55 protein-coding genes, 2 tRNA genes and 1 pseudogene (1 of these 58 running past the window's edge) are annotated in these 57,671 nt (G+C 47.7%); 27 read left to right on the top strand and 31 right to left on the bottom strand.

The annotated features are described in order from the left end of the window. The 3 genes in view from ACM5Q9_RS12545 to ACM5Q9_RS12535 are tightly spaced (at most 59 nt apart) and all read left to right on the top strand, a layout consistent with a single transcriptional unit that may run on beyond the window. Nucleotides 1-228 carry the 3' portion of an Mth938-like domain-containing protein gene (locus ACM5Q9_RS12545; RefSeq protein WP_418145082.1) on the top strand. 213 nt of this gene lie to the left of the window's left edge, so the window shows 228 of its 441 coding nt (coding positions 214-441); the start codon falls outside the window, past its left edge; it ends in the stop codon at nt 226-228. A 19-nt stretch (nt 229-247) separates the two neighbouring features. Continuing rightward, nucleotides 248-724 (top strand): peroxiredoxin, encoded by a 477-nt coding sequence (locus ACM5Q9_RS12540; RefSeq protein ID WP_418145081.1) that lies wholly within the window; start codon nt 248-250, stop codon nt 722-724. A 59-nt stretch (nt 725-783) separates the two neighbouring features. Then, nucleotides 784-2,520: a PhoH family protein gene (locus ACM5Q9_RS12535; protein ID WP_418145080.1), complete on the top strand. Its 1,737-nt coding sequence runs from the start codon at nt 784-786 to the stop codon at nt 2,518-2,520. Nucleotides 2,521-2,696: 176 nt separating this feature from the next. On the opposite strand, the gene ACM5Q9_RS12530 is transcribed toward ACM5Q9_RS12535, so the two are convergent. The 9 genes from ACM5Q9_RS12530 to ACM5Q9_RS12490 form a co-directional block, all read right to left on the bottom strand. Continuing rightward, on the bottom strand, nt 2,697-4,088 hold the full coding sequence (locus tag ACM5Q9_RS12530) for a replicative DNA helicase (protein ID WP_418145079.1): 1,392 nt from the start codon (nt 4,086-4,088) through the stop codon (nt 2,697-2,699). 171 nt (nt 4,089-4,259) lie between these two features. Further along, on the bottom strand, nt 4,260-4,715 hold the full coding sequence (rplI, locus tag ACM5Q9_RS12525; protein WP_418145078.1) for a 50S ribosomal protein L9: 456 nt from the start codon (nt 4,713-4,715) through the stop codon (nt 4,260-4,262). 16 nt (nt 4,716-4,731) lie between these two features. Next, nucleotides 4,732-5,007: a 30S ribosomal protein S18 gene (rpsR, locus tag ACM5Q9_RS12520; RefSeq protein ID WP_189384042.1), complete on the bottom strand. Its 276-nt coding sequence runs from the start codon at nt 5,005-5,007 to the stop codon at nt 4,732-4,734. Nucleotides 5,008-5,084: 77 nt separating this feature from the next. Then, on the bottom strand, nt 5,085-5,408 hold the full coding sequence (priB, locus tag ACM5Q9_RS12515; protein WP_418145077.1) for a primosomal replication protein N: 324 nt from the start codon (nt 5,406-5,408) through the stop codon (nt 5,085-5,087). 17 nt (nt 5,409-5,425) lie between these two features. Then, on the bottom strand, nt 5,426-5,806 hold the full coding sequence (gene rpsF, locus ACM5Q9_RS12510) for a 30S ribosomal protein S6 (RefSeq protein WP_418145076.1): 381 nt from the start codon (nt 5,804-5,806) through the stop codon (nt 5,426-5,428). Nucleotides 5,807-6,056: 250 nt separating this feature from the next. Continuing rightward, a complete protein-coding gene (gene folE2, locus ACM5Q9_RS12505; RefSeq protein ID WP_418145075.1) occupies nt 6,057-6,854 on the bottom strand; it encodes a GTP cyclohydrolase FolE2 in 798 nt (265 codons plus the stop codon). Between the two features lie 11 nt (nt 6,855-6,865). Beyond that, the gene (gene dxs / locus ACM5Q9_RS12500) at nt 6,866-8,734 is read right to left on the bottom strand and encodes a 1-deoxy-D-xylulose-5-phosphate synthase (protein ID WP_418145074.1); all 1,869 of its coding nucleotides are present in this window, start codon (nt 8,732-8,734) and stop codon (nt 6,866-6,868) included. Between the two features lie 14 nt (nt 8,735-8,748). Then, entirely contained in the window at nt 8,749-9,648 is a 900-nt protein-coding gene (locus ACM5Q9_RS12495) for a polyprenyl synthetase family protein (RefSeq protein WP_418145116.1), read from the bottom strand. An 18-nt stretch (nt 9,649-9,666) separates the two neighbouring features. Beyond that, nucleotides 9,667-9,915, bottom strand: a complete 249-nt coding sequence (locus tag ACM5Q9_RS12490) for an exodeoxyribonuclease VII small subunit (protein ID WP_418145073.1) — start codon at nt 9,913-9,915, stop codon at nt 9,667-9,669. A gap of 256 nt (nt 9,916-10,171) precedes the next feature. Between ACM5Q9_RS12490 and ACM5Q9_RS12485 the strand changes: the two genes are divergently transcribed. Further along, nucleotides 10,172-11,314: an aromatic ring-hydroxylating oxygenase subunit alpha gene (locus ACM5Q9_RS12485; RefSeq protein ID WP_418145072.1), complete on the top strand. Its 1,143-nt coding sequence runs from the start codon at nt 10,172-10,174 to the stop codon at nt 11,312-11,314. 100 nt (nt 11,315-11,414) lie between these two features. Here ACM5Q9_RS12485 and ACM5Q9_RS12480 read toward each other — a convergent pair whose 3' ends face one another. Both ACM5Q9_RS12480 and ACM5Q9_RS12475 read right to left on the bottom strand, forming a co-directional pair. Next, a complete protein-coding gene (locus ACM5Q9_RS12480) occupies nt 11,415-12,260 on the bottom strand; it encodes a sulfurtransferase (RefSeq protein WP_418145071.1) in 846 nt (281 codons plus the stop codon). A gap of 34 nt (nt 12,261-12,294) precedes the next feature. Further along, nucleotides 12,295-13,176: a DMT family transporter gene (locus ACM5Q9_RS12475; RefSeq protein ID WP_418145070.1), complete on the bottom strand. Its 882-nt coding sequence runs from the start codon at nt 13,174-13,176 to the stop codon at nt 12,295-12,297. A gap of 192 nt (nt 13,177-13,368) precedes the next feature. On the opposite strand from ACM5Q9_RS12475, the gene htpX reads away from it, so the two are divergent. Continuing rightward, the gene (gene htpX, locus ACM5Q9_RS12470) at nt 13,369-14,250 is read left to right on the top strand and encodes a protease HtpX (protein WP_418145069.1); all 882 of its coding nucleotides are present in this window, start codon (nt 13,369-13,371) and stop codon (nt 14,248-14,250) included. Between the two features lie 162 nt (nt 14,251-14,412). On the opposite strand, the gene polA is transcribed toward htpX, so the two are convergent. After that, on the bottom strand, nt 14,413-17,133 hold the full coding sequence (gene polA / locus ACM5Q9_RS12465; RefSeq protein WP_418145068.1) for a DNA polymerase I: 2,721 nt from the start codon (nt 17,131-17,133) through the stop codon (nt 14,413-14,415). Here polA and ACM5Q9_RS12460 point away from each other — a divergent pair. Continuing rightward, on the top strand, nt 17,132-17,800 hold the full coding sequence (locus ACM5Q9_RS12460; RefSeq protein WP_418145067.1) for a TIGR00730 family Rossman fold protein: 669 nt from the start codon (nt 17,132-17,134) through the stop codon (nt 17,798-17,800). The genes polA and ACM5Q9_RS12460 overlap by 2 nt on opposite strands. Nucleotides 17,801-17,889: 89 nt before the next feature. Here the strand turns inward: ACM5Q9_RS12460 and ACM5Q9_RS12455 are convergent, their stop codons facing one another. After that, nucleotides 17,890-18,036: a hypothetical protein gene (locus ACM5Q9_RS12455; protein WP_418145066.1), complete on the bottom strand. Its 147-nt coding sequence runs from the start codon at nt 18,034-18,036 to the stop codon at nt 17,890-17,892. A gap of 334 nt (nt 18,037-18,370) precedes the next feature. Here ACM5Q9_RS12455 and ACM5Q9_RS12450 point away from each other — a divergent pair, with 334 nt between their 5' ends. The 18 genes from ACM5Q9_RS12450 to ACM5Q9_RS12365 all read left to right on the top strand — a co-directional run bounded on the left by ACM5Q9_RS12450 (nt 18,371) and on the right by ACM5Q9_RS12365 (nt 39,282). Further along, nucleotides 18,371-19,081 carry a helix-turn-helix transcriptional regulator gene (locus ACM5Q9_RS12450; protein ID WP_418145065.1) on the top strand — a complete coding sequence of 237 codons (711 nt, stop codon included), beginning with the start codon at nt 18,371-18,373 and terminating at the stop codon, nt 19,079-19,081. 160 nt (nt 19,082-19,241) lie between these two features. Next, nucleotides 19,242-21,899 carry a leucine--tRNA ligase gene (leuS, locus tag ACM5Q9_RS12445; protein WP_418145064.1) on the top strand — a complete coding sequence of 886 codons (2,658 nt, stop codon included), beginning with the start codon at nt 19,242-19,244 and terminating at the stop codon, nt 21,897-21,899. 7 nt (nt 21,900-21,906) lie between these two features. Then, on the top strand, nt 21,907-22,488 hold the full coding sequence (gene lptE, locus ACM5Q9_RS12440) for an LPS assembly lipoprotein LptE (RefSeq protein WP_418145063.1): 582 nt from the start codon (nt 21,907-21,909) through the stop codon (nt 22,486-22,488). A gap of 1 nt (nt 22,489) precedes the next feature. Continuing rightward, a complete protein-coding gene (gene holA / locus ACM5Q9_RS12435) occupies nt 22,490-23,542 on the top strand; it encodes a DNA polymerase III subunit delta (RefSeq protein WP_418145062.1) in 1,053 nt (350 codons plus the stop codon). Between the two features lie 22 nt (nt 23,543-23,564). Further along, nucleotides 23,565-24,827 carry a glutamate-5-semialdehyde dehydrogenase gene (locus ACM5Q9_RS12430; protein ID WP_418145061.1) on the top strand — a complete coding sequence of 421 codons (1,263 nt, stop codon included), beginning with the start codon at nt 23,565-23,567 and terminating at the stop codon, nt 24,825-24,827. A 10-nt stretch (nt 24,828-24,837) separates the two neighbouring features. Next, the gene (locus ACM5Q9_RS12425) at nt 24,838-25,260 is read left to right on the top strand and encodes a CopD family protein (protein ID WP_418145060.1); all 423 of its coding nucleotides are present in this window, start codon (nt 24,838-24,840) and stop codon (nt 25,258-25,260) included. 12 nt (nt 25,261-25,272) lie between these two features. Next, the gene (locus tag ACM5Q9_RS12420) at nt 25,273-26,817 is read left to right on the top strand and encodes a THUMP domain-containing class I SAM-dependent RNA methyltransferase (protein ID WP_418145059.1); all 1,545 of its coding nucleotides are present in this window, start codon (nt 25,273-25,275) and stop codon (nt 26,815-26,817) included. A 2-nt stretch (nt 26,818-26,819) separates the two neighbouring features. After that, nucleotides 26,820-27,311: an RDD family protein gene (locus ACM5Q9_RS12415; protein ID WP_169295075.1), complete on the top strand. Its 492-nt coding sequence runs from the start codon at nt 26,820-26,822 to the stop codon at nt 27,309-27,311. Nucleotides 27,312-27,456: 145 nt separating this feature from the next. Next, nucleotides 27,457-28,455, top strand: coding sequence for a hypothetical protein (locus tag ACM5Q9_RS12410; RefSeq protein WP_418145058.1), 999 nt, complete (start codon nt 27,457-27,459; stop codon nt 28,453-28,455). Nucleotides 28,456-28,508: 53 nt separating this feature from the next. Beyond that, on the top strand, nt 28,509-29,942 hold the full coding sequence (locus ACM5Q9_RS12405) for a hypothetical protein (RefSeq protein ID WP_418145057.1): 1,434 nt from the start codon (nt 28,509-28,511) through the stop codon (nt 29,940-29,942). Between the two features lie 76 nt (nt 29,943-30,018). Continuing rightward, nucleotides 30,019-30,999: a hypothetical protein gene (locus ACM5Q9_RS12400; RefSeq protein ID WP_418145056.1), complete on the top strand. Its 981-nt coding sequence runs from the start codon at nt 30,019-30,021 to the stop codon at nt 30,997-30,999. After that, a complete protein-coding gene (locus tag ACM5Q9_RS12395) occupies nt 30,996-32,495 on the top strand; it encodes a hypothetical protein (protein WP_418145055.1) in 1,500 nt (499 codons plus the stop codon). Before ACM5Q9_RS12400 ends, ACM5Q9_RS12395 begins: the two co-directional genes overlap by 4 nt. A 74-nt stretch (nt 32,496-32,569) precedes the next feature. Further along, nucleotides 32,570-33,550 (top strand): hypothetical protein, encoded by a 981-nt coding sequence (locus tag ACM5Q9_RS12390; protein WP_418145054.1) that lies wholly within the window; start codon nt 32,570-32,572, stop codon nt 33,548-33,550. Continuing rightward, nucleotides 33,547-35,097 carry a hypothetical protein gene (locus tag ACM5Q9_RS12385; protein WP_418145053.1) on the top strand — a complete coding sequence of 517 codons (1,551 nt, stop codon included), beginning with the start codon at nt 33,547-33,549 and terminating at the stop codon, nt 35,095-35,097. The genes ACM5Q9_RS12390 and ACM5Q9_RS12385 overlap by 4 nt, the downstream gene beginning before the upstream one ends. A 235-nt stretch (nt 35,098-35,332) precedes the next feature. Beyond that, nucleotides 35,333-36,685: an AMP-binding protein gene (locus tag ACM5Q9_RS12380; RefSeq protein WP_418145052.1), complete on the top strand. Its 1,353-nt coding sequence runs from the start codon at nt 35,333-35,335 to the stop codon at nt 36,683-36,685. 11 nt (nt 36,686-36,696) lie between these two features. Beyond that, on the top strand, nt 36,697-37,218 hold the full coding sequence (locus ACM5Q9_RS12375) for a gamma carbonic anhydrase family protein (RefSeq protein WP_418145051.1): 522 nt from the start codon (nt 36,697-36,699) through the stop codon (nt 37,216-37,218). A 30-nt stretch (nt 37,219-37,248) separates the two neighbouring features. Further along, nucleotides 37,249-38,169 carry an Hsp33 family molecular chaperone HslO gene (hslO, locus tag ACM5Q9_RS12370; protein WP_418145050.1) on the top strand — a complete coding sequence of 307 codons (921 nt, stop codon included), beginning with the start codon at nt 37,249-37,251 and terminating at the stop codon, nt 38,167-38,169. Between the two features lie 111 nt (nt 38,170-38,280). Next, on the top strand, nt 38,281-39,282 hold the full coding sequence (locus ACM5Q9_RS12365; RefSeq protein WP_418145049.1) for a TadE/TadG family type IV pilus assembly protein: 1,002 nt from the start codon (nt 38,281-38,283) through the stop codon (nt 39,280-39,282). Nucleotides 39,283-39,305: 23 nt separating this feature from the next. Here ACM5Q9_RS12365 and ftsB read toward each other — a convergent pair whose 3' ends face one another. The 7 genes from ftsB to ACM5Q9_RS12330 form a co-directional block, all read right to left on the bottom strand. After that, on the bottom strand, nt 39,306-39,665 hold the full coding sequence (ftsB, locus tag ACM5Q9_RS12360) for a cell division protein FtsB (RefSeq protein WP_418145048.1): 360 nt from the start codon (nt 39,663-39,665) through the stop codon (nt 39,306-39,308). Between the two features lie 15 nt (nt 39,666-39,680). Beyond that, a complete protein-coding gene (eno, locus tag ACM5Q9_RS12355) occupies nt 39,681-40,973 on the bottom strand; it encodes a phosphopyruvate hydratase (protein ID WP_418145047.1) in 1,293 nt (430 codons plus the stop codon). Nucleotides 40,974-41,017: 44 nt separating this feature from the next. Continuing rightward, nucleotides 41,018-41,443, bottom strand: a complete 426-nt coding sequence (locus ACM5Q9_RS12350; RefSeq protein WP_418145046.1) for a MarR family winged helix-turn-helix transcriptional regulator — start codon at nt 41,441-41,443, stop codon at nt 41,018-41,020. After that, nucleotides 41,444-43,051 carry an MFS transporter gene (locus ACM5Q9_RS12345; protein WP_418145045.1) on the bottom strand — a complete coding sequence of 536 codons (1,608 nt, stop codon included), beginning with the start codon at nt 43,049-43,051 and terminating at the stop codon, nt 41,444-41,446. A gap of 151 nt (nt 43,052-43,202) precedes the next feature. Further along, a complete protein-coding gene (gene kdsA, locus ACM5Q9_RS12340; protein WP_418145044.1) occupies nt 43,203-44,054 on the bottom strand; it encodes a 3-deoxy-8-phosphooctulonate synthase in 852 nt (283 codons plus the stop codon). A 3-nt stretch (nt 44,055-44,057) separates the two neighbouring features. After that, nucleotides 44,058-45,710 carry a CTP synthase gene (locus ACM5Q9_RS12335; protein ID WP_418145043.1) on the bottom strand — a complete coding sequence of 551 codons (1,653 nt, stop codon included), beginning with the start codon at nt 45,708-45,710 and terminating at the stop codon, nt 44,058-44,060. 529 nt (nt 45,711-46,239) lie between these two features. Continuing rightward, the gene (locus ACM5Q9_RS12330) at nt 46,240-46,629 is read right to left on the bottom strand and encodes a cupin domain-containing protein (RefSeq protein WP_418145042.1); all 390 of its coding nucleotides are present in this window, start codon (nt 46,627-46,629) and stop codon (nt 46,240-46,242) included. A gap of 236 nt (nt 46,630-46,865) precedes the next feature. Here ACM5Q9_RS12330 and ACM5Q9_RS12325 point away from each other — a divergent pair, with 236 nt between their 5' ends. Both ACM5Q9_RS12325 and ACM5Q9_RS12320 read left to right on the top strand, forming a co-directional pair. Further along, the gene (locus ACM5Q9_RS12325) at nt 46,866-47,279 is read left to right on the top strand and encodes an Hsp20/alpha crystallin family protein (protein ID WP_418145041.1); all 414 of its coding nucleotides are present in this window, start codon (nt 46,866-46,868) and stop codon (nt 47,277-47,279) included. Between the two features lie 103 nt (nt 47,280-47,382). Continuing rightward, nucleotides 47,383-47,517: pseudogene (locus ACM5Q9_RS12320) on the top strand (oxidoreductase-like domain-containing protein); the annotation flags it as partial. A 6-nt stretch (nt 47,518-47,523) separates the two neighbouring features. Here ACM5Q9_RS12320 and ACM5Q9_RS12315 read toward each other — a convergent pair. Next, nucleotides 47,524-48,015, bottom strand: a complete 492-nt coding sequence (locus ACM5Q9_RS12315) for a YciI family protein (protein ID WP_418145040.1) — start codon at nt 48,013-48,015, stop codon at nt 47,524-47,526. A gap of 295 nt (nt 48,016-48,310) precedes the next feature. Between ACM5Q9_RS12315 and ACM5Q9_RS12310 the strand changes: the two genes are divergently transcribed. Continuing rightward, nucleotides 48,311-48,670, top strand: a complete 360-nt coding sequence (locus tag ACM5Q9_RS12310; protein WP_418145039.1) for a DUF4870 family protein — start codon at nt 48,311-48,313, stop codon at nt 48,668-48,670. A gap of 366 nt (nt 48,671-49,036) precedes the next feature. Here ACM5Q9_RS12310 and ACM5Q9_RS12305 read toward each other — a convergent pair whose 3' ends face one another. From ACM5Q9_RS12305 to ACM5Q9_RS12260, 10 genes are all read right to left on the bottom strand, one after another. Beyond that, complete coding sequence (locus tag ACM5Q9_RS12305; RefSeq protein WP_418145038.1) at nt 49,037-49,177, bottom strand: hypothetical protein; 141 nt, start codon at nt 49,175-49,177, stop codon at nt 49,037-49,039. A gap of 80 nt (nt 49,178-49,257) precedes the next feature. Then, nucleotides 49,258-50,034 carry an IclR family transcriptional regulator domain-containing protein gene (locus ACM5Q9_RS12300; protein WP_418145037.1) on the bottom strand — a complete coding sequence of 259 codons (777 nt, stop codon included), beginning with the start codon at nt 50,032-50,034 and terminating at the stop codon, nt 49,258-49,260. A gap of 65 nt (nt 50,035-50,099) precedes the next feature. After that, nucleotides 50,100-51,260 (bottom strand): C4-dicarboxylate TRAP transporter substrate-binding protein, encoded by a 1,161-nt coding sequence (locus ACM5Q9_RS12295; RefSeq protein WP_418145036.1) that lies wholly within the window; start codon nt 51,258-51,260, stop codon nt 50,100-50,102. 44 nt (nt 51,261-51,304) lie between these two features. Beyond that, nucleotides 51,305-52,759, bottom strand: coding sequence for an NAD-dependent succinate-semialdehyde dehydrogenase (locus ACM5Q9_RS12290; RefSeq protein WP_418145035.1), 1,455 nt, complete (start codon nt 52,757-52,759; stop codon nt 51,305-51,307). A gap of 21 nt (nt 52,760-52,780) precedes the next feature. Then, nucleotides 52,781-54,091, bottom strand: a complete 1,311-nt coding sequence (locus tag ACM5Q9_RS12285; RefSeq protein ID WP_418145034.1) for a TRAP transporter large permease — start codon at nt 54,089-54,091, stop codon at nt 52,781-52,783. After that, nucleotides 54,088-54,606: a TRAP transporter small permease gene (locus ACM5Q9_RS12280; RefSeq protein ID WP_418145033.1), complete on the bottom strand. Its 519-nt coding sequence runs from the start codon at nt 54,604-54,606 to the stop codon at nt 54,088-54,090. The genes ACM5Q9_RS12285 and ACM5Q9_RS12280 overlap by 4 nt, the downstream gene beginning before the upstream one ends. An 80-nt stretch (nt 54,607-54,686) precedes the next feature. After that, nucleotides 54,687-55,763, bottom strand: a complete 1,077-nt coding sequence (locus ACM5Q9_RS12275; protein WP_418145032.1) for an alcohol dehydrogenase — start codon at nt 55,761-55,763, stop codon at nt 54,687-54,689. 475 nt (nt 55,764-56,238) lie between these two features. Beyond that, nucleotides 56,239-56,314: transfer RNA gene (locus tag ACM5Q9_RS12270), tRNA-Asn, on the bottom strand. 130 nt (nt 56,315-56,444) lie between these two features. Further along, nucleotides 56,445-56,520 (bottom strand) — tRNA-Asn (locus ACM5Q9_RS12265). A 201-nt stretch (nt 56,521-56,721) separates the two neighbouring features. Next, on the bottom strand, nt 56,722-57,630 hold the full coding sequence (locus tag ACM5Q9_RS12260) for a polyphosphate kinase 2 family protein (protein WP_418145031.1): 909 nt from the start codon (nt 57,628-57,630) through the stop codon (nt 56,722-56,724). Nucleotides 57,631-57,671 lie beyond the last annotated feature (41 nt).

The following is a 57,671-nucleotide window of genomic DNA, read 5'->3' as shown; positions in this document are numbered from 1 at the left end:
GATTTTCTTGACGGCACCACCGCCTCATCCTACGACAACGCACCTGATATCCTGCTTGTTGGAACCGGAGCAAAACAGGTATTTATTCCCCCACAAATCCTGGCACCGCTGTTAAGCGCCAGGATTGGCATCGAATGCATGGACTCACAGGCCGCTGCCCGCACTTATAATGTGTTAATGTCTGAAGGGCGCAATGTTGCCGTTGCACTGATGTTAAATGAAGAATGAAGAAAAAGGAAATGATTGAATGAGTGATCTACCCGTAGTTGGAGAGAAAACACCCGCCTTCGAGGCAGAAAGCCATCAGGGCCCCATCAACCTGGATACCCTTAAGGGTAAAAATGTTGTCCTGTACTTTTATCCCAAAGACAACACCCCCGGGTGCACGGTAGAAGCACAGGATTTTCGTGACCGTTATGCACAATTCAAGGCCCTGAATACGGAAATCATCGGGGTATCACGTGACTCCCTGAAAACACATGCCAATTTCAGCAATAAACATGAATTACCTTTCCCCCTGATTGCCGATCCCGAAGAAAAGCTCTGCACACAGTTTGGCGTCATGAAACTGAAGAACATGTATGGCAAACAGGTCAGGGGCATTGAACGCAGCACATTCCTGCTTGATAGCCAGGGAGTTCTGGTACAGGAGTGGCGTGGCCTGAAAGTCCCAGGTCATGCAGACAAAGTTTTTGAGGCCGTCAAGGAAATTGCAGCAAACTAATCCAACCCATTAACTGCATGCCAATGCATGCAGGCAAACCCGGAACAAGAGTATAACGAATGCCACTACCCAAGTTGCCAACGAAACCCGCCGATACCATTGATATTGGCACAATAGCCACGCCAAAAATAAAAACAGCCGCCCCGGCAGCACGTTCGCACCCCAAAGCAAACGCCGTCAAGGCTACTGCCGTGGCAGCCCCTGCTCAACCGGACAAAGCCACAAGCAGCGCTTCCGCCAAAACAGCCCGCAAAACCGCAGCCCAAAAAACGGAAGCAAAAGTCCCTGCACAAACAGTTGCCAAAACCACCACAAAAACCGCAACGACAAAAACTGCTGCAGTGAAAACCGCTGCAGTAAAAACCGCTGCAACCAAAAAAACGACCAACCAAACAAAAACCACCACCGCTACCGAAACCCGGAAACTGTTTGTGCTTGATACCAACGTGCTGCTGCACGACCCCTCTTCACTCTTCCGTTTTCAGGAGCATGATATTTTCCTGCCCATGATGACACTGGAAGAGCTCGACCACCACAAAAAAGGCATGACCGAAGTTGCCCGTAACGCACGGCAGGTCAGCCGCTCGCTGGACGCCCTTGCCGCAGAAACCTCTGATATCCTGCATGGCATGCAACTGAACGCACTGGGCAATAAAGATGCAACTGGCCTGCTGCTGTTCCAGACTTCAAACATGGAAAGCGACCTGGGCATCAGCCTGCCTGCTGGCAAGGCCGACAATATGATCCTAAGTGTTGTCCGGTCCCTGCAGAAACAATATGCTGACCGCCAGGTCATCCTGGTTTCCAAAGACATCAATATGCGCCTGAAGGCACGTGCCCTGGGCATGGAAGCCGAAGACTACCTGAACGACCACTCACTTGAAGACTCAGACCTGCTCTATGACGGCATCATGCAACTGCCATCCAATTTCTGGGCCCGTCACGGTAAAGACGTGGAGTCCTGGATGCAAGGAGGCACTACCTACTACAAAATAAAAGGTCCCCTCTGCCCCGAATTCATCATTAATGAATTTGTTTATCTTGAAGGCGACACCCCCTTATATGCGCAAGTCAAGGAAGTGAGCGGAAAAACCGCCGTACTGGCCACCTTGCGTGACTACACCCATAAAAAGAACAATGTCTGGGGCGTCACGGCACGTAACCGTGAACAGAATTTCGCACTCAACCTGCTCATGAACCCTGATTGTGATTTTGTCTCTCTTCTGGGCCAGGCCGGTACCGGCAAAACACTTCTGGCCCTGGCCTCAGGACTAACCCAGGTACTGGAAACCAAGCGTTATACTGAAATCATCATGACCCGGGTCACTGTTCCAGTCGGTGAAGATATCGGCTTTTTACCCGGTACTGAAGAAGAAAAAATGCAACCCTGGATGGGCGCACTGGAAGACAATCTGGAATTCCTGAATTCAGGTATTCATGCGGAAGCAGGAGACTGGGATCGCAGCGCTAGCAAGGAGTTCATTAAATCGCACATCAAGGTCAAATCGCTGAACTTCATGCGCGGCCGCACCTTCCTGAATAAATTCGTCATTATTGATGAAGCGCAAAATCTGACGCCCAAGCAAATGAAAACCCTCATCACCCGTGCCGGCCCTGGCACCAAAATTGTTTGCATGGGTAATATTGCACAAATCGATACTCCCTATCTAACCGAGGGGAGTTCTGGGCTGACTTATGTGGTCGATCGCTTCAAGGGGTGGACGCACTCGGGGCATATTACCCTGCAAAAAGGTGAACGTTCACGCCTGGCCGATTATGCCAGTGATGCTTTATAGGAAATGATGCATATTTAAACCTGCAATATGCCGGGCTGTGCCGTTTTAATAACCTAACAGCCCGACAACTTGCTTTAACTTGCATGATCATTGTTATCAGCACCCTGCCCCGGCTTTCCGGTAGCAGGGTGTTTTTCATTTGAAGCCTTATGCAAGCCTGAGATCTACGATACAGATTAGTCTGAAATAAAACTGTCGCCAGAACCCATATAGTTCAGGAACTTGGTGCTTTCACCCGCAAAGGTCATTTTCACGGTACCGATCGGGCCGTTACGCTGTTTGCCAATAATAATTTCAGCCGTACCCTTATCCTGGGTTTCCGGATGATAGACCTCGTCACGGTAAATAAACAGGATCAAGTCGGCATCCTGTTCAATCGCACCCGATTCACGCAAGTCACTCATGATGGGCCGTTTGTTGGTGCGCTGTTCAAGACTGCGGTTTAGCTGAGACAAAGCAATCACCGGACAATTCAACTCACGCGCCAATCCCTTCAAAGAACGGCTGATTTCAGAAATCTCGGCGGTACGGTTTTCATTTTTACCACCACTGCCGCTACCTGACATTAACTGCAGGTAGTCGATAATAATCACGCCAAGTTGACCACATTTACGGGTAAGTCGCCGCGCACGGGCACGAAGATCGATCGGGTTGAGGCCAGGTGTTTCATCAATGAAAATCTGCGCATTTTGCATCAGCTGCATGGCATGGGTAATTTTTGGCCAGTCATCGTCCAGCAGGCGTCCGGTACGCATGCGTTGCTGGTCCAGTCGCCCGACCGAACCCAACATACGGGCAGCCAGCTGAACCGCCCCCATTTCCATGGAAAACACGGCAACCGGCAAACCTTGGTCGATGGCCACATGCTCGCCGATATTCATGGAGAACGAGGTTTTACCCATGGAAGGCCGGCCAGCCACAATAATAAGATCGCCCGGATGCATGCCCGATGTTTTCCGGTCAAGATCGACAAAACCGGTTGGCACCCCCGTCACATCAGAGACATTGTCGCGGTGCGCCAGCTCGTCTATCCGATCTACGACATCAATCAGCAGCTTGCTCATTTCATGGAAATCATTCTCGCTGCGGGTCCCTTCCTGGGCAATTTTGAAGATCCTGGCCTCTGCCTCATCAAGCAACTGGCGCGCTTCCTTGCCTTTCGGATTGAGAGCCTCAGAGGCGATTTCATCGGCAATGCTAACCAGTTTACGCAACATGGCCCGTTCACGGACAATTTCCGCATAACGTCGAATATTGGCCGCAGAAGGCGTATTTTGTGCCAAGGCATTAAGATAAGCAAGGCCGCCAATTTCTTCCGCCTTGCCTTCCGTTTCAAGTGACTCGTAAATGGTCACTACGTCCGCTGGCCTGTCCAGGTTAATGATTTTACAGACATGACGCCAAATGACACGATGATCATGACGATAAAAATCATCTTCACTCAAAATATCCGAGATATGCTCAAGTGCCGTATTGTCCAGTAACAAACCACCCAGGACCGACTGTTCCGCCTCGATGGAATGGGGGGGCAAGCGAAGTGATTCAATTTGAGGGTCGACTACATTCATGCTGATTTAAATATGGGACGTATTCAATGAGGCGCGCAACAATTGCGCGAGAAGAAATGGAAATTGCAAAAAGCCAAGGATAATTTTATCCGCTGCAACACGTAAGTATATACGTAAAAAAGCCGGCTATTGCCGGCTTTTACAAGTTTGACAGTTTTAAAAATCTGTCTGTTAAGCCATATCGCCTTGAACAACAACGGTGATGTCGGCATTAACGTCTGCATGCAGGTGAACCTGAACAGCGAACTCACCAACGGCTTTCAGGGCACCGTCCAGCAAGCGAACTTGTTGTTTCTCTACATTTTCAAAGCCAGCAGCAACCAGGGCAGCGGCAATGTCCATGTTGGTAACAGAACCAAACAGACGACCGTCAACACCAGCTTTCTGGCTGATTGTCAATACGTAACCGTTCAGTCTTTCACCAACAGCCTGTGCGGCAGCCAGTTTTTCAGCTTGTGCTTTTTCCAGTTCTGCACGACGTGCTTCGAACTCTTGCAAAGCGGCTTCAGTAGCGCGGCGGGCTTTTTTCTGAGGGATCAGGAAATTGCGTGCGTAACCATCACGTACACGAACAACCTCACCCAGGTTACCCAAATTGCCGATTTTTTCTAGCAAAATAACTTGCATGATTAATAATCCTTAATTATTTGTGGTTGTCAGTGTATGGAAGCAAAGCCAGAAAACGGGCACGCTTGATTGCTGAATCAAGCTGACGCTGGTAGTTTGCTTTTGTACCTGTTAAACGGGCAGGAATGATTTTGCCTGTTTCAGTGATGAAATCACGTAAAGTATCGACATCTTTGTAATCGACTTCTTCAACGCCTGCTGCTGTGAAGCGGCAGAATTTGCGACGTTTGAACAATGGATTTTGCTGCGTAAATTTGCTGCGTTTGTCCTTGCCTTTTTTCATGAAAGCCATGATTTTTGCCTTTATTCGTGTGTGAGGCCTGCGCCTCTAATTCATAAAAGAGCTTTATGCCCTGAACTTTAAGTTTGTCAGACAGTTGTATGAACCGCTACAACACCTTTTGACGGAAACTGGACGTTCTGTATATGCAGGATGACACGTCCTGAATTTTTACGGGCCTGGGCCAAAAAACCTTTGACACGTATTTCACTTCCCATCGCAACACCTGATAGAACCGTAGCGGTTTCACCAAGTACCCTGGCATGAATGATTAACTCAATCATGCGTGGATGCGAAGCTTCCATGATTTCCGATTGATGCTGAAGTACAAGATCCAGTACCGGTAGGCCTGCCGGGGTATGCCGCAAAGGCTTGACTTCCAGCACCCTGGCCTGCAATTGAATCTGGTTCACAAGCAATAACCAGCTGATTACTCTTCGCTATCTTGCTCTGCTGATGACTCGGCAGTTGCTTTACGCGCTTCTTCACGCTCTACAGATTTCATCATGATAGAGGCTTCTGTATGAGCTTTGCTGGTTTTGATAACCAGATTACGCAAAACAGCATCGTTATAGCGGAAAGAGTGTTCCAGCTCGTCAAGCGTTTCCTGGTTGCACTCGATGTTCATGCACACATAATGGGCTTTAACCAGTTTCTGGATTGGGTATGCCAATTGACGACGACCCCAGTCCTCAAGACGGTGGACAACACCATTGTTGCCTGTTACCAAAGCTTGATAACGTTCGATCATTGCAGGGACCTGTTCGCTTTGGTCCGGATGCACGATAAACACTACTTCGTAGTGACGCATAATAACTCCTTAAGGATATCTTGCCATTTTTACAATGGCAACTGACAGCCCGCTCATGTCTTGATGCCGTAACCTATTACCCGGATAAACCAGGCTTTAAGCCCGCAACAAACATAAGTCGAGCAAGAAACCGTCAAATATAACACAATTCTCTAACGTAAACAAAAAAACCGTTAAGAATTCTGTTTGTTTTTAAATACTTGCCGGGACACTTTGTGATTTGTCGCAGACACGCGACAAATCACAAGCATTAACCTTCTATCACCGCATATGCCGAATGATTATGAATCGATTCGAAATTTTCGGCTTCGATCTTATATCGCCTGAGTTGGGGCATTTTCCGGATATTGGCTGCCACATCCCGGATCAGGTCTTCGACAAATTTGGGGTTATCGTAAGAGCGCTCGGTTACATACTTCTCGTCCGGGCGTTTTAACAAGCCCCACAGTTCGCAAGATGCCTGCTGCTCAACCGTCTTGATCACCGATTCCATGGTGTAGTTGCCATCAGAGACCAACTGCACGGTAATATGGGAACGTTGGTTGTGTGCGCCATAAGCGGAAATTGCTTTTGAGCATGGGCACAAGCTCATTACCGGCACAACCACATTGAGTTCAAACTCAACTTCCTCACCCCGGGCAACCGCAAACCACGTAACCTGATAGTCCATCAGGCTTTCGACACCCGAGACCGGTGCGCTCTTATTAATAAAATACGGAAAAGAAACCGTGAGGTCACCTTTTTCAGCATGCAGCAAGGGCAGCATTTCACGGGCCATTTCTTTGAAAAGTGCAATAGTCATGGCTTGTGAGCGATATCGCTCAAGCAGAGCCACAAAGCGGGACATATGGGTCCCTTTTTCATGCTCGGGCAAAAATACAGTTAGCGTCCACTCTGCGATAGTGGGCTGCACTGAACCATCGGCAGCCTGCACAAGCATGGGATGTTTTACACGTCTGATTCCTACGCGTTCAATTGGTATATGACGCAAGTCCTGAGAACTTTGCACGTCGGGCATTAACTCGTCCGAGCCAATTATGGAATTCATATATTAAAAACCTAAGTAATATTCAAAACGGATTTAAAACGTGCGCGGACAGCCGCCTCGATTCCTTCCGAATCCAGACCCACGCCCTTCAAGAGTGCGGCCTGATCGCCATGATCGATAAAACGATCAGGCAAGCCAAGCTGCAAAATGGGCTTACTGAACCCGAACGCGCTCATGAGTTCAGCAACGGCGCTACCTGCGCCCCCCATTACACTACCTTCTTCCAGCGTCACAAAAACCTCATGTGTCACTGCAAGCTGTTTAACCAATTCTTCATCGATTGGTTTCACAAAACGCATGTCAACCAGCGTTGCATTGAATTTTTCCGCCACCGGCATGGCTGCATGCAGCAAAGGACCGAAAGCCAGGATAGCCATGCCCGTACCTGTGCGACGCACCACTGCCTTGCCTAACGTTACCGGATCAAGGGTATCGCTGACGTTCGCCCCCACACCCGATCCTCTGGGATAACGCACGGACGCAGGGCCTTTATGATGGTAACAAGTGCTCAGCAACAAGCGGGTCTCATTTTCATCCGAAGGAACTGCCACCACCATATTGGGGATGCAACGTAAAAAAGCAATATCATAGTTACCGGCGTGAGTGGCGCCATCGGCCCCCACCAGGCCTGCCCTGTCAAGGGCAAAAGTCACGTCAAGGTTCTGCAGGGCAACATCATGAATCAGCTGATCATACCCCCTTTGCAGAAAGGTTGAGTAAATAGCCAGGACAGGTTTAAGGCCTTCACAAGCAATACCGGCGGCAAAAGTCACCGAATGCTGTTCGGCAATACCCACATCAAAATATCGCGCAGGGAATCGTTTTTCAAATTCCACCATGCCACTACCCTCTCGCATGGCGGGGGTAATACCAATCAGTTTTTCGTCTTGTGCAGCCATATCACACAACCAGTGCCCGAAAACCTGGGTAAAAGTTTGTTTTCCAGGCTTGGCCGGTTTCTGGATACCTACTTCAGGGTCAAATTTGCCAGGTCCGTGATACAGGATAGGATCCGCCTCGGCCAGTTTGTATCCCTGCCCTTTCTTGGTAATGACGTGCAGGAATTGCAGACCTCCCATTTGACGCAGGTTTTGCAAGGTAGGCACCAATGCATCCAGGTCATGGCCATCGATGGGCCCAACATAATTAAAGCCGAACTCCTCAAACCAGGTAGCAGAACCCAAAATGCCTTTGGCATGGCCTTTAACCTTGCGGGCCATTTCCATGACCGGCGAGGGAAACTGCCCCAGCACCGCCTTGCCCACACTGCGCGCCTCCTGATAGAGGGTGCCTGACAGCAGACGGGCCAGATACTTGTTAAGCGCCCCGACCGGTGGGGAAATGGACATGTCGTTGTCGTTCAGGATAACCAGCAGATTAATGCCCGGGGTGACGCCCGCATTATTTAACGCTTCGTATGCCATGCCAGCCGTCATCGAGCCATCACCAATGACCGCAATGTGCTGACGTTCTATTTGCAGATTACGCGAAGCCACTGCCATACCCAAAGCTGCCGAAATGGACGTGGAAGAATGGGCAGTGCCAAAAGCATCGTATTCTGATTCACTACGCTTGGGAAAACCTGAAATTCCGCCAGCCTGACGCAAATGCGCCATGCCTTCGCGCCGGCCAGTAAGAATTTTATGTGGATAAGATTGATGCCCCACATCCCAGATAATCCGGTCATGCGGGGTATTGAACACATAATGAAGCGCAAGCGTAAGCTCTACCGTTCCAAGATTGGACGAAAGGTGCCCGCCGGTTTTGGATACCGAACGAATAATAAAAGACCGAAGTTCCTTGGCTGCCTGCTCCAACTCTGAACGGCTTAATTTTCTGACATCATCGGGAGAGTTGAGCTTTTCTAGAAAATTTGACATTAATACGCTTCACATCAATAACTGCGGTGAATAATGAAATCGGCCAACTCTTTGAGTCGAACAGCAGAATCACCTAATGGTTTAATGGCCTCAATGGCCACTTCATATAATTCCCGGGCAAAATCCCGGGACGCTTCAAGGCCCATGATTGATACATAAGTAGGCTTGTTTTCATCGGCATCCTTGCCTGCTGTTTTACCCAAGCCCTCGGTATCAACCGTAACATCAAGAATATCATCAACAATCTGAAAGGCCAAACCAATGGCCGAGCCATAGGTCTCGAGTGCCCGCCTGGCCTCAGAAGTCGCTCCGGTCACAATCGCGCCCAACAGGACACTGCCTTCGATAAGCGCGCCTGTTTTCAAGCGATGCATGAACTGCAACTGCTCCAGGGTAAGGGTATGATTGACACTGGCCAAATCTATGGCCTGACCACCCACCATGCCCAGGCTTCCGGCAACCCGGCCAAGTACCTGCACCGCCTGTACCACCAAAGCAGGCGCCACAGGCATTTGCGCAAGCTCGGCAAAAGCCAGCGGCTGCAGGGCGTCTCCGGCCAGCATGGCCGTAGCCTCACCAAAACGCACATGTACTGTAGGCTGCCCCCTGCGCAGGACATCATCATCCATACAGGGCAAATCGTCATGAATCAGGGAATAAGCGTGAATCAGCTCGACTGCCGCCGCCGCCTTGTCGAGTGCATGATTGAATGACTCTATGGCAACGCCTTGTTGTAATGCAGCCCTGCCCGCAGCGTAAACCAATGTGGCACGAATTCTTTTACCACCACCCAGCGTGGCATAACGCATGGCCTCGTGCAATTGAACAGGCACCTCGGTAGTAGCCGGAAGCGCCTTTTCAAGCGCGGCTTCTACATTATTAACACAGGCCGCCAGCCAATCCTGAAAATGCATTGAACCCGTACTCATTGCTTATTCAACCTCGACCTGTACCGGACGCAACAAATTATTCTGAAGTACCTGTACCTGCTGCTCGGCAGCATCCAGGCGCTCCTGGCATACCCGAGCCAAAGCAACCCCTCTTTCGTACGCCCGCAAAGATGCCTCAAGGGAAAGCACATCACTTTCCATTGACTGCACAATCTCTTCAAGCTCTTTCAGGGCAGATTCAAAATCCTTTGGTAAATCAAGGACATCCAGTTTTTGGGTTGATTCTGACAAGGGGTACTCCAGAAAAGTTCAAATAATCAGGTATTGTACGAAATCATGGGCTGGCAAGGGCCATATTTTAATAGTTTTACGTATTTTTCAATCTCACCCCCTTTTTCAAACCGCAAAATTAATACCTCCCTCATTTTTTTTAATATTAAGGCATTGAATTTTCGGTACAATTTAACATTACATTCAATTTCAACAATCTGCCGGCTCATGACCCTTGGTGAGGCGGCTTTATTTTTTTACGCGGGGGATCTACAAAATGTCAGAAATCGCAACCATGAAACATGTCGAACCGGCACAAACCCAATTGCCGGTCCATGTTTATTTTGACGACAATGTTTTTGCCCGGGAACAGGCGCAAATCTTCAAACAATCTGCCTGTTATGTTGGCAACGAAAAAATGATACCCAACACCGGGGACTGGAGAACCTTGGTGCAGGAACAGGCCGGACGCATTCTAGTCCGCAATAAAAATGGTCCTGAGCTGCTATCTAACGTTTGCCGTCACCGTCAGGCAATCATGTTGGGGGGTGAAGCAGGCAATGTCACCGGTGCTGTCAAGAATCATGGTAATCTGCAGGAAAACGGCGGCAATATCGTTTGCCCTCTGCACCGCTGGACTTATGATAACCAGGGGACCTTGCTGGGCGCGCCGCAATTTAACCAGAACCCCTGCAAGAACTTGCAAAAATTTCCGCTTTCAAACTGCCATGGCCTGCTCTTTGAAGGCCCGCGTGATCCTGCTTCAGACCTGGCGCCGCTTTTTGCAAAACCGGAATTTGATTTCTCGGATTACGTGCTTGACCACGTAGAAGTACACGAATGCAACTATAACTGGAAAACTTTCATTGAAGTTTATCTTGAGGATTACCATGTTGCCCCCTTTCATCCCGGACTGGGCAAATTCGTCACCTGCGATGACCTGAAGTGGGAGTTTTCTGACTGGTTCAGCGCGCAGTACGTGGGCATCCACCAGGCGCTAGCCAATCCGGGCTCAGAGGTTTACAAAAAATGGCACAATGAGCTACTTAAGTTCCGCCAGGGCGAAAAACCCGATTTTGGTGCCGTATGGGTGACCTATTTCCCGACCCACATGATTGAGCTTTACCCTCATGTTCTGGTTCTATCCACACTGCATCCTGTCAGCCCGCAAAAAACCGTCAATATCGTCGAGTTTTATTATCCTGAAGAAATTGTCATGTTCGAGCGCGATTTCATCGAGGCCCAGCGGGCTGCCTATATGGAAACCGCCATTGAAGATGATGAAATTGCCGAGCGCATGGATGCAGGCCGCCTTGCCCTGCACAAACGCAACACCAGCGAAGTGGGACCTTACCAGTCTCCCATGGAAGATGGCATGCTGCATTTTCATGAATGGTACAACCGCATCATGAACCTCTAACTCACTGACTGCGACACACAATATCGCGGGTGCAATATCAACAATCCCCTTGAAAAAATTTCTTTCAAGGGGATTGTTTTTTGCACCGTATTTTTAACAACTAGCCTATTTCAACAGGCCGGGAATCATCACTGCACCATTCGCTCCAGGAGCCGGGATAAAGCGCAGAACCGCGCAAACCGGCCACCTCCATGGCTAGCAGGTTATGACAGGCACTAATACCCGAACCGCACTGGTGAACGATATTCTCAGGCTTCTTATTAGCAAGCACTTCTACAAAAGCGGATTTAAGTTCATCCACCGGAAGAAAAAAACCATCACTATCTAGATTACGGGTAAAGGGCCTGTTGACAGCACCGGGAATATGACCAGCAACGGGATCAATGGTTTCATTCTCACCGCGAAATCGGTTTTCGGCACGGGCATCTATAAGGGTAAAAACAGGATTATTCAGATTGGCCAGCACGTCCAGCGCATCCACAACAGGCATCGAAGCGGCATGGAGTGCCCACTTTACAGGCACTCGTGGCGCAGGTTGTTCACGCTCAATATCACCGCTGATCTGGCCCCAGGCACTCCAGCCACCATTGAGCACCCGTACACGGGTGCAGCCAACCCACCGCAACATCCACCACAAATGAGCAGCAAACATGCCATCCCTGGCATCATAGACGACAATATTTGCGGTTGGATCAATACCCAAGTTACCCAGCAACCTGATAAAGTCTTCACGATCAGGCAAAGGATGCCGCCCATTTTTTCCTGTCTTGGGTCCGCACAGATCAATTTCATGATCAAGAAAAATAGCGCCCGGAATATGCCCCTCGAGATATTGCTCCCTGCCCAGTTGATGATTGGCCAAATCATGCCTTGCATCCAACAAGACCAGGGTCTCATCTTCGCTCAGTAAATCTTGCAGCCCGAGTGCTGAAATCAACGGTTCCACTTTCTTGCTCCAGATAGTTCAAAAATCATCAGATTCAGTTATTGGCCATATTTTTCCGGGATCTGGCAGCTTCTGCCAGTTGCATGGTTCTCCAGGCAGACAGCAATCCTGCCAGGATAATCAGGGCCATACCAACCCAAGCCAATAAGTCGGGAATATCTCCCCAGAAAATAATACCCAGTATAGCCGCAAATATAATGGTGCTGTATTGCAAAGCCGCAGTCAGAATCGGAGAACCCTGACCAAAGGCACGGGTGAGTGCAAGCTGTCCGATCAGTCCGCTAACGCCCACCCCGAAAAGTACCAGCCAGGTGGTGAAATTGGGTTCCCCATAACCATGCGCCTTCAAGCCAAGAAAACCGGTTAACACCACAATCAGGGAAAAGTAGAAAACGGTTCTCCAGATCGGCTCTCCAATTGCCCCCAACGCTTTGATCTGCAACATGGCTATACCCCCAAATGCCCCAGACATCAGGCCCAGTGAGGCAGCAAACCACTGGTCTTCAGTGATGCTAGGTCGCAACACCAGTAATACACCCAGAAAACCCAAAATGACCGACAGCAGACGCAGTGAATCTTTCGGGCCCTTGTTGCTGAAAAACAAAAAACCGGCAATAAACAGCGGAGAGGTATAGTTAAGACTGGCACTGGTTGATAACGGCAGCACGGAATAACCATAAAACCCCATCCACAGGGACGTTACGCCAAACAGGTTACGTAAAACATGCAATTTAACGCTTTTCGGCTTCAGGGACTGGTGGCTTAACAGCGCCCACAACACAATCGCTACAATGGAGGGCAACCCGCGGGCTATCACAACAAGAGGCAGGCTTGAACCCATCTCATAAGACAGCTTGATACAAGTACCCATAATGGCGAACATTAATGCCGCCAGCAGCATCCACAACGATTGCATAGCCTATCTGACCCTGAAAGGAACATTCTGAAATAAGAAAATCATCATTCTATACCCAAGGTCACTTTAAATATCGGGAATTCACCCTATATAATTAAACAAATCAATATCGCTGTATTAATCATTTTATTTAAACTATATTATGATGCAGCCCATTTCCAAAAACAGTTAGATTTAAAGGCTTAACCCCTTATGAAACGCATTTTTCTATTTCTTATGACCAACCTGGCCGTTATGGTGGTGCTGGGTGTCACATTAAATATCCTTGGCATCAACCGCTTCATTACCGCCGAAGGCCTGGACATAACGCAATTGCTGGCATTTTCAGCAGTGGTCGGCTTTACCGGCTCAATCATCTCCCTGCTCATCAGCAAACCCATGGCCAAATGGAGCACGGGCGCCCAAGTCATTAACCCAGCCGCCCCGGCCAACAGTCGTGAAGCCTGGCTGGTTGATACTGTCCACCAATTGGCTGACCGTGCCGGCATTGGCCATCCTGAAGTCGCCATTTATGAAGGCGAACCCAATGCTTTTGCAACCGGCGCATTCAAAAACGATGCCCTGGTTGCCGTTTCCACCGGTTTGCTTAATAGCATGACTGAAGAAGAAGTCGCTGCTGTCCTGGGCCACGAAGTGGCGCACGTAGCCAACGGTGACATGGTTACCCTGACGCTGATTCAGGGTGTGGTAAACACCTTTGTGGTCTTCCTGTCACGCGTTGTGGGTTATGTGGTTGACCGGGTCATCCTGAAAAATGAACGCGAAGTTGGTATTGGCTATTACATTTCCGTCATTGTCTGTGAAATCGCATTTGGCATCCTGGCCTCTATCATTGTGGCCTGGTTCTCACGCCAACGTGAATACCGTGCTGATGCCGGTGCCGCACAACTCATGGGCTCAGCCGACCCAATGATTCATGCCTTGGCCCGCCTGGGGGGACTTACCCCCGGTGAACTGCCCCAGCAACTGAATGCTTCCGGCATCAGTGGCAAAGTCAATGTGGCTGCCCTATTCTCTACTCACCCACCGATCGAGCACCGCATCAATGCCTTGCGTGCACGTATTGTCAAGTAAACACGGCCCAAACCGCTCCTACCCCGGTTAAATGTCCAGCAGAGGGTGCATCGTTCAGGCCACACAAAAAACGGTCCGGTTTATATCATTAAACCGGACCGTTTTTTTATTTTACATGGGTGTCTCGAAAAAGCCCCAAAAGCCGTTTCATAAAACCAGCCTTTAGTGAGCCTGCTCCCAATCCGGGCCCATGCCAACCTCCGCCACCAGTGGCACTTTCAGTTCAGCCACGTTGCACATCAATTCAGGCAACCGTGATTTGACCAAATCCACTTCATCCTGTGGCACTTCAAGCACCAATTCATCATGCACCTGCATGATGATCATGGTTTTCAGGTTTTCATTTTCAATCCATTCCTGCACGGCCACCATTGCCATTTTGATCAAGTCTGCCGCCGTGCCCTGCATCGGTGCATTAATTGCCGCCCTTTCGGCAGCCGCCTTGCGCGGACCTTTGGCTCCCTTGATTTCAGGCAACCACAAGCGACGTCCAAATACGGTTTCCACATACCCTTGCTCATTTGCCTTGGCGCGGGTAAGCGTCATGTAGGCCGCCACACCGGGATAACGCTCAAAATAACGGTCTATGTAAGATTGCGCGGCATCACGGGTAATGCCCAGATTGCTGGCCAAGCCAAATGCCCCCATGCCGTAAATCAAGCCAAAGTTAATAGCCTTGGCGGCACGACGCTGCTCGGCAGTCACTTCTTCCAGAGGTGTGCCAAACACCTCTGAGGCGGTTGCCCGGTGAATATCCTTGCCTTGGGCAAAAGCCAATTGCAGATTGGCATCATCCGACACATGCGCCATGACTCGCAACTCGATTTGCGAGTAGTCGGCAGACATGATTACGCCGCCCTTTTCCGGCACAAAAGCCGTCCTGACCTTGCGCCCTTCTTCGGTTCGCACCGGAATATTCTGCAAGTTAGGATCAGACGAGGCCAGGCGCCCGGTAATGACTGCCGCCTGCGAGTAATTGGTATGTACCCGTCCGGTTTTAGGATTAATCATTTTAGGCAGTTTGTCGGTATACGTAGATTTAAGCTTGGCCAGCCCACGATACTCAAGCAGGGTAGCTGGCAGCGGGTAATCCTGGGCCAGTTTGCTAAGTACTTCCTCATCGGTTGAAGGGGCACCCTTGGGGGTTTTGCGGATAACCGGCAATTGCATGCGATCAAACAAAATCTCGGCCAGCTGCTTGGGCGAATTCAGGTTAAAAGGCTGACCGGCCAGTTCATAGGCCTTGTTTTCAAGCGCAACCAGCTTCTCTCCAATTTCATGGCTTTGTTGCTGCAAGGCTTTTTCGTTAATTTTGACGCCATTACGCTCAATCTTCGCCAACACCTCGGAAACCCACAATTCAAGCCGATATATCCGGTCAAGCCCTTCCTCGGCCACCACCAATGGCCGCATCAAGCCCGCCAACTGCAAGGTAAAATCGGTATCTTCGCAGGCATAGAAAGAGGCCTGCTCAATCTCGACTTCATCGAAACCAATCTGCTTGGCTCCCTTGCCACATAAATCGGTGTAATCCACCCCTTTTCTGCCCAGATATCGCTGCGCCAGGTCTTGCATGCCAACACTGCGGTGGGATTCAAGCACATATGCCATCAGCATAGTGTCATCTTTTATGCCTTTTAGCTTAATCCCTTCGTTGGCAAATACATGCGTGTCATATTTGGCATTTTGCAGTACTTTGGCCGCGCTCTCGTCCTCTAACCATGGCCTGAGTTTTTCAAGCACCATGGATTTATCTAATTGTTGGGCCAACATATTGCCTTTGTGTGCAAGCGGAATATACCAGCCTTGCCCGGGATGAATAGACATTGAAGTCCCAACCAGCGATGCCATCATCGGGTCTAACGAGGTGGTTTCGGTATCCAGCGCAACCAAAGCAGCCTCCTGGATCTGCTTCAGGCAGTCTTCCAATAATTCGGGAGTATCCACCGTTACGTAGTCAACTGTTTCTGGCGCTTCAGGAATCTCGTGGGCAACCCGGGCATCCTGTTTGGGCACAGCCTGGACATCACCGGTCAACTCACGCAGCCAGGTCCGAAAGCCGAAATGGTCAAAGATTTTTTTCAGTGTTTCGGCATCTTGCGGCTTAAGGGACAGATCATCCATCCCGGTAAAAAAATCATCAACCTCACAGTCGCGCTTGATCGTAATCAGCTGGCGGGTCAGTTCAAAATTAGGGATGGATTCACGCAGATTATTCCCGACCACCCCTTTGATTTTGTCGGCATTTTCAACCAGTTTGTCGATAGTACCGTATTCAGCCAACCACTTGACTGCCGTTTTGGGCCCCACTTTAGGCACGCCCGGCACATTATCCACCGTATCGCCAATCAACATCAGGTAATCAATAATCTGCTCGGGCAAAACACCAAACTTGCTTTTCACCCCTTCTATATCAAGGGTTTCATTAGTCATGGTATTGACGATGCTGACATGCTCGTTGACCAATTGGGCTATATCCTTATCCCCAGTGGAAATAATGGTACGGACTTCATTTTGTGTGGCAATTTCTGCTAAAGTGGCAATAATATCATCCGCCTCGACCCCGGGTTTGGCAATCACCGTCCAACCCATGGCGCTAATTGCCTGGTGGATGGGCTCTATTTGCAAAACCAGATCGTCGGGCATTGGGGGACGATGCCCTTTATAATCAGGATACAAATCATCACGAAATGTTTTTCCTTTTGCATCAAAGATGCAGGCCACGTAGTCAGCCTGATAATCCTGATTAATTTTGCGCATCATATTGATGACACCATAAATTGCACCGGTAGGCTCACCCAAGGCGTTTCTTAAATCAGGCATAGCATGGAAGGCCCGGTACAAATAGCTAGATCCATCAACAAGTAATAAGGTTTTTTTCATGTCAGTAACAAAAACAACGACCATCCAGGAACAGATCAGGGAAATTTCCGCTGAGTTACAAGACGCCGCCAATCATTTAAAAGATATTTCAGCAGCTGTAAGTATATTCGGAAGTGCCCGCACAAAAACAGATTCTCCTTACTACCGCAAAACGATTGAAATCAGCCAAAAACTGGCACAAGCAGGATTCAACATCATGTCCGGAGGGGGGCCTGGCATCATGGAAGCCGCCAACAAGGGCTGTTTTGAAGCAGGCGGCACCAGTATTGGCTTGAATATCAAGCTGCCACATGAACAAGTAGACAATCCATTCCAGTCACATAGCATTTACTTCAAATACTTCGTTTCAAGGAAAACCACATTTTTCATGAACAGCTCAGGTTACATCATTTTACCTGGCGGTTTTGGCACACTTGACGAACTCTTCGAAGCACTTACCCTAATCCAAACCGGTAAAGCCCATAGCGCCCCCATTATTTTTGTAGGGACCGAGTTCTGGGATGGGCTGCTGCAATGGATAAAAAAACAATTATTAAGCAATGGCTATATTTCACCCAACGATATTAATTTGTTTGTTGTAGAAGATGATCCCACACGCATCGTTGAGCATATTCAGGCTCACCATCAAAAAAACCAGGATGAAGAGTTTCGACTTGGACTTTGCTAACTTAAGGGTAAATTCAAAGTAAATTGAAGGCAAATAGTCTTTCGCAACACCTGCCCTGGCTTTAAAACACGCCTGGGCAAGTATAAAGGCTAACTTTCCGCCTTGGCATCACCGGCGGTTTGGTTTTGCGCTGGGCGACACAGGACATAAACCACCGGCACATCCTCGTCACGGGTCTCATTTTCCAAAACCTTGCCCGAAAACTCTTTCATGCACGTGTTTGTCATTTGCTTCATACAAGTATTTTTATCCTTATAGCAAGGAAGAATCAGATGGACATCTGTTTTTTCATACAACACACCTCCACAAGCCGTCAATAAAACAGGCAGCATCCCAACAACAAGCGCTTTGATCAAATGCACCGCTATCCCCCCAGCTATTTTTTTCCAAAACGGAACATTTATTTTCAAATGACTGATTGATGATTTTCACTTCAATTTATCTTTTGAAATAAATCAAACAAACGTGCATTATTACGTGCACATTCTGACTCGCAAGCTATTATTTACAAAAAATTAACAATACGTAACATATTTAGTAGTGAGCGAGATAAAAATGATAACCAACCTGATGCTTCAATCAGTTTTAAATCCTCTGGATAAAACTGAACAGCAAACATTCTTAAAACAGTCATTACATAATAACGGTTTAGAATATTATGTCTACATTCAAAACCTGCCCTTTCCCTTTAACGATACCGAGTCCCGGTTCCTGTGTGCCAGCAACCTGCCACATTCATGCCTGAAAAACCTCCAGGATGGCATTGTCCTGAAAAACAATCCGCTCAGCCACATAAACACCGACTCAAGCGCCCTGTGCAAAACATTTTCCTGGGACAAAAACAACCTTTCCAATCACCCAGACCTCATCAGGCTTTTTCAGGATTTTCCACGATTATACGGCCTGGATTTACCCTACCAGAATATGTCCGGAAGCAGGAAAAGCTCCCTGGTCCTGCTCAGAACCAGTCATCCCGTTTCCATGCATGAAATTGAACAACAACTGTTTCAGCTCAAACAGCTGGTTTTTTCCGCCCGATATTTAATCAGGCAGCATCTGGTTAACCATTATCTGAACACCACATACCCGGTACTGTCTCCCAGGCAAATGGAAATCAGCAGATGCATTGCTACTGGCATGACAAACAAAGACATTGCCGACTGCCTGCACATAAAGAGCAATACCGTCAAATATCACATAACACAAATTCTGAACAAAACCAAATCAAGCCGGCGTACTTCAGGCGCTTTCAAGGCACTGTTGCCTGATCTGCTCAAGTAACTATTCTCCAACCACGGAAACTCCATCCATGCAACCTTGCCAAGGAACAGATATTTCAATTCAATCCCAAGTGACAAAACAACCTACTTCAATCTGTAAAGACTTATAATAATACGTTTTACGGGATTCCTCCCAAGCCCATTTTTTACCGCAAAAAGTCATGTTGGAACAATATACCCCACTGGAAGTAGAACAAAACGCTCAACGCAACTGGCAAGACACAGATGCCTATCTGGTAACAGAGCACGCCAAAGACAGTAACGGCAATGACAAGCCCAAGTTTTATGCCTGTTCAATGTTGCCCTACCCAAGCGGCAAGTTGCATATGGGCCATGTCCGTAACTACACCATCAACGACATGATGGCACGCCAGCTGCGCATGCGCGGATTCAACGTGTTAATGCCCATGGGCTGGGACGCTTTCGGCATGCCTGCCGAAAATGCTGCCATCAAGTCAAAAGTCCCCCCTGCCAAATGGACGTACGACAACATTGCGTACATGAAAAAACAAATGAAGGCAATGGGGTTGGCCATTGACTGGTCACGCGAAATGTGTGCCTGCGATCCTGAATACTACAAGTGGAACCAATGGTTTTTCCTGAAAATGCTGGAAAAAGGCATTGCCTACCGCAAAACCCAAACCGTTAACTGGGATCCCGTAGACAACACGGTACTCGCCAATGAGCAGGTCATTGACGGTCGCGGATGGCGCTCGGGTGCCCTGGTTGAAAAACGCGAAATTCCGGGTTACTACCTGCGCATTACCGACTATGCCGAAGAACTGCTGCACGAAGTCAAGCACAACCTGCCCGGCTGGCCCGAACGTGTGCGCCTGATGCAGGAAAACTGGATTGGCAAAAGCGAAGGCGTTCGTTTTGCCTTTACCCATGAAATCAAAAACAACGAAGGCCAGCTTATCCAGGATGGCCGCATGTACGTTTTCACCACTCGCCCCGACACCATCATGGGCGTTACTTTCTGCGCAGTTGCCCCGGAACATCCACTGGCAAGCCATGCAGCACAATCCAACCCTGCCCTAGCGGCCTTTATTGAAGAATGCAAGCAAGGCGGCACCACCGAAGTCGAGATGGCAACCCGCGAAAAAGCAGGTATGCCTACCGGCCTGTTTGTGACCCACCCCATTACCAATGAACAGGTTGAAATCTGGGTGGGCAATTACGTCCTCATGAGCTACGGTGATGGCGCCGTCATGGGCGTACCGGCACACGATGAACGAGACTTCGCTTTTGCCCTCAAATACCGCTTGCCCATCAAGCAGGTCATCGCGGTTCAAGACAAAACATACTCTACCGAAGAATGGCAAGAGTGGTACGCCGACAAACAAAACGGCATTGTCGTCAATTCAGGCCAGTTCGACGGCCTGAACTACCAACAGGCTGTTGATGCCGTTGCCAGCGTGCTGTCCGACAAAGGCCTGGGCGAGAAACAAACCACCTGGCGCTTGCGCGACTGGGGTATTTCACGCCAGCGTTACTGGGGCACCCCAATCCCCATCATTCACTGTGCAGATTGCGGCCCGGTTCCCGTACCCGAAAAAGACCTGCCGGTAAAATTGCCCGAAGAGCTGATTCCCGATGGCAGTGGCAACCCGCTTAGCAAACATGAAGCATTCCTGTCCTGCTCCTGTCCCAAATGCGGCAAGCCGGCCCGTCGCGAAACCGACACCATGGATACCTTCATCGACTCTTCCTGGTACTTCATGCGCTATACCTCGCCCGGCAACAACAATGCCATGGTCGATACCCGCAACGACTACTGGATGCCAATGGATCAATACATTGGTGGCATCGAACATGCCGTGCTTCATTTGCTGTATGCGCGCTTCTGGACCAAAGTCATGCGTGACATGGGCCTGCTCAAGTTTGATGAACCCTTCAAGAAACTGCTTTGCCAGGGCATGGTGCTTAACCATATCTATTCCCGCAAAAACGAAAAAGGCGGCATTGAATATTTCTGGCCCGAAGAGGTTGAAAACGTCTATAACGAAAAAGGCAGCATTATTGGCGCACGTCTTATCAAAGACAACTCTCCGGTGGATTACGGTGGCATTGGCACCATGTCCAAATCCAAAAACAACGGTGTAGATCCACAGGCCCTTATCGACACCCTGGGTGCCGATACCGCCCGCCTGTTCGTCATGTTCACCAGCCCTCCAGAGCAAACCCTTGAATGGTCCGACTCCGGCGTGGAAGGCTCACACCGCTTCCTCAAGCGCCTCTGGTCTATGGCCTACAACCATAAAGCCATTATTGCGCGCGCAACCGCTACAACACCTGACTGGGACAATGCCCCCAAAGCGGTCAAAGACCTGCGTCGCACCGCTTACTCCCTGCTCAAGCAAGCCAATTATGACTATGAGCGCATTCAATACAACACAGTGGTTTCTGCCAACATGAAACTGCTCAATGCGATTGAAGACGCCAAACTGGAAGCCAGTGCCGAAGCGGATGCTGCCATCAAGGAAGTCATTGGCATTCTGTTGCGCATGCTGTACCCGGTCGTTCCCCATATTACCTGGCATCTCTGGAGTGAACTTGGCTATGCCCAAGCGTATGGAGACCTGCTGGATGCACCATGGCCCGAACTCGACGAGCAAGCCCTTATTGCCGATGAAATCGAGATGATGCTGCAGGTCAATGGCAAACTGCGCGGTTCTATTAATGTACCTAACGGATCCAGCAAAGAAGACATTGAAAAGCTGGCACTGGCCCATCAATCAGTTGAAAAATTCCTTGAAGGCCGGCCACCCAAACGAGTCATTATCGTTCCTGGCAAGCTGATCAACGTTGTAGGATAAGCAAAACATGCAGACACAAGCACATTTAGACATCCCCTCTGCCAAACGTATTCACCTGCTGCTGGCAGCGGGCATTCTCCTGTGTCTGCTCATTGCCGGCTGTGGCTTCAAGATGCGCGGCCCCACCGTGTTGCCCTTTACGACGCTGTATACCAATATCCCGCAAAACTCTGCCTTCGGGGCAAGGGTCTGGCGCTTGATACAGGCGAACGCACCCGCAACCTTAATTACCGAAGATGTGGATCGGGCAGAAGCCAAGTTATTGCAGCTAAGTCTTGAACGCTCCAGCCGTGAAGTTTCCCTTGACGCGCAGGGCAAAGTAGAAGAATACGAGCTTGGCCTGGTGCTGACCTTTTCCATGACAGACAGCCGTGACAATGAACTGATTCCCGTTTCCCGAATCTCGGCAACGCGCCAGCTTCCTTACGATGAAGATGACGCCGCAGCCAAACAGGCAGAAATGGCGCAACTGTATGAAGACATGGAAAGAAGTATTGCCGATCGCCTGATCCGTCGTATTACTTCACAAGAAGTCATTACGACCTACCTGGAATACAACCCGGCCCAGTCTGTTGTACCCGCAAAGTAGTATGGGACAAACCTTTAGCCATGATTCGTTTGCCAGTCATATTATCCAGCCCGCCACAGCACTGGATACACTTTATTGCGTTTGCTCTGACGAGCTCCTGCTACGCAATGAAACCGTTGACAGCATACGGCAGGCGTGTAGGGATAAAGGCTATAACGAACGCACCAGCCTTATCCTTGACGCCAATGGCAACTGGAATGCCATTCAGGAGTGCACGCAAAGCATCTCCCTGTTTGGCGACCTGAAAATCCTCGAAATCACCATTCCGACCGGCAAACCCGGGAAAACCGGTGCCACGGCACTTATTGATCTGGCCGCCCAGGTACAGAAAGGTGAAATCAGCGATACGGTTATCGTTATCAGCCTGCCCAAACTGGACAAAACCACGGCAAAATCCAAATGGGCCCAACAACTGTTGGCAACCGCCACGGTTATCAATATTGCCAACATCGATCGACAGCATTTACCGGCCTGGATCAAACAACGCCTCAAACGGCAAAACCAGTCTGTCGATGAGGCGACGCTTGCCTGGATTACCGACAAGGTAGAAGGCAATCTGTTTGCCGCCCACCAGGAAATTCTCAAGCTGGGCCTGCTGTACCCTGAAGGCAAGATCCAGGCAGAAGACATCGAACAGGCCATTCTTGATGTTGCCCGTTACGATGTCTTCGCCCTGTCCAATGCAATGCTGGAAGGCAATGGGCAAAGAACAGTCAGGATGATCCAGGGGCTGAAAGCCGAGGGCGAGGCGCTGCCATTAGTCCTTGGCGTGATGACCCGGGAAATACGCACCCTTTACACGCTGGCAACAGCCCGCCAGCAGGGTGAGAATATCGCAGGCCTCTTCAGGCAATTGTATATTTTTCCGCCACGCGATAAATTAATACGCCAGGCCCTTGAAAGGCTCTCGCTAAAACACTTAATGGGCATGATCCAGCATGCCCATGACATAGATCGCCTTTTCAAAGGCTACCCCGTTAATGGCCGTATGGACGACGCCTGGGAAGAAATCACCCGACTGGCTTTAAAAGTCGTGAACCCGGCTATTTTATGAATAACAAGGTTGATTATTAAAAATGACGCAATCTGTAAATGAGCTCATGGAGCAAATTGGCACGCAGGCCCGCAAAGCATCCAAATTCATCATGCAAGCCAGCGATGAGCAAAAGTCAACGGCTTTGCGCTTCATGGCGCAGCGCCTGCTTGAAAAAGCCGATTATCTAAAGGCTGAAAACGCCAAAGATCTGGAAAACGCCCGAAACAACCATCTGGAACCAGCCCTGCTTGACCGCCTGACCCTTTCCGACAAAGCCCTTAACCTAATGGCGACCGGACTGAACCAAATTGCCGGCATGGCAGACCCGGTAGGCAGCTTAAGCGCCACCCGCGTATTGCCCAATGGCATTAACATCGCTCAAATGCGGGTACCGCTTGGCGTCATTGGCATTATTTATGAGTCGCGCCCCAACGTCACGATTGATGCCGCTGCACTTTGCCTGAAATCGGGCAATGCCACCATCTTGCGTGGCGGCAGCGAGGCTTTTCATTCAAACCTGGCTTTGGGCAATATCATTCGCGAAGGCCTTGAACATGCCGGCCTGCCAGAATCTGTTGTGCAAGTGGTCAGCACTACCGACCGGGCTGCGGTAGGCAAGCTGATTACCATGACCGAATATGTAGACGTGATTATTCCACGAGGCGGTAAAAACCTGATCAAACGCCTTAGCGAAGAAGCCCGTGTTCCCCTGATCAAACACCTTGACGGCAACTGCCACGTTTACATCGACCAGCACGCCGACCTTGAAAAAGCCTTTCAGGTTGCGCTGCATGCCAAAACTTTCCGCTATGGCATCTGCGGTGCGATGGAAACCCTGCTGGTGCATGCCAATATTGCCCGGGAAGTGCTTCCCCGCTTGGCACAAGCCTATGCCGAACATAAGGTTGAACTACGCGGCTGCGATAAAACCTGCCAAATTATTCCCGCCGCACTGCCGGCCAGTAGCGAAGACTGGGATACCGAATACCTGGGGCCGATTCTGGCCATCCGCGTGGTAGACAGTCTTGAACAAGCCATCGAGCATATTGCCCGACACAGCTCTGGCCATACCGAATCGATTATTACCGAACGCATTCATGAAGCCACCCAGTTCCAAAGACAGGTAGACTCTAGCTCTGTATATGTCAACTTGCCCACTGTTTTCGCCGATGGCTTTGAATATGGCCTGGGTGCGGAAATCGGCATTTCCACCAACCGGCTGCATGCCCGTGGACCCGTAGGCCTTGAAGGGCTGACCACCTACAAATGGGTACTGAACGGTAACGGCCAACTTCGCAAATAAAGGTAAAAAAATGTTGTATTTATGGCTTAAAACCCTGCATATCGTTTTTGTGACCTCCTGGTTTGCCGGACTGTTTTACCTGCCCCGCATTTATGTGAACATGGCGCAAACCACTAACCCTGATGCCTACCAGGCAATGTTGGGAATGGCAGCGCGCCTGCTGCGCTTTACCAACAAACTCGCCATCCCCGCCGTTATTTTCGGCTTGTGGATGATGATACAGTTCAAAATCGGGCTTACCGACGGCTGGATGCACGCCAAACTGCTTTTGGTGGCCTTTGTACTTGGCTATCATTACACCTGCGCCCGTATTTACCAGCAATTCGAACAACAAAAAAACACACGTTCCCACGTTTATTACCGATGGTTTAACGAGATTCCGGTCTTTTTGTTACTTTTCATTGTTGCGCTGGTCATTATCAAACCTTTTTAAAAAACAATATACATGTCTGAAGACACCAAAACCCCTCGCCCAAAGCTTATTCTAAAAAAGTCCCCTACCCAGAAGGACCAAAACGCCGAATCCACGCCTGAAAAACCGCGCCTGCGTACCGGTGCCCGCGCCAGAAAAGTTGCCCTGGCCAGTTTTGCCGAGTCCAGCACAAGCGCCGACAAAACCATCAAAAACAAGATTCAGTCACGCCCCCTGCCCCGCACAGCAGGCTATGCCAAGCATCGCCCCAGCCTTGCCGACCGCTTAAGCCGTGGCGCTGAAACCATCGGGCAATTTCCCGATACACAAAAAAACACCCGCAAACCCGCTGTGGTCAAGGGTGACTCGTCCTACGAAGCGTCTAGAAACCCTCGCAAAGAGCCACGCAGACAAAGAACCCAGTACCAGCACACCGAAATATTCCGGGTATTTGCTCCCTGCCCCCAAGGGCTTGAAGACGTCCTGTTCGAGGAAATCAGCGCCCTGGGCTTTGAAAACGTGGAAAAAGGACGTGCCGGCTGTGCCTTTAGCAGCGACTGGATGGGTATCATGCGGGCCAATCTGTATTCACGATTGGCCACCCGGATTCTGGTACAGGTCTCACATGCTCCCATCATGACCGAAGATGATATTTACGAACTGGCTTATGACACGCCTTGGGAGCAATGGTTTGGTGCTGAACACACGCTACGGGTAGACACCTCTGCCATCAAAAGCCCCATGAAAAGCCTCATGTTCTGTAACCTGAAGGCCAAAGACGGCATTTGCGACCGCCTGCGCGACCGTGAAGGCGAACGTCCCAGTATCGACACTGTCCGCCCCGATGCCAAGGTACACCTGTTCCTGTCCAGCGACAGCGCCACCCTTTACCTGGATACCTCTGGCGAGTCCCTGTTCAAGCGTGGCTGGCGCCTTGACAAAGGTGAAGCCCCACTCAGGGAAAACCTGGCAGCGGGCATTCTGGCCCTTTCAGGCTGGGACCCTTCCATGCCCCTGTATGACCCGTTCTGCGGCAGTGGCACCATTCTTATCGAAGCGGCCTGGATTGCCCAGGGCGTACCGCCCGGTATTTCACGCCCGTTTGGCTTCGAACGCCTGCGCAATTTTGACTACCGTCGCTGGAAAGACCTGAAAGCAGATGCGCTAAGCCGCATGGCCCCCAGACTGGAAACGCCGTTATATGGGTCTGATATCAACCCGCACGCCATTGCAGCGGCCAAAGACAACCTGCACCGGGCCCGTCTGTCCGACGCCTCTATTTTCTTTGATGTCAAGGATGCCCGCTTCACCCAGGCTCCGGCCGAACGTGGCTGGCTAATCACCAACCCGCCTTATGGCGAACGCATGGACCCTGAAGACGACACCCTGTGGCGCGAATGGTCTTCCTGCCTGAAAAAAGAATTTGCCAACTGGAACGTGCATATTATTTCCAGTGACCTTGACCTGCCCAAAAAACTCAGGCTCAAACCCAAACAGCGCATTCCGCTTTTTAACGGCGCGCTTGACTGCCGCCTGTTTGCCTTTGAAATGGTCAGCGACAGCTATCGGAACAAATAATAATGACTTACCCTGCCAGACTGCGAATTTTTGCCTGCATGATGTACGAAGGCGTACTTTTGTTTGGTCTTGTTTTTTTCGCTTCCTATATTTTTGACACCTTGACCCAAAGCCGTCACGGCCTGATGTACCATGCCCCCCGGCAAGCCCTGCTGTTTTTGGTGATTGGTCTTTACTTCATTACTTCATGGAAGCGCAAAGGGCAGACGCTTCCCATGAAAACCTGGAATATTCTGCTTTGCGATAAAAGCGGGAACAAACCCGGAACAGGCCAGTTGATTTTAAGGTACCTGCTGTGCTGGCCCATTCCCCTGCTGGGTGCCGCAGGCATTTACTTTCTTTCCCAATCCCTGGGCTGGGCCTCGATAACCATGTTCATTATTGTGACGCCCTTCCTGAATTTTGTGTATAGCTGGTTGGACCGTGACGGTTTAATGATGCATGATCGTCTGGCCGGTACTCGTTTAATTAACATAACCGGCAAGCGTATTTAAATGTTAAAATGTGTATATCAGAGTATTTATTTATAGTACTGGTATACGTAACAAACGTTTAACGCTGGCTGTCAGGTTTCTGGCTTGCATCCGGCAATGCCGTCTTGTAACAATACGCTTAATTCACTACAACCGGAAATTTGCCATGCGATCACTGACCCTTTTATTTCGGCCCCTGATCCTCGCTGTTGCCTTGATGCTATGTGTTATTCCCCGCCTTGCACAAGCACAAGCACAAGCACAAACACAAGATCAAAAACTCTACCTTGAGCTCTGGGCCGAAGCGGAAGCGTTCCGGTCCCTGGCATCAAAAAATTTCCTGGCAGCCCTGAAAAATTCATCTACCCCTGAGGCCAATCTTACCTTTGCCGAATTGGGTGAACTGCTTTGGCTTGATCAGGACAATGCCGATGACTGGTCGATTTTTTTCCGCCACTCACTGGTCAACTTTGTCGCGACTGGCAATGACATTGAATTTGTCTACTTTCAGAACCCCTGGGCCGATATTACCTTGATTACCCTCTGGTCACGAACGCCCAAGGATAATCGTCTGCGAATTGTGGATGTTGGCATGCTCATGAGCAGCGTTATCCGTGGCGCCAAAGTTCCGTTCCAGATAGGTCGCGGATGGATGCGTGAAAAAGCGTATGCACCGGTTGCCATTGGAGAAATAAACGCAAAAACCACCAACCAGATCACCGATGCAGGAATAGGCAAAATCTCCAATCCGCTGGCCTCCCTGACAAGTGAACAGGCAGAAGCCATGGTTGCCGGCTCTGCCCTGCAATGGATGGAGTATCAGACCAGCCTGTTGCCATTGTTCGCCGATGAAACCGGCATAGCAAGTGCTATGCGCGCTGCCTGGAACAACGTGATGACTGCTGTCAACAAGAAACAACTAGCCAATGTGTTACCAGCCAACTCTCCCATTAAAAAACTTAACGCCATCGATCCGGCACTGTGGGCTTCTTTAGAACCAGTTGCCTATATCGAAAATGAGGGAAATGCAGTATCAATCTTTGCATCTTCACGCAATCCCAACACTTATGCGGCCTTAGCAATCAAAGGGGATGATAAAAAAGCAAAAATAACCCATTTTGATTTTTACCAGTTTTCCGATTTTCTGGACAAGGACGCAAAATGAATTATCCAGTTTTAACGACATTGGGTCTCTCGCTGTGTATCACAAGCGTAGCCATGGCACAAAAAACAGCGACTGTTATCGTACCGCCCCCCAGCAATTTCAACGCCATTCCCACAGCACGTAGTCAAGATGACAAGCCAGCTCCCTTCTGGGTTGTAGCGCAAGATAATCGCCCTACAAGTGACCGATTAAGTCCCACGGAAGAAACCCTGATTAAAGCAGGTGAATATGCCACCGACTCTGCTGTAGACCCTAGCGTTGAATTAACCAAAGCTTACACGCAGAAAATCGCCGAAAAGCTGGAAAAGACTAGTAATCGAGACAACCGTCGATTAGCAAGCCATCTTAAAGGCATCGCGACTAAAAACAGAACACCCGGCTACGTAACCCCAAAAACAGCGTTGGATAAAAGTAAAGCCCTCGCTACCAAAGCTGCTGATTCCACTAAAAAAACTAACCAGGCCAAGACAAAAACCAACTTCCTGTCAAAACTGGGTACGGTGCTTAACCTCATTGAAGTCGTTTCAGTTGCAGCCGAAACTGCAGGTTACCTTTCAGCCGGTGACACCATAGGTGCTACCAGCGCTGCTGTCAAAGGGGGGGTCAAGAAAGGAGCTGAAACAGCCGGTGCGCTAGCCGGTTCTGTCTTTACACCGGCAGGATCAATCGCTGGTGCCATGGCTGGCAACGCAGCCTATAAAGAATTTGTCGAACCTAAGATTGAGGCAGCAGAAGAAGCCGCCCGTGACGAACAAACCCGCAAAAAATACGTAAATAAACCCTGGTACACGCCTCAACAGTATATGGACAGCGATGGCAATATCCAATACCTTTCAGAAGACCAATATATGGACAAAGAAACCGGTGATATTTACACGCGTAGTCCAGAGGAACAAAAAGAATACGAACATCAACAGCGCGTCCACTGGCAAAACCAAAATACCTTGCAAAAACTGATAGAAGATTATAAGAATGGAAAACTCAGCGGTAAAGACCTGCTCGATCTTATAGAGCGCTACGATCGCCACGATGACGATTCCGTCTGGGATCCCGAAGCCGATACAGAAACGGATGAAGAAGCAAATGAAGAAACCAAAACGGAAACAGATGAAGACCAACCTGATTTTCAAGCGTTATTAGCAGATGTTCCTCCTGTTAAGCTAACCGCTAAGGGTTCAAAAACCCGAAAAATTGGTGATCTGACTGTACTAGAAACATATACCTTTACTTTCTGGAATGTAGGTAATTATGTTCCCCAATATAAGGCAGCAAGCCTTCGGGTTGATTTTACAAGCAAGACACACAACGACTACAATGTAATGACTGGCACATTCAGCGGAGGTCCTAACGGAACGATAACAATTCAACACGATGAAGGCTCGGAATCTTTCAATCTACGCAACGGTACACACGTGACAGGCGAACTGGGCAATTTGCCTATTTCAAACCCCGCCGCTTTTGCAAACTGGCCCAAAGAACTTAAATAAGCACACTTTCAGGTACGTGGCATTCACAAGAACGTACCTGCTAGCAATAACCATAACTACTAAACGGAGATCTGCCATGCGATCCCTGAATGTTATGCTAAGGTCCCTGATCCTTGTTTTGACTATGGTGCTGTACCTTGCCCCTGCTGTTAGTCACGCACAAAGTAAAAAACTCAACACCGAGCTTTTGGTGGAAGCAGAAACATTCCGGTTCTTTGCGGCCAGTGATTTCATAAATGCACTCAAAATGTCTTCCACCCCGGAGGCTAATCTCAAGTTTGCCGAACTGGGTGAACTACTCTGGTCGGGTGATGCAAATGCAGATAACTGGTCCATTTTTTTTCGCCACAGTTTAATTAACTTTGTCGCAGGTAATTATGAAGTGGAAACCATTGTTTTCCAGCATCCCTGGGCTGATATTTCACTGTTAACTGGCTGGTCACGCAATCCAAAAGACAAACGCATGCGTATTGTTGATGTTGGCATCATCATGAACAGCGTCGCACGCGGAGCCAAAGTCCCGTTTCCGGTGGGACGTGGCTGGATGAATGAAAAAAGCTACGCCCCCAACGCTGTGGGTAGCATGAACGCAGCTACTACCAAAGCCATTGCCGATTTTGAGTCAGGTAAAACCAAACATCCCTTGGAAAAACTCAGCGAAGAGGAAGTATGGGGAATGATTGCCGGTGTTGGCCTGCAATGGATGGAACAACAGGCTGATCTCTTACCCTTGCTCATTGATGAACCTGGCATCTCACGTACCATGCGTTTGGCCTGGAATGAGGTGATGGCAGCCGCCCAGCAAGGTCGACTGGCCGAGGTGCTACCCGCAAATGCAGTGATCGAGGCATTTGAGGGGATTAATCCTTTATTCTGGGGCACTCTTGAGCCGGTGGCCTATGTGGAAACCGATGACGGTGCGGTATCGCTTCACGCCTCATGGCGAAATCCCAATATTTACGCGGTATTGGCCATTCGTGGAGATGAAACACGCGCAGAAATTACGCATTTTGACCTTTACCAGTTTTCAGACTTTATCAAGAAAGGTGCCAAATGACCCCTCGCCTCCTTTCATTTGTTGGCCTCTCGCTGTGCATCACGGGTTCTGTCTGGGCACAAGGCATGCAACGCAGCATTATGCCACCTCCCACCAGCATCTTTCCTGCTTCGTCACTTCAAGGCAGTGTTGCCTCAACCGGGCCGCGCTGGCCGTCTCAAAAAACCACTCAAACCGACAATGGCAGCTCACTTAGTTCGGTCGAGAAAGGTATTATCAAAACCGTTGATACCGCAACCTATGCCCCTGTCGATACTGCGTTGGGCCATTTAACTAATACTGCAGAGGCGCACGCTCAAAATCTGAACGGTATCGTTGAAGGCACAATATCAAAAGAACAAAAAGGCATTGACAAACTGGCTGAGCGTTATAAAAACAGTCCATCCAAGAGAAAACAGATTGATGTACGTGCCGCCAAGCGCGGGATGGAAACGAATGTTTCCAAAGTGCGCAAACCCGCTGAAACTGCGGCCAAAGGTGCGAGTTTTCTGTCCACACTAGGGACGGCACTTAAGATCCTTGACGTTGTATCGGTCGCAGCACAAGGGGTAGCCTATCTCGCCGAAGGTGACACCACGGGTGCTGCAGGCGTCATGGCGGGTGAAATCACCAAAAAAACTTCTGAAGGTATTGGAGCCATTACCGGCTCATTTTTCGTACCGGTTGTCGGATCTATTGGGGGTGCAGCGTTAGGTAATGAAGCATGGGAACGCGCGATCAAACCCGAAATTGAAAAACGTGAACAAGCCTTGCGTGAGGCCGAGTATCTTCATGCCAAGCTGAACAAGCCCTGGCTAAAACACCAACAATTTATTGATAGCACCGGTAGTGTGCGCGATCTTGAAGATGATCAATATGTTGAACGCGGTAGTGGTCTAGTACGTAGACGCACACCCGAGGAACAGGCTGGATTCGAACGGGCCGAATACACCCAATGGCGCAACAAAAAAACCTGGGAACAAATCAACAAAGATCATGCCGACGGCAAAATTGATGATGAACGCCTGAGCGAACTTCATGTCAGCTACGCAAACCGTAGTTTGGTTGACCCTTGGCAACCTTCAGGCTTGTCGTTTGTCGAACAGCCAACGCCGCGTAGCCAAGAAGAACTGATTGCAAGGATTAATCCAACACAACTGACGGCATCAGGATCAACGACTGAAAGTATCGAAGGCTATACGATTCTTACCAACCTTGAATTTGCTTTTTGGAACCTTGGCAATTATTCACCAGAACACAATAAAGCCGTTCTTAAAATCACATCCAGCCATGATGAAACTGTTGTCTTGGTGGGCACGTTCTCAGGGGGCCCGAACGGCACCTTAAGCTTTTCCCATGAAGGTGAAATCCAAACCTTTCAAGTAAGAAATGGGACCCATATCATCGCTGAGGTGGAACGACTATCAAGCGATGGCAGTGAAATTGAAACCGTCACATTAACCTTGCCATTGTCTAACCCATCAGTTTTTGCAGACTGGCCGAAAGAGCTAAGATAAGCACAATTTGAAGCGCAATCTATAACAACTAGCCTTATAACAAGATATTTAACGACCAAAAACGGAAATTTGTCATGCGATCCCTGCACTTGCTCAGACGCCAACTACTGATTACGCTTGCTATATTACTTTGTATTGTCCCGCATATAGCGCAGGCACAGAACGCAAAACTTTCTCGTGAACTCTGGGCTGAAGCAGAAGCCTTCCGGTTCTTTGCCTCGGGCAATTTTATTACTGCCCTTGACATGGCATCTACTCCCGAAGCTAACCTTAAGTTTGCAGAACTGGGGAAGATGCTTTGGCCTAACCAAACAAGCACAGATGCATGGTCCCTCTTTTTCAGGCACTCACTTATCAACTTTGTAGCCGGTGAATATGACATTGAAACCGTCTTTTTCCAACACCCTTGGGCTGATATCGTTCTCCTTACAGCGTGGTCGCGTAGTCCTAAAGACAAACGGTTCAGAATTGTCAATATCGGCGTTGCTATGGGCAGTGTTATACGTGGCGCCCAAGCGCCTTTTCCTGTAGGACGTGGCTGGATAAATGAAAAACGTTATGTGCCTGATGCGGTTGGCACCATAAATGCCAAAACCACTAATACGATTGCCCGTTTTGAAGCGGGTGAAACTAACAGCCCTATAGCTAATTTTGGTGAAGATGAATCCTTGGCAATGATTGCAGGTGCACAATTCCAATGGATGGAGCACCAAACCGATATTCTGCCCTTACTGGTGGATGAACCCGGTACGGCACGTGCCATGCGTTTTGCCTGGAATGAAGTCATGGCTGCTGCCCAAGAGGGCCGACTGGCCGAAGTCCTGCCACCTAACGCTTTAGTCGATGCCTTCAAAAACATAGATCCGGCACTTTGGGGCACCTTGGAACCGGTTGCTTATGTCGAAACTGACAAAGGTGCAGTATCACTTCATACTTCTTGGCGCAATCCTGATATCTATGCGGTATTAGCCATTACGGGTGATGACAAGCAAGCCAAAATTACTGATTTTGATCTCTACCGGTTTTCCAACTTCCTCAAGAAGGGCAAAAAATGATTACCCGCATCCTTTTTACTTTCAGCCTATCGCTATGTATCACCGGTTCTGTGGCTGCACAAGGCATGCAGCGCAGTGTTATTCCCCCTTCAACCAGCATCATGCAAGCACCTACCAGCATCATGCCACCGCCCACCAGCTTGTTTCCCACTCCCTCACTCCAACCCAGCGTGACATCTGGACCACGTTGGCGTTCGGCTAAAAAGAATGAAGAAAACCTCACAAGACAAGTAGAAGACGGCCTGATCATAGCGGGTGATTTTTCGACTTCGGCTGTGGCCGGTAGTACTATTGACACTATCCACGATGCCTCCATCAATGAAGCTGTCAACCTGAAACAAGCACAAAAAGAGGCAGCAAAAATAGGCCGAGAAGGATTGGCAGGACTAGACAAACGTTATGGCAGCAATCCCAATCCCAATGTAAAGACAGCACTAGACGATGCACGACGCAAAATTAATGCCGAAGTCGATGACCTTGGCAAACAGGCCGATAGCGCGGCTGCCCAAGGCTCCTTTTTAGCAAAACTGGGTAAAGTCCTTGAAATTCTTGATTTTGTTTCAGTGGCCGCACAGGGAGCTGGCTATCTTTCCGTTGGAGATCGCACGGGGGCTGCAGGTGTAGTCGCTGGCGAAATGACCAAAAAGCTCGCTGAGGGCGGCGGTGCCCTAGCCGGCTCTTTTGTGCCCGGCGGATCGGTATTCGGTGCATGGGCAGGCAACAAGGCCTGGGAAGAAAATATCAAACCTGAAATTGAAAAACGCGAACAGGCATTAAGAGAAGAAGAGTTACGCAGAGCCGTTCTCAACAAGCCTTGGCTAAGACCCAAAGAGTTTATGGACGGTACTGGCCGCACTCGTACTCTTAAAGAAAACCAATACATTGATCCTGTTTCCAACCTTGTACGCCAGCGTACCCCCGAGGAACAAGCTGGGTTTGAGCGTGTAGAATATACCAAATGGCGCAACGATAGAACATGGGAGCAAATCAATAAAGATTATGCCGAAGGTAAAATTGATGATAAACGTTTGGCCGCGCTTCAAGTCAGCTATGCAAACCGTAGTTTGGTTGACCCTTGGCAACCGCTTGACCTTAATTTTCCTATACCAGAGGAACCTGGCCAAGAAGAGGCTAAAAAAGAAGAACCAAGTACCGAAGAGCTCATCGCCGAGATAACACCTGTTCAACTGACCGCCTCAGGGTCCATCACAGAAACCTTCATGGGCACCAATGTAGTGACCACGTTTGAAGTGGGTTTCTGGAATTTAGGCGCATATTCACCGGCTCACAGCAAAGCCGTCCTCAAAATAACCTCAACCCATGAGCAAGCATTTGCACTCGTTGGTACCTTTTCGGGGGGGCCTAATGGCTCCCTGAAATTTGCAAGTGATGGTGAAGAAATTACCTTTCAACTACAAAACGGCTCCTATCTAAGCGGTGAGATGGAAAAACTCATCAATAATGGTACAGATATAGAAACATTTAACTTAACAATGCCGATTTCAGATCCCTCTGCTTTCGCGGACTGGCCTAAAAATCTGCAATAAGCCTTTTAACAAGACAGGCAAAATGAACTGATAATCAAATATAAATGCAGAAAGCAAGCAACAGGAAACGCTGTAGAATTGACGCTTTGCCTGAACAGCACCACTTCTACCGTTTAATCTATATAGGCGGGTCAGGCAATTAAATGTTAGAATGAGCCTTATAGTGGAAAAGTGGGTCAGGAATGGCCCTTTTATTTTCCTTCAGCATCAAAATACAGGCCTCTCAAACAGTCATATGACAGATCAATATAATTCACTGTATCAATCATTTGAATGGTTAGTTCCATCACATTTCAATATTGCGGATGCCTGCTGTCATCGCTGGGCCTCCAGTCCGCATGAAGCCCGTCAAGTTGCCATTTATTTCGAAGATCAGGTGGGCCAGCTGACCATGCTGACTTACGGCCAGCTCTCAGAACAAGTCAATAAACTGGCCAATGGTTTCATCCGCATGGGCATACAGCCCCAGGATCGCATTGCGATTGCCCTGCAGCACTCGGCAGAAAGTGCAGTTACCCAGTTGGCTGCACTTACCGTGGGTGCCATTGCCGTACCGCTCACCGCAACCCTGACAGCGGCCGAATATGCCGAACGCATTCACGACTCACAAGCCAGGGTGGCCATTGTTGACAAACATTCCATTGCCCCCATGATGTCCGCCATCGACAACCACTCTCCGGTCAAGCAAATCATTGGCATTCATACTGAAGATGAACGCATCATTCCTTGGCGTACCCTGCTGGCCAGACAGCCAGGCACTTTCACCCCCGTTGTCGTTGCCGCCAACTCACCGGCCCTGCTGCTGTACCCGCACCCGTCAGAAAACAAACCCCTGAAGGGCACCATCCTGCATCACAGTGCGCTCATCGGCACCCTGCCGGGTTTTGTGGCCTCCCAAAACTGGTTTCCGAAAGGCAAGGATATTCTTTGGACATCCTTTGACTGGAGCACGCCCAACGGCCTTCTGAATGCCCTGCTGCCTACGCTTTACTTTGGTCGTTCGATTGTGGGCTGTCCAAGCGGACGCACCATTCCGCGCCTGTTTACCTTGCTGGAACACTACCAGATAACCAATATGCTGGTCTCCAGCTACGAGCTTGAACGCATCAAGAATCACCCAGATCCCTTGCTGGAATTCCAGATTGCCATACGTTGCATTACCTGCCCCGACACTGAAGTTACCCAGCCACTGCGAGACTGGGTCAGCGAACGCTTCAAAGTCAGCATCAACAGTATTTTTGCCCCTTTGGGCTTTGGCTACATTATTGGTGAAAGCCATGAAAAATGGCCATCACAGTACGGTAGTATGGGCAAACCCTATCCAGGCCACACCATTGCCATCGTTAACGAAGATGGTGAAGAAGTTGACATCGGCCAGGTTGGAGAAATTGCCATTCACACTACCGATCAATACGACTACCCCGACCCCACTGTTGCACTTTCATACTGGTCAAACGCACAAATTCATGAAACACCCAAACTCGGCGAATGGGTCAGTACCGGTGTCATGGGCTATGCGGATAACGAAGGCTACATCTGGCGTGCCGCTATTGACGCCACAAAACCCGTCAGTGAACAAATTTCTTAATAGGAAACGAGATGGCCATTTACCAACTTGAAAATCTGGTACCCAACATAGATCCCACTGCATTTATCTTTGAAAATGCCACCCTGATTGGTAATGTAACACTGGCCGCCAATGTCAGCATTTGGGCCAATGTTTCCATCCGTGCCGATAATGCCAGTATTACCATCGATGAAAACAGCAACGTACAGGAAGGCAGTGTATTGCACGTTGATGAAGGTGTACCGCTTTATATTGCCAAAAATGTAACGGTAGGCCATCAGGCCATGCTGCACGGCTGCACCATTGGTGAAGGTTCATTAATCGGGATGCAGGCCATCGTGCTTAACAAGGCCGTTATCGGTAAAAACTGCATTATCGGGGCGGGCGCCATTGTTCCCGAAGGAAAGGTGATCCCCGACAACTCACTGGTCATTGGCGTTGCAAAAATTGCCCGCACCTTGACCGATGAAGACCTTGCCGGTGTTCACGCAGGCACCCGTCACTACGTAGAACAAGGTAAACGCTACTCTCAACACCTGAAACGCCTTGATTAATCCGTCTCAGGTCATATTTTTCTTGCTGTCATGAACGATTCCTTAAAAAAATACCTGTTTGAAGACCGCAGTACGCGAGTTCAAACAGTCAATCTTACCCAAACCTGGGCCGAGGCACTGACGCACCAGCACTATCCCCCTATTATCCGCAAGTTATTGGGAGAATTAAGTGCAGCGGCTGTCCTGCTTACTTCAAACATAAAATTTGAAGGCTCATTAATTCTTCAGCTGCAAGGTGATGGCCCTATCAGCCTGATAGTGGTTGAATGCGACTCAGCGCTTCGCGTACGCGCCACGGTCAAAATGCGCCAAGAGTTTATCTGCCCTGAAAATGGCACCCTGCAAACCCTGCTTAATGCCAATGGCAATGGCCGGTTTTCGGTAATCCTTGATCCCCAAAACCGGGCAGAAGGCATGCAACCCTATCAGGGGATTGTACCCATGCAAGGTCATTCAGTGGCACAAGTGCTAGAGCACTACATGAAACACTCGGAGCAACTTGAGACCCGTTTATGGCTTGCCGCCAACGATCAAAAAGCCTGTGGGGTCCTGCTTCAACAGCTTCCTTCCTCGGGTGGAATAGCGGCAAGCACGCAAAGCCCCGATGACACCTGGGAACGTGCCGTCCAGTTTGCGGAAACCCTTACTACCGAAGAGCTGCTTTCCATTGATGAAGACACCCTGATCCATCGCCTGTATTGGGAAGAAACCCTGATTGCCTATGAGCCGCTGGCGATTTCCTGGTTTTGTCCCTGTACCCGTGAACGGGTTGGTAACATGTTGAAAATGCTGGGTAGCGAAGAAGTGGCCAGCATTCTAAGCGAACGGGACAAGATTGAGGTTTCCTGTGATTTCTGCGGCAAACCCTATGTTTTTGATCCGATAGACTGTGCCAAGCTTTTTATCAATCCAGACAACTTTATTATCCCTGGCAATAAATCGACCCATTAAAAATAAACCTGTTGATTGGATATAAGCATCCATTTGTGAAATTCACAATTTACAGTATGAAAGAGTAAGCACAGACTAGCGTCATGCTTACTCTTTTCTTTTTTTGCACCAATGATAAAAAGCCATCTGCCCAAGCATGGTCAAACCAAAAATAACAAAGGATTTGGTTCGGTAGAATTTTTACTGGTAGCCGCTCCATTATTAATGCTTGGCATGGGCTCAATAGAAGCCTCATATTGGTATATTACCCGTCAGGCAAGCAGCCTTGCCCTATTTGAGGCCGCGCGCGCTGCAGCAACCAGCCATGCCAACCCCCAGAATATAGAACAGGCCTTTGAAAAAGCCTTACAGCCTCTGTTTGTGCCTGCCGGCAATTTCACCAGCCCGAGCGCGCGCATGCTGGCTTATTTCAGTAGCATCCAGAAAAAAACCGGGCTAGCCCCATGGCGCATTGTAATAAAAAACCCAAACCAGGCAGATTTTATAGATTTCCAACGCAAAGACCTGCCAATATCGCAACAAACCGGCCTGCCCGCCATCGACAACAACTATCAATACGAACAGCACCAACGTTCGGGTACAGGCACATTCTCAGGACACAATATTTTTCAGGCCAATACGCTGCAAATAGAACTCACCTACCCTTACCGGGCACTGATTCCCGGTCTTGGCCAATTATTCAGGCTCCTGGCTGATAACCAGCAAGATTACGATAAGCAACTCATGCGCCAAGGCATTCTACCCATCAAGCAAACCCTGTCCATCAGCATGCAATCACACCCCGTTCTGTGGCCGGTAGAAGCTAACGGAAAAGTACTTTACAGCCATACCCCGGCATCAGGAAACGGAATTGACAGTTCACACACACAAGGCATGCCAACATGTTCGGGTCTTTGGTGTGAACTAAACACCAGGCCCATTGATGCCCCCATACCAAGCGAAACCACGCTCCCTGATAATCCACTAAATACCATACCTGACAACCAACAAGTACCAAGCCCCAATGAAACGGGCAACAACAGTCCTACGGCATCAAACGAACCGTTACCGGAAGAAGGAATTTCAGTCGATGGAAAAGATCCTGCTTGTGGCGTTACCCTTTGCTGTACATAGCAAAAGCAACAATACCCGGGAGCTTATGGCGCGGAAGGTGTGGGGGTGGCTGCAGGTTTGGCTGTTTCGGTTTTTTTGCCAATAGGCAAGGAAACCGTAGGCACTGCTTCATTGGGAACCAGGATTTGCACCAGGACCTCACCCTCATTAATCATGCCCATTTCTATGCGGGCGCGATCTTCAAGGGCCTGACTGCCTGACTCCAAATCCTGGACCTCGGCTTTCATGGCATTGTTTCGGGCTAACAATGCCTTGTTTTTTTCATGCTGCTCTTGAAGTTGCTGCTTTAACTCTGCCACCCGCAACCAGCCCGAATCACCCTTCCATAAGGGATACTGTATCGCGATACATGCCAGCAGGAGCAACAATAAGAGCAAACGCATGAAATTACCAGCCGATTAGCGGTTACGCAGGTTATAGAATGCATCTACACCAGGGTAATGAGCCACTTCAGCCAGTTCTTCTTCGATGCGAAGCAACTGGTTGTATTTGGCCATACGATCGGAACGGGACAGCGAACCGGTTTTGATTTGCATGGCACTGGTGGCTACGGCAATATCAGCAATGGTCGAGTCTTCGGTTTCACCTGAACGGTGTGAAATGACAGCGGTATAACCGGCACGTTTGGCCATTTCAATGGCAGCAAAAGTTTCGGTAAGCGTACCAATCTGGTTGATTTTAATCAGGATAGAGTTACCCACACCCTTTTCAATACCTTGCTTCAGGATTTTGGTGTTGGTTACAAACAGGTCATCACCCACCAGCTGCACTTTCTTGCCCAACAGGTCTGTCAGGATTTTCCAGCCTTCCCAATCGTTTTCAGACATACCGTCTTCAATGGACACGATAGGATATTTATCGCACCATGAAGCCAACAGGTTGGCAAACTCTTGTGAAGTCAGGGAAATACCGCCTTCACCTTGCAGATGGTATTTACCATCTTTGTAGAACTCGGAACTGGCGCAGTCAAGGCCCAAGGCAATTTGCGTACCGGCTTCATAACCTGCATCGGCAATTGCTTTCAGGATAAGCTGAATAGCAGCTTCGTGGTTGGGTACATTAGGTGCAAAACCACCTTCATCACCTACCGCAGTTGACATGCCCTGGTCGTGAATAATTTTTTTCAACGCGTGGAAAACTTCTGCACCCATACGCAAGGCTTCACGGAAGCTGCTGGCTCCGACTGGCAGAATCATGAACTCTTGCATATCAAGGGTATTATTGGCATGCGCACCACCGTTGATGACGTTCATCATGGGTACAGGCATGCTCATGGGGCCACTGCCGCCAAAGTAGCGGTACAAAGAGAGGCCGGACTCATCGGCTGCAGCACGGGCAACTGCCATACTGACAGCCAGCAGAGCGTTGGCACCTAGACGCTCTTTGGATTCGGTTCCATCAAGGTCAATCAAGGTACGGTCGATAAAGGTTTGTTCCTGTGCATCCAGGCCAATCAGGGCTTCGGAAATTTCTGTATTGACATTCTCAACAGCTTTTAAAACGCCTTTACCCAAATAACGTGATTTATCGCCGTCACGCAATTCGATGGCCTCACGTTCACCGGTTGATGCTCCAGAAGGAACCGCTGCACGCCCCATAGCGCCGGATTCCAATAAAACATCACATTCAACAGTCGGGTTTCCGCGAGAGTCCAAAATTTCACGGCCGATAATATCTACAATAGCACTCATGGTTATGAATTTCCTGCCTGTTCAAGTATTACAAAGGTATTTATCTACAGGCTAAATTGTACATGACAAAGACGTGCTTGTATTTTATCAAGCGTGGCGATCAACACATGAATTTCATCTTCCGGCAGATCAAGGGTCATTTTTGCCAAAAACGCATCACGCTTGGCCCAAGTCCGGGTCCTGAAGTCTGCCCCTTGTTTAGTAAGCACCACATTAGTTACCCGGTTATCGTCCGGGTCCATGGAACGTTTTACCCATCCCTCTTTTTCCATGGCCTTTACATGCCGGGTCAGGGTGGCTGCATCAATCTCAAGCGAGCTCACCAGTTGCTTTTGTGAAACGGGATCATCCCCCAAGACCAGAAGGATTCTCCAGCGTGCCCCCGGGATACCCACTTCGGCCTCAAACAGCCTGACCCAGGTTCGGTAAATACGCCCGACACGTTGCATCATTTCAAGCTCCAAAGCCATTCATACTCCTTCCTGTTTATCTGTTGTGTTGCCTTTCAGGTCTATCAAAGGCAGCCTGTATACCCAAACGGTGGCTAACAGGGTTAATGCAAAGACAATCCAGAATCCGGAATGAATGGCAGCAATCAAGGTGTCTCGACCAGCCTCTATCCAGACTTGAATATCACCGCCCCCGCTTTGATGTACCTGGGCTTGCAGGTCTGCCTGCTGGGCAGGGTTGACCAGCAATTGCGGATCATACAAGGCCGGGAATGACTCACCGGAAATTTGGCCGCTGGTTTGCCGTGTCATGCCTGTTGCATAAAAATAATTGACCAAAGATCCTACAATGGCAATACCCAACATGCCGCCAATCATCCTGACGGATTGAACCAGGGCCGTTGCAATGCCCAGGTTTGACTTGCCGGCTACTTCTTGGGAAAAGATGGTTAGATTGGGCATAATCATACCCAGGCCCACACCACCTGCCACCATGTAAACCACAAAACCGCTTGATGAACCGCCACGATTGGAAAAAATCGTACCCAGGATACACGCCAAAACCAATACAAAACCAACGTACAAAATATGATTGGGCCGGCTAAGACGCGTTACTATCCGCCCACTTAAAATACTGCCTACCGTTACGCACACTACCAAGGGTGTAATTAACATCCCTGCCTCGTTGGGAGACAAGGCAAAGCCACCCTGCAGGAAAAGCGGAATATAAAAAAGCAGGCTGAACAAGGTAAAACCCAACAAAAGCGACAACAAAAATAAAACATTCAGGCTTTTTAGACGAAAAAGCTCAAGCGGTATCAGGGCGTAAGGACAATGGGCCTCCCACTTGATCAGGAACAAAGTAAACAATACGAACAGCAGCCCAAGCGTGACTACCTCCCAACCCATGCCATATCTGCCCAAAAGCTCTACAAATAATTGCAGGCTGCCCAATGCCAGGGTAATTAACACGGCCCCGATCCAGTCAAGCCTGATAGCCTGCTTATGCTGGTACCGGATAAGTGGCAAATATTGCCAAACAAACCAAAGTCCTAACAGGCTAATGGGTACATTGACAAAAAAAATGGAACGCCAACCGTAATATTCGGTCAAGAAGCCACCCAGTGATGGGCCAACTACACTGGCAATACCGTAAGAAGAGCTTAAAAAAACCTGCCACTTCAACCTGACGGCAGCAACCGGAAACAAATCAGGAATACAGGCAAATGCCGTTCCCACCAGCATGCCGCCCCCTACTCCCTGCAAGGCACGGGAAAGAATCAGGTGCAGCATATTGTCTGCCAAGCCACTAAGAATGGAAGCCGTTGTAAAAATAACAATTGATGCAATCACAAACGGCTTGCGTCCGTAAAAATCGCCCAAGCGCCCGAAAATGGGAACCGTAATAACCGAAGCCAACAAATAAGAGGTTCCCACCCATGCATATAAATCAAAGCTATTCAATTCCGCTGCAATAGTAGGCATCGCTGTACCCACAATGGATTGATCCAGCCCGACCAGGATAGTCACAAAACACAAACCAAGAATAGCCAGGAGCGACTGCCTGAAAGGCAGCCTTCTTCCGGTGCCCGAATCTTCATCATCAACATTAATGGGCTGTGCAGACATGATGGCAAACACCTGAAAATAAATTAATTGATCGTGAAACTATTTTATATAAAATTATTTTGGTGTCAAACAAATGCACAAAAAAAACCGTTGCGCCAATGAAATTCTCATTAACGCAACGGAATATTCAAATCATCTTCTTTAACCGTGCTTAAAACCGGTCTTCGATGAATCCTTGCTGCTTCACGATGTTATCAATACCAAGTAAAGACGTTAACAACGCTTCCATGTGTTGCAAAGGCACCGCGTTAGGACCATCAGACAAGGCTTGTTCCGGATTGGGGTGAGTTTCCATGAAAAGACCGGAAATACCGACAGCAACTGCGGCACGCGCCAGCACGGGCACAAACTCACGCTGACCACCTGAAGAAGTACCCTGCCCGCCAGGAAGCTGTACTGAATGCGTGGCATCAAAAACAACTGGGCAAGCGGTTTTCCGCATAATGGCCAGTGAGCGCATGTCAGAGACGAGATTATTATAGCCAAATGACGCACCACGCTCGCAAACCATGATATTGGAACCATCACCACCGGCAGCAATCGCCGCTTCACGCGCCTTGCCAACCACCTGAATCATGTCCGCCGGGGCCAGAAACTGCCCTTTTTTAATATTGACGGGCTTTAAGGTAGCGGCACAGGCCTGGATGAAATCGGTTTGTCGACACAAGAAAGCAGGTGTTTGCAACACATCCACCACCGCGGCCACATCATCAACCTGAGACTCATCATGGACATCGGTTAACACGGGCACCTTAAGGGCATCACGGACATCCGCCAGGATTTGCAAGCCTTCTTCCATGCCCGGACCGCGATACGACTTGCCCGAACTGCGATTGGCCTTGTCGAAAGAGCTTTTATAAATAAAAGGTATCTTCAACCGGCTGGTAATTTCCTGAAGCGCACCAGCGGTATCAAAGGCCATTTGCCGGGACTCGATCACGCAAGGACCTGCAATCAGGAAAAACGGCTTATCCAAACCAACGTCAAATCCGCATAAGTTCATGCTTTATCCTTTTTGGGCACGCTGGCGCTGGATATCCAGTGCCGCCTTGATGTAGCTGACAAACAAGGGGTGTTCGGCACGAGGCGTTGAAGTGAACTCGGGATGGAACTGCACACCCATGAACCAGGGGTGAGACGGAATTTCCATGATCTCGGGAAGGTTCTCGGTGGGCGTGCGGGCACTAATGACCATGCCAGCCTCTTCAAGACGAGGAACATATACATTGTTCACTTCATAACGGTGACGATGACGCTCGTTGACTTCAGGCCCGTAAATTTCATAAGCACGGGTGCCTTCCTTGACGGGACAACGTTGTGAACCTTTGCGCATGGTACCACCCAGATCGGAATTTTCACTGCGTGTTTCCAGCTTGCCTTCACGGTCTTGCCATTCGGTAATCAGGGCAACAACAGGATGCGCGGTAGAAGGATCCAGTTCGGTACTGTTGGCACCCCCTAATTGGGCCACATTACGGGCAAATTCAATGACTGCCAGCTGCATGCCCAGGCAAATGCCCAAATATGGCACCCCGTTTTCACGGGCATATTTAATGGCCTGGATCTTGCCCTCGGTACCCCGTTTACCAAAACCACCTGGCACCAGGATTGCATCAAACTTTTCAAGGCAAGCCGTACCGTTTTTCTCAATATCTTCGGAATCGATATAGTTGATCACCACCTTGGACTTGGTATAAATACCGGCGTGAACAAGGGCTTCGGTCAGGGATTTGTAGGACTCGGTAAGGTCAACATATTTGCCCACCATGCCAATCTGCACTTCATGCTCGGGATGCTCCAGCAAATGAACCAGATTATCCCATTTGGACAGGTTGGCTGCTGGCGGATTAATGCCTAATGCATCACAAACAATGGAATCCAGTTTTTGCTTGTGCAGCATGGCCGGTATTTTATAAATGGAATCTTCATCCCAAACCGAAATGACCGCATCTAGAGGCACATTGGAGAACAAGGAAATTTTGGCACGTTCATCGTCTGGGATAGGACGGTCGGCACGGCACAGCAGTGCATTGGGATAAATACCGATTTCCCGTAGTTTTTGCACCGAATGCTGGGTTGGCTTGGTTTTCAGTTCGCCGGCAGAGGCGATGAACGGCACCAAGGTAAGATGCACGAAAGCCGCTCCCTGACGTCCCAGACGCAGGCTCATTTGACGGGCAGCCTCTAGGAATGGCAGTGATTCGATATCACCCACCGTACCGCCAATTTCTACAATCGCGACATCAGCGTTACCGTCGTAGGCTTTTTTTGCGCCACGAATAATGAAATCCTGGATTTCATTGGTGATATGGGGAATAACCTGAACCGTTTTACCCAGATAATCTCCACGGCGCTCTTTGCGCAATACCGATTCATAGATTTGACCAGTAGTGAAGTTGTTGGCTTTATGCATGCGAGCGGAAATGAAACGCTCGTAGTGGCCAAGGTCAAGGTCGGTTTCCGCACCATCTTCGGTAACAAAAACCTCTCCGTGCTGAAGAGGGCTCATGGTGCCTGGATCTACGTTAATATAGGGATCCAGTTTCAACATTGTCACGCGCAGGCCGCGTGATTCCAGAATGGCGGCTAAAGAAGCTGCAGCGATACCCTTGCCTAAAGAAGAGACCACACCACCTGTAACGAATACATACTTAGTCATCGTAAAAAAGCCCTTGGACCGGGCTGTAGCATGAAATGGAAATTATAACTGAGCTGCATTTTTTTTTCTCCCCTTAAATTAACTTTATGCAAAACGGGTTCGTCCAAACCTGCAATTTCTCACTAATATCTTTTATAGTGCCCATATGAATTGCCCTCAAAGCCAGCGACATCATTAGGCTTTTACCCTGTTCAACCTTTAATGGTAAGTGGATTAATGCAAACAAAAAGAAAAATCATCGCCCTGACAATTGGTTTTATTATTGCCTTTTTTACCGCCATCGGCCTGCTTTCGCTTTGGGCAAGCTCCCTGTATTAAGACAACAAGCAAGCATAAATTAAACGCCCCCCTTGCCGGGGTTATCTCACCACTATGTGAGCAGGCATTAAAAACCCCGCCCAACAGGAACAGCATCCTCTTGTTGCGGGGTGACTTGATAACTCACCTGAAAACCATTTCGGCTTTATTCTGTCTTTTTTCAAACGCTCAAAACAAATTACTGGCAATAAAGCACGCTATGCAAAGCGAATTATTCAGTTGTTTTGCCATCGAAGTGTTCTTCAACTTCATCAGCCTTGGTGGCTTGCAACACACCATCACGATGCTCGGGAGGACCATAGATAGTGTAAAGTTTTAAAGGTACCGTACCGGTATTGACGACATTGTGTACTGCACCGGCTGGCACAATAATGGCAAAATCATCTTCCACCTGATGCGTAGCGCCATCAAGATACAAGGTACCTTTGCCTTCTTCTATACGCAAGAACTGGTCGTGTGTATCGTGCACTTCCTGCCCGATTTCATCACCCGGCTGCAAGGTCATCAGAACCAGTTGCAGGTTTTTGCCGGTATATAAAACCTTGCGGTAATTTTCGTTTTCGACAGTCAATTTTTCTATATTATCTACAAAACCTTTCATTCAGATCTCCAGTCGAGAGTTTTTAATGACACTGTTAAACGATTATAAGCATGGTTACTGAAAATTTCTTTGATCAAACAGGCAAGGACATAAATTAAATCTACGGGACTTGAAATTAAAAACACAATACCCATATACTGATCAAGTAGTTGCAGTTATGTTCGATTTAATTATTTTCCAAACTAACCTGCCTCTTTATAACATAAAGAAGGCTTTGACTGGAGTGAATAGATATCATGAACAACCTGACCCGTTATGAAAATCTCGACGATCTGTTTAATGGTTTTTTCCTTAAACCCGTTGGTTTTCCAAAAAATACCCCAGCACTCAGCATTAAAACCGACATTTCTGAAAAAGAAGATGCCTATCTGGTAAAGGCAGAGTTGCCTGGTGTCAAAAAAGAAGACATTAAAGTCAAAATCGAAGGCGACACTCTCAGCATCAGTGCCGAAGTCAAGCAGGAATCCGAAGAGAAAGAAGGCGAGCGAGTTATTCACAGTGAGCGTTACTATGGCTCAATCAGTCGAAGCTTCCGTTTAGGCAGCGAAATTGACCAGTCTACCTCTACAGCCAAATACGAAGACGGCATCCTGAACCTGGAACTCAAGAAACTCAGCAGCAAGCCCTCGTCTCACTTGATGGTTGAATAAGCACTCCCCTCACAAATACAAAGGCTGCCATTTGGGCAGCCTTTTTTTGGGGAAAGGATGATAGAAAAAATCCGACAAGCCTGCCGCCAAACCTGTTCCTCCCACACGCCCCGATAACGAAGCGTGTTGCCATAGCGGCTGTAACCCCTGTGTGTTGGACCTTTACCAAGACGCCCTGAAAAATTACAGGAAAGCGCTTGGAAAATGGCAAAAAACCCACCCCAGAGCCAGACGCTAATTGAGACTAATAATTTTCCAGTATGGCACCGCCCTCACCTTCCCAATTCTGCTCTCTTTCATTCAGCGGTTTTTTACGAGCGTATTTTTTGATCTTGGCATGAATATCCGGATACTTTTCAAAAATGGCACGTGCCTCTTCAGAAAAATCATCGGTTTGATGAATCCGCCTGACTTCAATCACATCCCCTTCCTTCAAGGGACACAACAATGCCCACTCTACTGCCTTGTCAATAGACTTTACCTTAATCATCCAATACATGCCCAATGTTTCGGGTACGTCCTCATAAGGTGAGTGCTGGATAATTTGCTTGCCGCCGTTACACTTGATCCTGACTCCGGGGATTGGCGGATGAAGGGCGTTAAAAGACAGTAAAATCCCTGCCTTGAACAAGAGGTCGTTATATTTCATTATGGCTTCCAAGGCTTCATTATCTGACATGGCGGACTTTGTTGCCGTGTCATAACCTTTGGGAATCATCAAAAGCAGTACTCTCATGACAATCTCTCCTGCAAAAGGATGCTTCTGTTCAAAAAGTTTGCTTGAGCTTCAAAATGTTATCCACTTTTATTGTTGAAATCCTTGTGAACAACTTTCAAATAAGATTGTACAGCTATTCCAATCAATTGAATAATAAGTGTTTTTTTAATACCGCTCTAATTTTGAGCAATGCTAAAAAAAAGAAAAAACCTGCTATAAGCCAATCCGTAAATCACTGTTAAAATGAACCTATGACCTATACACAATTGCAATATCTCCACGAGAAAACCAAAACAAAACTAAAGGCAACAGCATGAACAATGAAATCACTCCAACCCCTTCCCCGGCCACCGATCCTAAAACGTACACCATTATTATCTATATTTTGATGCTGATTGGCTTGTTTACGGGTGTTTTTAGTTTAGTCGCCATCACGATGGCTTACGTCAAAAAAGATGATTTCAAAGGAACTGTTTATTATGATCACATGATTTACCTGATCAGAACTTTCTGGGCTGGTTTGATAGCAGCCATGATTGGGTTTATCCTGATGATCATTCTTATTGGCTGGCTTATTTTCATTGCCGCTTACATCTGGTTCATATACCGCATAACCGCTGGCTTTATCAAGTTAATGGATAAAAAACCGGTTTCCACCACTTCCTGGTTTTAAGACATTTAATATTTATAAAAAAAGACTGAATCCTGTCAATGACAGGATTCAGTCTCAAAAAGGTTTGAGTATTAGCAGGCCATTCAGCCATCACACCCAAACCACGCTTGTCCTCATTACGACAATTCTGTCGCATCTCGCCTGACATTACAACTCTTTTCTGGCAAAAACCCTGGCATGCGCTGCACCACGGCTTCGAATTGAAACAAGCCTACCAGCAACACTCAGCAATCAGTCAAGCGATGACATCATAAAAAAACAACAGGAAATATTCAGGGATGAAAAATGATTTGTCTTGATCCAGCTTAATAAATATACTTAGTAGCACTTGTATCAATAAATCAAACCACATTTAACATCTGGTCGCTACATGTCACGCTTCATTCGGTTGATAAAATTCAGTAGCCTGATTTTATTACTGCCGGCCATATCCACCAAAGCACTTAATTTACATGCCACCAAATATCCCGGAAGATGGACATCCACATCCCGTACGGCCTGTTCCATCAAGCAATCCATGACCGACTAAGATTTTTAAAGATATGATGACATAGCTTGATAAGCTGCCTTTATTAACAAAGAAATTATTATGGCAACACTAAAGTTATCTCTTGCGAGGCACGTTTTAATACTGGCAAGATACGTTGCACCATTTCTTCTGGCGATACCGACAAAGGATTACAACTGACAATCAATGCCAGAATCAATTGATGGTTGCGGTTATACACAGGTACCGCAAGAGAACACATTCCCAACTCCAGCTCTTGATTCACAAGACAATAACCTTGTAATCGAACTTTCTTGATTTCTGCGATTATTTGCTTTGCAGTCTTGGTATATTCCGTTAATTTTTTACAAGGCTCTTCTTTGAAAAAAATTTCAAGTTGCTCATCGCTTAAAACCGACAAAAAAACACGACCCGTTGAGGTTACATACGCAGGCAAGCGTGCCCCTATCTGAAGATTAATGGAAACAAGCCTACTACGACTTGCTCGTCCTATATAGACAACGTCCTTATCCTCAAGAACAGTGACAGAACACGACTCATTCAAATCACGGGCAACTTGTTCAATAATGGGCGTCACACGCTCCATAAAGTTTAGTGAAGACAGATATGAATATCCCAGATCAAGAATTTTGGCGCTTAAACTGAACTGTCCATTGTTTTGATTTAAATAACCCAACTTAGATAAAGTCAGCAAAAAGCGTCTTGCCGCAGCCCGGCTAAGGCCCACCTTTTGCGCAAGCTCGGTGACTGTTAAACAGGGGGTTTCATCATTAAATGACTTAATAACCTCCAGTCCCTTGGCAAAGGTTGTCAAAAAATCCTTGTCGGAATCATCTGTTTTTATGACCTTAAACAAAACCCTCTTTCCTATGCAGATAAAACATAGGGTGGCTTATGCCACCCTATCAATCATGCCTAAACTTAATTACCGTATTGCTCTACATTAACTTTAGAATAGACCTCATCCCAATATAACTTTTGCAAATCTTCAGCTGACTTGATGTCAGCCTTAGCAATAATATCACTCCATTTATCAACCAGCGAAGACATTGTGCCAGACAAATCTTTCATGCGAGCAGGGTCCAACTTATACTCTTTTGCATAAAACTCGGGAACAAAAGCCAGATCTTTGGCAATAAACTCGCGCGATTTTTTAAGCAACTCAGGATCTGCCTGCATTACATTAATACCCTTTTGACGAGCCTTTTCCAGGTCACTCATCGCTTGTTTTTGATAGCGATAAGTAACTTCAGAGGTCATTACAGAGCCTGCTTTTAACAAAGCTTCTTTTTCAGCTTTACTAAATTTATCCCACTTGGTTTTATTTAAGGTTGCCGCACCACCTGCCGCATACAAGCCGCCAGGTACATCCGTCACTATGTTTTTCACCACTTCAATCAGGTTGAAGTTAGTCAACTCGGTAGCGGAGAAGAATGTACAATCCACGACTCCCTGGCTTAGGGCTTCGTAAGCTTCACCAATTGGCAAGGCTACCGGCTGAGCACCGAACTCGCGTGCCCAACGTGCCCAGGGTGCACCTGAAATACGAATACGCTTACCCTTCAACTCTTCAACAGTGTCAACGGGTGCATTACAAAACATAGTATACACGGGCGTGGAAACCACACCGGTATAAACCTGATTGTTTTTCTTGAACTCTCCCTGGCACTCAGGGCAATTAAGCATAATATACTCAAGCATCGCGCCAGAATAAGCCATCCCCTCTTTCTCGGGAATCTTGTCATTTAGGGCAACCGACATACTCATATCAGCACCCATATTTGAAAATGGATAGTCTGAAGGACTATAAGCGGTTAATAGGTAACCGACATCAGCCAGGCCCTTATTAATGCCCTCATTCATTTCAGCATGACTAAGCAGTGAAAGCTCAAAGATACGAACCCGATGCTTATTGTTCGTTAGCTCTTTTACTGCTTCAGCATACTTTTGAGCCGCCTCAATGGGGGCACCCGAAGGAAACCCAACCGCAAAACGCAACGTATCTGCTTTAGCTGGCATTACTAAAGAAGCCGCCACAAGAGCGCCACCGATTAAACCAGATAATTTCTTCATTGAAAACATAAAATGCTCCACCTTAGTTATAAATCAAAAAAAAATTTTATTACTTAATTTTTAATGCAAACATAGTGCATTTCCAAAAACTCGTCGATGCCATGCACGGAACCTTCACGCCCGACTCCAGATTCTTTAACCCCGCCAAAAGGTACGGTCTCAGAAACAAAACGAGCGGTATTGATACCCAACATGCCATATTCCATTTGATCGCTTAAACGGAAAATTCGGCCCCTGTCTTCCGTGTAGGCATAAGCGGCCAGGCCATAATTGGTACTATTAGCCAGACTGATAGCCTCGTCTTCCGATTTAAAGCGATAAACTGCCGCCACCGGACCAAAAATTTCTGTTTTAAAAACATCCATGTCCGGTGTGACATCAGCCAAAATGGTGAAATTGAAAAACTGTTTGCCAATCTCAGGAAGATTGGTGCCACCCTGAATAAGACGCGCACCCTGCTCCAACGCTTTTTTTACAATTGAACCTACTTTTTGAATGGCTTTCTCATTGATCAGAGGGCCATGGGTTGAGTCTGGCTGCAAACCATTCCCCAGACGCAATTTGCCCAAGGCCTCTTGCAGTTTGGTAATAAAGGCATCATAAATGCCATCCTGCACCAGCAGACGGTTGGCGCAAATACATGTTTGTCCCGAGTTATAAAATTTGATGGCAATCGCCCCCTGGACAGCCGCATCCAAATCCGCATCATCAAAAACCATGAATGGCGCATTACCGCCCAGCTCCAGACTTAATTTTTTGACGGTATCAGCGCACTGGCGGCTAAGAATCTTGCCAACCTCGGTGGATCCCGTAAATGACAATTTCCTAACGATAGGATTGGCACACAACTCCTGTCCCACTTCCTGACCAGAGCTGGCGGTAATAACATTAAGTACACCTGCAGGTATACCGGCCTGTTCTGCCAATTTGGCCAATGCCAGTGCTGACAATGGGGTATCTTCAGCAGGTTTGATGACCACTGCGCAACCTGCCGCCAAGGCAGGCGCCACTTTTCTGGCAATCATTGAATTAGGGAAATTCCAGGGTGTAATAGCCGCCACAACACCTACCGCACGTTTTTTAACAAACTCGAAATTACCCTCGACGCTAGGTGGTAAAACATCCCCGTTAATACGCATTGCCTCATTGGCAAACCAATCAATATAGTTAACCGATGATGTCACTTCACCTTTTGCATCAGTCAGGCTTTTGCCTTGCTCAAGGGTCAAAATAGTAGCCAGCACCTCAAGATTCGTTTCAACCAATTGAGCCCAACGTTTTAAAATAATAGAACGTTGTTTGGCGGTTTGTTTAGCCCACAGCTTTTGAGCCTGCTCGGCCTTTTCAATCGCTAACTTGGTATCTGCTTGCCCCATATCTGGGACAGAAGTAATTAGCTCATTGGTAGCAGGATTGAAAACAGCATATTTTTTTCCGCTAATCGCATTAAGCCACTGGCCATTAATCAAGGATTTGTCCTTAATTAACTCCATTACATCGTTATTCATTTTATGCCTCCAAAAATCTCTTTAATTTGATAATAATTCAGGTAAAAACAGGATGATTTCCGGGAACATCAAAAACAATCCCACCATCACCAGATCAATCACCAGAAACCACAAAATACCCTTGAAAACTTGCGAAGTTGTCACTAAATCGCCGACTACACTTTTGACAACAAACACATTCATGCCAACTGGAGGTGTAATCATGCCAATTTCCAATAATTTGGTAAGTAGCACACCAAACCATATCAAGCTAAACGATGTTGTCTCAATAATGGGCAACAGCACCGGCAAGGTCAGCAACATGGCGCCAACAGGTTCCAAAAACATACCCAGAACCAGATAAACGAGGATAATGCCCAACATTACCAACACATCACTGGCTTCAAGAGAAATAATAAAATCGGAAATGAAATCAGCTGTGCCCGACAAGACAAGAAAGCGTGTCAGCAAGCTAGCCCCTACTGCAATAATCAATAGCGAACTGGTAGTAACCAAAGTCTCCAGAGCTGCTGCCTTAAAAGCGCTCCAGGTCATTGCCCTTTTTAAAATTGCCACCACGCAAGCCAGAAACGCACCAACAGCACCTGCTTCATTAGGGGTAAATACCCCGCCAAACAAACCACCAAAAATGCCAAGCATGATCAGAAAAATAGACCAGGTATCTTTTAAGGCAACCACTTTATCCTTAAATGAAATTTCTTCTTTGACATCCTGAGCCAAAGAAGGATCAAGCTTCACCCTGACATAAACGACCAATACATAACTGATTATTGTTACCAGACCAGCCGTAATACCACCCAAAAACAATTGGGAAATAGAGGTTTGTGCAATGACTCCATACAAAATCATAATGATTGAAGGAGGAATCAAGGCACCTATGGTTCCGGCTACCGCAACCGTACCGGTAGCAAGGCTAGGATCATATTTATAGCGTAGCATTTCAGGAATAGCGATCCTGCCCATGGCCGCAGAGCAGGCAATCGATGAACCTGACACAGCAGCAAAACCTGCGGAACCAAATATCGAGGCAATTGCTAAACCGCCAGGCACCCCTGCCAGCCAGGCCCTGGCCGCCTTGAACATACCTTGCGTCAGGTTGGTGTGATAACAAATAAATCCTAAGAACAAAAACAAAGGCACTGAACTGAGTGTCCAGTTAGCTGCAAAGTTATAGGGAATAATACCCAATGAAGAAAGGGCCACATCAGCACCCACCACTGCCCAAATACCCGCAAACGAAACGGCTATCAAGGTAAAGCCAATGGGCATTTTCAGCAGTAATAGTATGAATAAAACGGCAAGCCCTAAAAATCCGATGCCAATATCGCTCATTTTTGCTCCTCAATCATCTGGTTATTTTCTTTATTCATCAGGCAAAGGAAAAACTTAACCAGGCAATAAACACCCAACAAACCTGCCCCAAAGCACAAGATGAAATAACTTGGCCATGTAGGAATCGTGTAATCACCTTGCATAACTGAGGTTTTCGAGGCCAGGTTTTTTAAGGCAACCCCCCAGGAGACATACATAATTAAAAATGCCGTAACCGAAACAAAAAGGCTCCCAAACATATCAACAAACTTGTTCATTTTTGGCGAAAAAAAGCCCGATATCAACTCAACGGAAATGGCTGCTTTGCATTGCTCCGTGTAAGCCAACGGCAAAAAGATCGCGATAATCATGTAATAATGCGCGACAAAAGTGATTGTGCCTGGCAAAGGTTTATTAATAAAAAATCTTGCAATGATGTCCGCTGTAATGTGGATCATCATTAAGGCAATTGCTGCTCCACCAATCAAGGTAATCACTCGATTGATTTTATTTAAAAGTAATTCAATTTGATTCATTATTCATGCTCTCTGATTTCATATCCATCAAGCATAGGATTGATTTCCAAACCTATGCCGGTCTTTGAAATAACGCTTAGCTATGAATTTTCCAAAACCAGACGCCCCTCAACCTGCCCATTGGCCAGCTGATTCAACGCATCATTGGCTTCATCAAGCGGCCGGACTTGAATCGGCAAATTGATTAAGTCATGGTTATTGGCAAAATCAATCAGCTCTTTCAAGTCGTGCAATGAACCCGTATAAGAACCAATAATTGAAATGGCTTTTGTAATGATGTATGGAATGGGGTAGGTCAATTCACCGCCATGCAAACCAACAATAATCAGCTTGCCGCCCTTACGGGTCAAATTCAGTCCCATTTGAACGGTTGCATCACCACCAACAAAATCAAGCACGGCAACACAATTCGAATTGCCTGCCTGCAGTACGGCCTCAGCCACATTTTCATTAGAAGAGTCAAAGACTGATGTAGCACCGACTTTCAGTGCAAGCTCACGCTTTTGCTCTGATAAATCAAGACCAATGATGTTTTTTACGCCTAATAAAGAGAGGGTTCTGATGGCAAGCAGCCCTAATCCACCGCAACCAATCACAACAACGGCCTCATCATCATGCACCTCGCCGATTTTTTTAATGGCTGAAAAGGTGGTTAAGCCGGAACATGCCAATAAAGAAGCATGGGAAGGGTTTAAATTGCCCAAATCCATTAAATATCGCGGATGGGGCACCAACACATATTGAGAATAACCACCTGGCTTAAAAACGCCTAACGCGGCTGGCTTGGTACAAAGATTTTCTTCACCTCTTTGACAAACCGAGCACTCGCCACATCCAATCCATGGATAGACCAGCATTTGCTGGCCCACCTGAATATCTCCGGCCTGATCTCCAGCCGCTTCGATCGTGCCAACAATTTCATGCCCTAAAGTAACGGGCAATTTAATCCCCCTTTCCTCCAACGATAATTTTTTGCCATGTCCAAGACCATAATAGCCTTCATAAATGTGCACATCACTATGGCATACACCACAATAATTAACACGAACCAGAACCTCTGTTCCAGTGGGTTTGGGTAATTCCAATTCTGTTCTATTCAGGCCCATACCAAATTCATTGAACTGGTACCGGATATATGTATTTACTTCACTTGTCATCTTTCAATCTCCCCCGAGGGTAAATATTTTGTTTAATGCTAAAGCAATACGATTTACTCAAAATCATTTTGTTCGCTTATCGCACAAACATTACACTAATCGCACAAACAAAATATAACTGTATCAAAATTAAGCGTCAATTCTTTTAAGATACAACCTAGGGTAAGTCTCTATATAAAGATGTTCTATTTAACAACGGACGTACTCATGGCGAATTTATTGTCAGGCAGAGTAGGCAATAAGTATTTTTTAATCCGACCAAAGGAAGAAGAAGAAGAAGAAGAAGAAGTGATTTAGCGCAGAAGAGAAAAGGCAGTTTCGATAGAAACATGGCGCTATCCGGACGATGAGGATTTATGAAACGAATAATAAAAAACGTCAGGCGCTTATAGCCCCATGAACTGGATTGGGATAGAAAAAAAGACAAGAAAAAAGCCGGCAATCATATTGAAATGATTGCCGGCTTTTTGAATTTTGGCTCCCCGAACTGGGATCGAACCAGTGACCTGCGGATTAACAGTCCGTCGCTCTACCGTCTGAGCTATCGGGGAATAAGAAAGCTATTATAACAGCAAAAATTATAAAATTACAAGTGCATAACCTGAAAAATATAATTTTAAAATTCCAAAAATTTATTTTTTGGAATAAAAACCCACATAAATAAAGTAGATTTTTAAAATTTGGCTCCCCGAACTGGGATCGAACCAGTGACCTGCGGATTAACAGTCCGTCGCTCTACCGTCTGAGCTATCGGGGATCAAATAAGAATGAAATTATGCACCATTACAAAAAAGATTACAAGTCTTTCAAGACTTATAAATGAATATTTTTATTTTTTGTGGTTTAAAAGTAGCAAATCCTACAAAGCCGCTTAAATCATGCCACTAATACATATCATATTTACACAAGCCATCTTCCCAACAAACAAGATGTTGAATAATAAACGAAGTCCTTGTATCTATATTTTATAAATATCCCGTTCTTCCTTAGAAAGAATATCCTTGTAAGATTTTAAAGACACAATTATTTCATTGCTTAAGGTGGGATATTGCAAGTCAAGCTCTTTAAGGGTAGAAAGCACCGCATCAGCTACCGCCAACCTAGCATAGGCTTTATTGTCCGCCGGAATCACATACCACGGCGCATGTTCACATGCCGTATGCTTTATCGTTTCCTCATAGGCATACATGTACTTTTTCCAAAAGCTGCGCTCGTAAAGATCGTTTTTGTCAAATTTCCAGTTTTTCTTCGGGTTATCAATCCGCTCTATAAACCTGGCTTTTTGCTCTTCCGCAGAAAGATAAAGAAAAAACTTCAAGATCTTGGTACCACTTCGCGCCATATGTTTTTCAAATGCGCAAATATCCTCAAAGCGCTCTTCCCAGATATTTTCAGTAACCAGGCTATTAGGCAGGCTCTGCGCCTTCAACAGCTCCGGATGGACCCTGGCCACCAGCGTTTCTTCATAGTAAGAACGATTGAAAACACCAATATTGCCACGTTGTGGCAAACACTTGATAGTGCGCCATAGAAAATCATGGCCAAGCTCTTCGATTGACGGGCGCCCAAAGGCATAAACTTCGCAACCTTGTGGATTAACGCCAGACAAGATATTTTTAATAGTGGAGTCTTTGCCAGCAGCATCCATGGCCTGAAAAATCAACAATAAAGACCATTTGTTATCGGCATACAAGACATTTTGAAGATCAGAAATTTGATCTACCATCTCTTTGAGTTCATTTTCGGCATCGTTTTCATTGATTTTTTCATCAGGAGCGGTATTCCAGTCTTTAAGCTGAAATTTTCCGCCATCATCAACTCGATATTTTTTCGAAAAATTATTCTTACCAATATTATTCTTTGCCATTAAACAACTCCATTTGATTAGTTACTTTTAACACAAGATGA

The organism is Advenella sp. RU8, from assembly GCF_048381675.1.
Lineage (GTDB): Bacteria > Pseudomonadota > Gammaproteobacteria > Burkholderiales > Burkholderiaceae_B > Advenella.
Note: the sequence above shows the minus strand (reverse complement) of the source record. Positions and strands in the feature narration are given on the sequence as shown.

What these genes read in the sequence shown, in the direction of transcription:
- ACM5Q9_RS12540 (WP_418145081.1), top strand. Translation starts at nt 248, where the DNA reads ATGAGTGATCTACCCGTAGTTGGAGAGAAAACACCCGCCTTCGAGGCA.
- ACM5Q9_RS12535 (WP_418145080.1), top strand. Translation starts at nt 784, where the DNA reads ATGCCACTACCCAAGTTGCCAACGAAACCCGCCGATACCATTGATATT.
- ACM5Q9_RS12530 (WP_418145079.1), bottom strand. Translation starts at nt 4,088, where the DNA reads ATGAATGTAGTCGACCCTCAAATTGAATCACTTCGCTTGCCCCCCCAT.
- rplI (WP_418145078.1), bottom strand. Translation starts at nt 4,715, where the DNA reads ATGCAAGTTATTTTGCTAGAAAAAATCGGCAATTTGGGTAACCTGGGT.
- rpsR (WP_189384042.1), bottom strand. Translation starts at nt 5,007, where the DNA reads ATGGCTTTCATGAAAAAAGGCAAGGACAAACGCAGCAAATTTACGCAG.
- rpsF (WP_418145076.1), bottom strand. Translation starts at nt 5,806, where the DNA reads ATGCGTCACTACGAAGTAGTGTTTATCGTGCATCCGGACCAAAGCGAA.
- folE2 (WP_418145075.1), bottom strand. Translation starts at nt 6,854, where the DNA reads ATGAATTCCATAATTGGCTCGGACGAGTTAATGCCCGACGTGCAAAGT.
- dxs (WP_418145074.1), bottom strand. Translation starts at nt 8,734, where the DNA reads ATGTCAAATTTTCTAGAAAAGCTCAACTCTCCCGATGATGTCAGAAAA.
- ACM5Q9_RS12495 (WP_418145116.1), bottom strand. Translation starts at nt 9,648, where the DNA reads ATGCATTTTCAGGATTGGCTGGCGGCCTGTGTTAATAATGTAGAAGCC.
- ACM5Q9_RS12485 (WP_418145072.1), top strand. Translation starts at nt 10,172, where the DNA reads ATGTCAGAAATCGCAACCATGAAACATGTCGAACCGGCACAAACCCAA.
- ACM5Q9_RS12475 (WP_418145070.1), bottom strand. Translation starts at nt 13,176, where the DNA reads ATGCAATCGTTGTGGATGCTGCTGGCGGCATTAATGTTCGCCATTATG.
- htpX (WP_418145069.1), top strand. Translation starts at nt 13,369, where the DNA reads ATGAAACGCATTTTTCTATTTCTTATGACCAACCTGGCCGTTATGGTG.
- ACM5Q9_RS12460 (WP_418145067.1), top strand. Translation starts at nt 17,132, where the DNA reads ATGTCAGTAACAAAAACAACGACCATCCAGGAACAGATCAGGGAAATT.
- polA (WP_418145068.1), bottom strand. Translation starts at nt 17,133, where the DNA reads ATGAAAAAAACCTTATTACTTGTTGATGGATCTAGCTATTTGTACCGG.
- ACM5Q9_RS12455 (WP_418145066.1), bottom strand. Translation starts at nt 18,036, where the DNA reads ATGAAGCAAATGACAAACACGTGCATGAAAGAGTTTTCGGGCAAGGTT.
- ACM5Q9_RS12450 (WP_418145065.1), top strand. Translation starts at nt 18,371, where the DNA reads ATGCTTCAATCAGTTTTAAATCCTCTGGATAAAACTGAACAGCAAACA.
- leuS (WP_418145064.1), top strand. Translation starts at nt 19,242, where the DNA reads ATGTTGGAACAATATACCCCACTGGAAGTAGAACAAAACGCTCAACGC.
- lptE (WP_418145063.1), top strand. Translation starts at nt 21,907, where the DNA reads ATGCAGACACAAGCACATTTAGACATCCCCTCTGCCAAACGTATTCAC.
- holA (WP_418145062.1), top strand. Translation starts at nt 22,490, where the DNA reads ATGGGACAAACCTTTAGCCATGATTCGTTTGCCAGTCATATTATCCAG.
- ACM5Q9_RS12430 (WP_418145061.1), top strand. Translation starts at nt 23,565, where the DNA reads ATGACGCAATCTGTAAATGAGCTCATGGAGCAAATTGGCACGCAGGCC.
- ACM5Q9_RS12425 (WP_418145060.1), top strand. Translation starts at nt 24,838, where the DNA reads ATGTTGTATTTATGGCTTAAAACCCTGCATATCGTTTTTGTGACCTCC.
- ACM5Q9_RS12420 (WP_418145059.1), top strand. Translation starts at nt 25,273, where the DNA reads ATGTCTGAAGACACCAAAACCCCTCGCCCAAAGCTTATTCTAAAAAAG.
- ACM5Q9_RS12415 (WP_169295075.1), top strand. Translation starts at nt 26,820, where the DNA reads ATGACTTACCCTGCCAGACTGCGAATTTTTGCCTGCATGATGTACGAA.
- ACM5Q9_RS12410 (WP_418145058.1), top strand. Translation starts at nt 27,457, where the DNA reads ATGCGATCACTGACCCTTTTATTTCGGCCCCTGATCCTCGCTGTTGCC.
- ACM5Q9_RS12405 (WP_418145057.1), top strand. Translation starts at nt 28,509, where the DNA reads ATGGCACAAAAAACAGCGACTGTTATCGTACCGCCCCCCAGCAATTTC.
- ACM5Q9_RS12400 (WP_418145056.1), top strand. Translation starts at nt 30,019, where the DNA reads ATGCGATCCCTGAATGTTATGCTAAGGTCCCTGATCCTTGTTTTGACT.
- ACM5Q9_RS12395 (WP_418145055.1), top strand. Translation starts at nt 30,996, where the DNA reads ATGACCCCTCGCCTCCTTTCATTTGTTGGCCTCTCGCTGTGCATCACG.
- ACM5Q9_RS12390 (WP_418145054.1), top strand. Translation starts at nt 32,570, where the DNA reads ATGCGATCCCTGCACTTGCTCAGACGCCAACTACTGATTACGCTTGCT.
- ACM5Q9_RS12385 (WP_418145053.1), top strand. Translation starts at nt 33,547, where the DNA reads ATGATTACCCGCATCCTTTTTACTTTCAGCCTATCGCTATGTATCACC.
- ACM5Q9_RS12380 (WP_418145052.1), top strand. Translation starts at nt 35,333, where the DNA reads ATGACAGATCAATATAATTCACTGTATCAATCATTTGAATGGTTAGTT.
- ACM5Q9_RS12375 (WP_418145051.1), top strand. Translation starts at nt 36,697, where the DNA reads ATGGCCATTTACCAACTTGAAAATCTGGTACCCAACATAGATCCCACT.
- hslO (WP_418145050.1), top strand. Translation starts at nt 37,249, where the DNA reads ATGAACGATTCCTTAAAAAAATACCTGTTTGAAGACCGCAGTACGCGA.
- ACM5Q9_RS12365 (WP_418145049.1), top strand. Translation starts at nt 38,281, where the DNA reads ATGATAAAAAGCCATCTGCCCAAGCATGGTCAAACCAAAAATAACAAA.
- ftsB (WP_418145048.1), bottom strand. Translation starts at nt 39,665, where the DNA reads ATGCGTTTGCTCTTATTGTTGCTCCTGCTGGCATGTATCGCGATACAG.
- eno (WP_418145047.1), bottom strand. Translation starts at nt 40,973, where the DNA reads ATGAGTGCTATTGTAGATATTATCGGCCGTGAAATTTTGGACTCTCGC.
- ACM5Q9_RS12350 (WP_418145046.1), bottom strand. Translation starts at nt 41,443, where the DNA reads ATGGCTTTGGAGCTTGAAATGATGCAACGTGTCGGGCGTATTTACCGA.
- ACM5Q9_RS12345 (WP_418145045.1), bottom strand. Translation starts at nt 43,051, where the DNA reads ATGTCTGCACAGCCCATTAATGTTGATGATGAAGATTCGGGCACCGGA.
- kdsA (WP_418145044.1), bottom strand. Translation starts at nt 44,054, where the DNA reads ATGAACTTATGCGGATTTGACGTTGGTTTGGATAAGCCGTTTTTCCTG.
- ACM5Q9_RS12335 (WP_418145043.1), bottom strand. Translation starts at nt 45,710, where the DNA reads ATGACTAAGTATGTATTCGTTACAGGTGGTGTGGTCTCTTCTTTAGGC.
- ACM5Q9_RS12330 (WP_418145042.1), bottom strand. Translation starts at nt 46,629, where the DNA reads ATGAAAGGTTTTGTAGATAATATAGAAAAATTGACTGTCGAAAACGAA.
- ACM5Q9_RS12325 (WP_418145041.1), top strand. Translation starts at nt 46,866, where the DNA reads ATGAACAACCTGACCCGTTATGAAAATCTCGACGATCTGTTTAATGGT.
- ACM5Q9_RS12315 (WP_418145040.1), bottom strand. Translation starts at nt 48,015, where the DNA reads ATGAGAGTACTGCTTTTGATGATTCCCAAAGGTTATGACACGGCAACA.
- ACM5Q9_RS12310 (WP_418145039.1), top strand. Translation starts at nt 48,311, where the DNA reads ATGAACAATGAAATCACTCCAACCCCTTCCCCGGCCACCGATCCTAAA.
- ACM5Q9_RS12305 (WP_418145038.1), bottom strand. Translation starts at nt 49,177, where the DNA reads ATGGAACAGGCCGTACGGGATGTGGATGTCCATCTTCCGGGATATTTG.
- ACM5Q9_RS12295 (WP_418145036.1), bottom strand. Translation starts at nt 51,260, where the DNA reads ATGTTTTCAATGAAGAAATTATCTGGTTTAATCGGTGGCGCTCTTGTG.
- ACM5Q9_RS12290 (WP_418145035.1), bottom strand. Translation starts at nt 52,759, where the DNA reads ATGAATAACGATGTAATGGAGTTAATTAAGGACAAATCCTTGATTAAT.
- ACM5Q9_RS12285 (WP_418145034.1), bottom strand. Translation starts at nt 54,091, where the DNA reads ATGAGCGATATTGGCATCGGATTTTTAGGGCTTGCCGTTTTATTCATA.
- ACM5Q9_RS12280 (WP_418145033.1), bottom strand. Translation starts at nt 54,606, where the DNA reads ATGAATCAAATTGAATTACTTTTAAATAAAATCAATCGAGTGATTACC.
- ACM5Q9_RS12275 (WP_418145032.1), bottom strand. Translation starts at nt 55,763, where the DNA reads ATGACAAGTGAAGTAAATACATATATCCGGTACCAGTTCAATGAATTT.
- ACM5Q9_RS12260 (WP_418145031.1), bottom strand. Translation starts at nt 57,630, where the DNA reads ATGGCAAAGAATAATATTGGTAAGAATAATTTTTCGAAAAAATATCGA.